The following is a 57,671-nucleotide window of genomic DNA, read 5'->3' as shown; positions in this document are numbered from 1 at the left end:
CATAGTGGAAAACCGCAAAAAATTAGCTGCTTACTTGAACTGTGATTTGGGCGATTTGGTTTGTGCTAATCAAACACATAGCTCGAATTTCTATCGGGTAACACTTGAAGACAAAGGGCGAGGTGCCAATCAGGTTAATACCGCTATTGCTGATACAGATGCCCTGTATACGTATGAGCCTAATATCGTTTTAAGTAGCTTCACAGCCGATTGTGTCCCTGTGATTTTTCACAATGAAGTGACTGGCCTTATTGGCGTAATTCACTCGGGCTGGCAAGGTACCGTCAAAGAAATTGCCTTGAAGCTTTTTGAGCATTTAACACAAGTGGAAAACTGCAATCCGCATGATTTGCATGTCCATATTGGTGCAGCACTAAGCCAGGAAAAGTTTGAAGTCGATGAAGACGTCTATTTAAAATTCAAAGACCTCGGCTATGCTGACGATTTCATGTACTTCAACGAAAAAACCAATAAGTATCACATTGATAATCAGTTAGCGGTTAAAAGGCAATGTGAACTGGCAGGCATCCCATCTGAGCAAATTACCATGGACCGGATGTGCACATTTATTAGTCCGGATGGATTCTCCTATCGCCAAGATAGAAAGAGCGGTCGGCATTTGAGTTTTATTATGAGAAAAGCGATTGATTCGGAATAATATTCTAACAACAGAGTAGATATTAAAAGCACATCAACTTAAACGTTGATGTGCTTTCTTTGTTACAGAACGCCTTCAATATCTTTATACATACAATTCACACACCGCTAAGAGGATGCATAGCATAAGAAATAATTTCCTAGCGATGGAGGTACAAGATTGGTCAATTTTTTTTCTTTCCGGGGAACGGTTACGGAAATCAATGATTTTATAATAGGAGCTAACGGAGAAGGCGAAGGTTGCTATACGTTGATGTCGGTAGACAATGGTGCGGGAGCTTCAGTTAATTTTGTGGTGTCACCGTCCACTTATTTTGTGAACCAAGAACAGGTTGCTGTAGGAGACACAATAACTGGATACTATGATGGAGATGCTCCAGTTCCTCTTATTTACCCGCCACAATATCGGGCACTTGTCATTGTCAAAGACGATCCATATCAAATCATTAAAGTGGACTACTTTAATAGACAATTGGTCAGCAAAGATGGGCAATTACAATTAAATCTTTCCCCTTACACTCCGATTTCATTGAGGAATGGGCAACCCTTCACCAAAAACATTGCGAATCGAAACCTAATCGTTAACTACGGTCCGACTACGAGAAGTATCCCCGCGCAAACAACACCATATTGGGTTATTGTTTGGTGTTAAAAAAACCGCTTCTGCGGTTTTTTTTTCGTTTATTTCTCGTATGGTTCCTCTTGGTTTTAAGGAAAAGTAGCTTCCTACACTCCTAAACGCAACAAAACAGCTAAATCAGTTAAAGATATTTGAAAAGGTCCTATGTCTAACTATTATTTAGGCACGTTAGTCACTAAAAATCAGCTATATCCTGTTTTCTCTATAGATGATTTTCAAACACACTTTACAATCTGACCCCTACATTTTGTGTTAAACTGATACTTTTAAATATGCCAGTCCTTTGCTAATGTTATCAATGAAATCACAAAGCGAGGAAGGTTTTTACTATGCAAAAAGCACAAACACAAAGTTATACTGGTTCACGAACACAAACGTTTAGTTTAATTCTTACATCCATGTTAATTGCACTTGTATTCGTTGCTACGCTCTTATTAAATATTAAACTACCGATTACGGCAAATGGCGGTTTAGTTCATCTAGGAACAGCTATGCTATTCATTGCTGCCTTCTTATTTGGTCCTAAAAAAGCAGCCATTGCTGGGGCTGTTGGGATGGGATTGTTCGACTTATACGCTGGTTGGACATTGTGGGCACCTTTCACCATTGTGGCTCGTGGCTTACAAGGATACATTGTTGGGAAAATTGCTTGGTCAAATGGTCGAAACGGAACGAGTGTTGCTTTCAATCTACTTGGGGTGATCGTTTCTGTTCCTGTGATGTTAGCCGTATATTACCTTTGTGAAGGGGTTCTTTATGGCAACTGGATTGCACCAATGGCCTCAATTCCTGGAAACCTCGTTCAAAATGTTGTCGGAATCATCGTGGCCATTCCAGTGTGTGTGGCCCTGAAAAAGATTTCTTTTTTCAAGAATTTAAAGTAGCACATCATTTTATTAGCTAAATATGAAGGAGAATGCTGTGTATATGCGTTCTCCTTCTTTTTGTTATTAGATTATTATTTTACAAACAAAGAACCTTCAATCTATAGAAAGATTGAAGGTTCTTTGTTTGTATTACTTATGTCTTAAAAATTATCTATTTTGACTCTGGATAATCAATTACTTCATCATGTTTCTCTGGTTCTATATCTAAAAACTCTTCAGATCCGCTTTTCTCGTTTAGACGAAGCGTTTCATTGGTTGATGAATTAATTTCTTCTAGAAGCTCTGGATTTTCCATTAAGGAGACACCATAAGAAGGAATCATTTCTTTGATTTTCGGTTCCCACTCTTGGAAATGTTGTGGGAAGCATTTTTCAAGTACCTCTAGCATTACTGGAACCGCTGTAGAAGCACCTGGAGAAGCACCTAATAATGCGGCGATTGAGCCATCAGCGGCAGTTATAACTTCTGTACCAAATTGAAGCGTTCCTTTTCCACCAGCTTCAGTATCTTTAATTACTTGCACACGTTGACCAGCTACCACTGTATCCCAATCCTCGAGTTTAGCGTTCGGAATAAATTCACGTAACTCCTCAATGCGCTTTTCTTTGGACAACATTACTTGTTGAATCAGGTATTTTGTCAATGACATCTCTTTTGCGCCGGCTGCCAACATCGTCAAGACATTGTCCGGTTTTACGGAGGCAATCAAATCGAGATTTGAACCTGTTTTCAGGAATTTTGGTGAGAAGCCAGCAAAAGGACCGAATAGTAATGATTTTTTATTATCGATATAACGTGTATCAAGATGCGGCACAGACATTGGTGGAGCACCAACTTTAGCCTTTCCGTATACTTTGGCATGATGCTGCTCCACAACTTCTGGGTTATTACACACTAAGAATAAGCCGCTCACTGGGAATCCACCAATATTTTTCCCTTCAGGGATACCGGATTTTTGCAGTAAATGCACACTTCCGCCTCCGCCTCCGATAAAGACGAATTTTGCATTGTGGTGTTCTACGATTCCACTGTAGACATTTCGTACTTTTAATTCCCATGAACCATCGCCATTTTGGTACAAATTATCAACATTGTGGTTATATTTAATACGGACGTCCTTATTCAACAAATGATCAAACATCATACGTGTTAAAGCACCAAAGTTAACATCCGTTCCTGAGTCGATTTTTGTTGCCGCAATCGCTTCATTTGATGGACGGTCTTGCATAATAAGTGGGATCCATTCCTTCAGTTTTGCTGGGTCATCAGAATATTCCATCCCTTGAAACAGGGGATTTTTTGAGAGCGCTTCAAAACGTTTCTTTAAGAATTCTACATTTTGTTCCCCTTGTACCATACTCATATGTGGCAACGGCATGATAAAGTCTTCCGGATTTTTTAACAGCCCGTTTTTTACAAGGTGTGACCAAAACTGGGTGGATAAACGGAACTGTTCATTAATTTTAATTGCTTTACTAATATCTATCGATCCATCGGGTTTTTCATTTGTATAGTTAAGCTCACAAAGAGCGGCATGACCTGTTCCTGCATTATTCCATTCGTTCGAGCTTTCCTCACCTGCATTGTCGAGCTTCTCAAACACTGTAATTTTCAATTCCGGTGCTAATTCTTTCAAAAGTGTCCCTAAAGTCGCACTCATGACTCCGGCACCAATTAAGATAACGTCTGTATTAGTTTCTCTAATGCTCATTTTTACCATCCTTATACCTTAAATTGCAGAAAGAATGTAGGTACTCCTGTTAGAAGTTAAGACCAGGCAAGACCTAGTCACACACCTTTTCTGTTTTAAAAATATCCATATCAAGTGTAATACAATAATTTAAACATTATAACATCTATTATTACCTAATAAGTATAAGCTATTTATAGGAAGATAAAAAGGGAGACGTCCTTATATACGCTCTGGTAGCACAGAAAAAACCAAAGCAAAATCCTTAAGATGAAAGGATTTTGCTTTGGTTTGCAATTTCTTGTAATGAGAATTCCAATGACTTTGATACTCTAAAAACTACTCGTCAGCACTTCAACTTTACGTGACAGCTGCTGAGGAAGCAGCTGCTTGATCAGCCTTTACACAATCGATTGCAACAACGAGTGTAATCATGATGGTCTCCATCTCTTCATTCAATACTTCAACTTTATAACTATCGCCCCAAGTGAACCACTCCTTGCTCACTTTACCGATAACTTCCCCGTTCTGTACCACCTGAAAATCCATTTCCCACCAGTTTCCATGTACCTCAATACCCGCCGCATCAATCGTATAGCGTGCTTTTAAGAAGGAGAACTCCTTCTTAATCGTTAACACCTCTTGACCATTCGCTTCAACAAAAAACTTTGGTAAAAAACTGAACACCTTTTTCGTAATGAGCGCGACTTCTTCTCTCGCTGTATTCATAATGGAGAAAGTTTTTGGAACTTGCATAAAACTACCTTCCACATAGTAAACATCCTTCTCCTGCTGATCTTTTACCGTAAATTTGCCACTTAGACTAAATACTTTCTGCTTTATGTATAGTTGCTTCATACTTTACCTCCTTTATTTTGAAGAGCAGTTTAGTGAGCATAAAAAAGCGAATGATAATCTTGGTTTTGTTGGATCAAAATATATTTATTCTTTAATATTCAACACATTCCATAGATATGCCTTTTTCACAAAAAAATGACTGTTAGCCTTAAACAAAATCAATTTCTGGATATATTTTCACGATCTTCGTTCTTCAAAAAAATTATTAATTATTAGGTTATTAAACTAAGTCAAACCTAAAGTACTCGCATAATCATATTGGCAATGGCCATATTTTTAAAAATGGGTTGGGTAATTTTGTAAGATAATTATTTACGATTATTTGCAAATTAAGCAAATGGAATACTAGGAGGACAATCAAAATGATGCATCCAGATACAGAAATTCGATATGTAAGTAAGGAAATTGGCGTTGGTGTGTTCGCAACAAAATTAATCCCTAAAGGAACCATTGTATGGATTAAAGATGATTTGGATATTATTTTTGATGAAGATTATATTGATAGCCTTGATGATATCCAAAAAGATTATATATATAAATACTCCTATGAAGATCATGACGGCAAATACGTTCTCTGCTGGGATCACGCAAGGTATCTAAATCACAGCTTCAATCCAAATTGTGTAGATACAGCATATGATTTTGAGTTAGCTGTGCGGGACATTCAACCTGGAGAACAATTAACAGCCGATTATGGTGCAATGGGGGATGATGAAGAGTTTGAATGTATACCTGAAGAGGGATCTTCTCGAACAAAAGTGACCGCAAACGACTATTTAATCTATTATGCAGAGTGGGATGAGATGGCAATCGAGGCGTTCAAGTCTTTCAAAGATGTAGAACAACCGCTAAGACATTTAATGAATAAGCAATATATTGATAAAGTTAATGCGATTGCAAATGGCACAGAGCCACTAGATTCCATCCTCACTATATTTACTAATGATGAGAATGCCGAAGACGAAAGATAATTTTAAGTTATTAAGATTATAGGCTGAGAGCACCTAACAAATACAATTTTTTCTTTTGAAACTTGTGGTTTCCCCGTTTCATCCCAAAGTAAGGAATTAATAATAATTGCAATCTGGATCGTTTCGTTTCTAAGTGGCAGTACCCCACATTACCAAAGCGTAACAGTTTGACAATTTGCACTCGAAAACTTTACAAAAACCGTTTAATACTTGCAACAGCCACCTGAGACAGGCGGCTGTTTTCTTGTTGCGCTTAATCTACATGATCCATACCACGGTTAGTCTTTTTTCAATTTATCGTTCTGCTCTTTCGTAAAATCCGGTTCCTCGCCGAATTCTGTCCTTAAATCAGAATTGGAGAAATGTGAAGGGCGGGCGGTAACCGTGTCGACCTCTTCATTTGGCTTAAATAGTAGACCGAGACATATCAGACCACCAATCCCAACAAGACCATAGACCACTCTAGACAAGAATGCATCTTGACCACCAAATATCGTTGCAACTAAATCAAATTGAAATAATCCAATCAAACCCCAGTTAAGTGCACCGATAATAACTAGAGCTAGCGCGATCCGTGAGAGCATACTCATTCATGAACTCCTCCTTCGATTAAAATATAATTGAATCCATAATTACCGTAAGTAGTTTTGAACCGCTACTTTATATCAGTCATTTTAATCACTGAATAGTTACGTCGCAACTCAAAAAAACTTACCCAATTGCGTATTGATTCGTACTTATCTTTTGCCAAAACCGCTATTTAATACATCATTGGCAAATGAAGACAGGTCTCACACATTCATGGTTTTTCGCATTATTTAGTGGATGTCTCACACAATTTAAAGGAGATGATAGAAAGGATTTGCAGCAACAAAAAGCATAAAGCCACCTGCTTACGCTTTTTTATTATTCAAGTAAATTTATAGCTTGTCTTAAAAATGAGACTTTATGAAAATGAACGTAATTCATTTAGCTTGTCTCTTTTTTAAATTTCCCATTATTATTACTTCATTAAAGTGGGACTAAAGAGATGATTCCCCTTTAGTCCCCTTAGTCTCAATGTTTAGTACACAGCTGCACATACTAGACCTAATTGGACCCCCATTACAGTATTAATTATGGTCATCTTTAGGTTTGAACGTTTTACAGCACGTATCTGCAGAACGGCTTGCTTCTTCACTAATAGTGCTGTAATCAAATTCAGAAGCAAACTCTGTATTTTTTTGGTTTGCGTGGTGATCCATATCTATTTCAATTTTGTCAGCCCCACAAACATTCCCTTTTAAATGGAAATTACAATTTGATACAGTACATTTCACTTCTACATTTGGCATAGCTGTCCCCCTCATTGAGATGTTTTGAGAAATACAGGAAGTTATTTCTCATAGAGTATCTTGTCCATTTCAGCGTTTTTAATTTATATAAAAAAGATTAGTTGCACATTTTAAAAAGAACCTTCAATCTATAACTAGATCAAAGGTTCAATTCAGTATTTTTTTAATATTACTCTGCTTGGATAAAATGCTAGCAAACCAATTAGCAATCGATTGGCTGGCTTAAGTATTAACAAATCTCTCCCTTACTCCAACAGCTCTTCCGGAAGCAACTTAAATCCTTCAATCATCGTGTCTTCTTCCACCTCGATCAACAGACATCGTTTACCATTATAATTGACCTCTTTGACATATCTTAAGTCTTGAGGGCTGATTGAAATATCCGCTACTTTTGTGCTGATCTTGATGGACTTGGACGCGTAGCTTGGAACGATATGGCTTGCTTTCATTTCGTAGTTTTTGTCTTCAACCACCTGCTGAAAGGCTCTTTCTACTTTTTCTATACTTACATCTTTTACGCCGCTCGCCTTCAACACACGTGCGACTTCTACAGTATCCAAAGTAGGCGCACTGGCTTCTTCGTCCTTATTGTCTTCTTCCACCACTAGCATATGATTGATTTCATCATATACACCAGCGAGGGTTTTCGAATTCACTTCATCTCCGATTACTGCTTTGACAATTTCTTCAAACACCGCTTTGTCATCCTCGGCCGTCATGATTTCATTGCCGTTCAACACATTCTCGATAAATTGGTAATCCGGTTTATTCGCTTTGCTCGCTGCGTAAAGGATGTGATGGATATCTGCGGCGTTGTCCGTGAAGCTCGGGAACAGAAATCCACCAATTGGAGAAGCCAGTTTAATGACGGGATCTGTCACCAGGCTCGATTTAAACTCTTTCTCGCCAAAATCAAACACCAATGAACTTTTCGGCAATTCGGTTTGATTCATGCTGCAAAGAATAAAAGGAGTGGTATACACTTCATCCCGCATATCAATTTCCGTTTCATCAGGCTGGCGCTTCGTCGTTTTAAAATGATTCCCACGAATAAATGTGACGACCATGTCCTTTTCGTATTGTTTGTCCTGAACCATTTTCAAGGCGATCTGCTGCATATGCGATTTCCATTCACCTATATCTTCAGTCTGAAGTCCTTCATATAAAAGTCGTTGCGTATGGTCCGTTTGCTCTTCTGCCTGAGCCTGAAACTTCACCTCAAACAGCTTCACATCCAGTTTCCCACCTAAAACCTTTTTAAAATTGGCTAGAAACAGCTCTTGCTGCTCCCGGTCCATCAAGGAAAATGAGCGGCTCTCCTCATGATAGATCTCACTGCTTTCCTGCTGGATGTATATGTTGTAAATATCAGCGATTTTCAATAAATCAGTATCCATCTTAAAGTGTTTGCGAATCTCTGCTATAGCTTTATTATTCATCTCTAATTCCAACTCCCTTGCTGTTAAAATCCCTGTTGTCTACAAAAAAAGAGCATCCAAAGCTATAGGTTAGCTTTTGACACTCCTTCATTATAACAACATTTAAGATGGAGAAAGGAACACAGTCAATTTTGGACTGAGTGACTCTTGCGGGAACGGCTTCCATAGAAGTGCTTCGTAACGGAAATCGACAGCGGCTTTTTTAATATGAAAAGAGGGCTACTCTTATATGTCATTTTCGTTGACTTTTGGAGCAGCCAACATTTGAAGTTTTAGAGCACTTCTTGGAAGAGGATTACTTATTATTTTTTCAAAATCAATATTTTTGCAACAAAAATATAACGTTAATAAATAAAAATTTATTGTTAATCAATAAATATCCTGTTAAAATCATATAATAATACATATGTGAGATGCTTTTCTTGAAACAAGAAACACTATATTGAAAAATGGAAAGGAAAAAGCGATTCGATAATCAATTTTAGAGGTCATTTGTAAGGCTTTAAAATGTCAGACTGGAGATATTTTAGAATACAAAAGGGAAGAAGACAGTTAAAGATAACAAAGTTCGGTTAATAAACATCATGGAGGAAAGCAGGACTTAATATGACAATTATTAGAGGAGGTAAAACCTTGGACATTGACAATATGATTATTGAAAATATCGCAGATCCCAATGAGCTGGAAAGATTGTTTAGAGAAGACCCAAAAGCTTTTAAAAAGGCATTTTCACACGCTTTGGAACAAAACCCTGATTCACCGGTTCTTGCCGTTTGGTATGAAAGATTGCATTTCAAGGAGGCGGTTAATACAGAAAAAGCCTTCTTGTTTCAAAAAGATTTCTTATTCATGGGCATTTTAGCAATTCTGGCCGGGATAAGCACCAGGATTATATTCCATTTTGTCGAACTGCAAGCAATTGCCCCAATTAACCTTGCTTTTGGGGTACTCCCCTTTATTGCAGCTTATTTTGTATATAAGAACCCCCCCAAAAAAAGTGTTCTTTACTGCCTTGCAGTGTTGTTCCTAATCTCTGGGTTTTATCTTAATATGCTGCCCTTAAATTATAAAGACAGTATTATACTTGCTTATTTACATCTTCCCATTTTCTTATGTGGATTGGTTGGTCTTGCATTTACAGGAAATCAATATGGCAAAGGCAACACCAGATTAGCCTATCTTAAATTTAATTTAAATTTCTTCATACTCTACGCCAGTATGGCAATTAGCGGGATGCTGCTAGCAGCAGTCACCATGCAGTTATTTAGCTTTGTCGGATTAGATATAGAAGAATTTTATTTTAGAAATATCGTTTTATTTGGTGCTGCTGCTATCGCTATCGTGACTGCATACCTGGTATCAAGGAATCTTAAACTTGCTAAAAATATTGCACCGCATATAGCTAAAATTTTTAGTCCACTAGTCTTGGCAACATTGTTAGTCTATCTTATAACAGTTATTTGGCTCGAAAAAAATCCATTCTTGGACCGCAATTTCCTAATAGCCTTCAATGGTATACTCCTTGGTGTGTTGGTCGTCACCATATTTTCCATTACCGAAAGCGGCTCAGACGAGAAAAAGAACATTTCTGATTATATAAATTTCTCCTTAATTGTTCTTGCTCTTATTATTGACAGTGTAGCTTTATCAGCAATAGTGTTCAGACTTTCTTCTTATGGTATTACACCCAACAGGCTTGCTGTTTTAGGCGTAAACATACTTATTTGGGCCAATCTAATTTGGATTATGCTTTCCTATATGCGTTTTCTACAAAACAAAACCGGACCTTCCACTATCCAAGATGCCGTTACTAAGTATTTGCCGGTCTACGGAATTTGGGCAGCTTTCGTAACATTTACTTTTCCTATAATTTTTAATTAGAAAAGCTCTGTTTATGTAACGGGATCTTTTCTCTCTTACTCATGAATCTACACAAGCCAAGAATATCAAGTAATTTATATAAATTACTTGATATTCTTGGCTTGTTATTTTTTATTTCTATAAGGACTCACTTACTTAAGATAAGGTTCTCCGTATTATCTCTAAGTGAGGTTTTATTAAAGTAATTCTATTTATTGATTAAAAAAACTTACCTGGTTGGGTAAGTTTAATAATTGATTTTTTATCACATACCCTATATTATTTCTTCAAATTCCACATCAATAATCTCTGGATTGTTTTGCTTCAGTTCTTCAAAACTTTGTATTATTTCCTCTGGTGTAAGATCGATATTTTCTTCCAAAGCTTTTGCAAGTCGATTTCCCATTTTGGTCATGGATGCATACGTCAATCCTCCAGACACAAAACCTCCAGCAACTGGTATGGCTTTTGAAACTCCTTTTGCAAAAGATCCCTTTGTAATCTTAATTCCAATGAACCCCAATGTCTTTTTAATGATTGGATAATAGATTGTATTCATTAAAGCTTTGTTTGGAATCTTTTTTAATGCTTGTTTCGATAGCTGCGAAGACAATGCTTTAATCGTTGCTGTCGCTCCACCTACGCCAAACATCACACCTAAAAATAAGATTAAATCACCGCTTACTTTTTCCTCATTCAATTCCTCGCCATCCCAAAAATCTTCATAACCGAAAATATAGCCTAGCTCTTGAGAAAGTAGTAAGGCCATGGCAAAAAATTGCGCTGTATCGGCTGGAATGGTAGCGGCCATCGCCAAACCACCAGGTATACCTGAAACAAACGAAATACTTGAACTTTTCATCGTGCGATCCGCTATCACTTTTTTGGCGACTTTATTTATTATCTTTTTATCAATATTGGCATCTACAGGACCAGTTTTGATGATTTCGGATAATTCATCTGGCGATACATATTTCATAAAGCTTTTTGCTAAAAATTCATTTCGATTCACTTTTACTCCGGGTATCTTAACAGCATTAGTTAATAAGACTTCAAGTACTGTAGATTCATTCGACATAATGGCCACCTCTAGTAAAATAGTTTTACCTATCATACCATGAAAATTGCAAATATTATCCATTCGATGTACTTAATACGATTCTTTATGCTATTCTTTAATTACTTCCTCAAATGAGAGTATCTTACATAAATTTTTCAGCTTTATCATATCAAATAGAAAGGGTGAAATTATGGATATTAATGAAGAAATTTTGAAAGCAAAAGACGAAAGAATTGCGCGACTCGAGAAGATGATCATCGATTTAACGGAAGCTAAACAACAAAATGCTGCAACTATTGCAGAACCTTATAACTCAAGAACATTTTCCACATCGAAAAGTAAATTTAATTTTTTCACAATTGTCAGTAGCTTAAAAGCCTTTTTTATACTTCTCCTATTACTCGTCATCATTGGTGGAGGAATTTGGCTATATCAAATGAATAAACCTAAACAAAGCTCTGAAACATTCCTTAAAAATGTACAGGAACTGTCGAAATTAGCAACCGCTGAAATTTATACGGACACGGTCTTGCAAACAGAAGATAATAAGGTTTTTGGAAAAAATATCCCACTTAATATTTTAGGAACGAAACGAGAAGTCATGTTCGTTGTACCTGCATCCGTTATTGCTGGTGTAGATTTGAAAAAAGTTACTTCTGATGACATGGTTATTAATAAAGAGACAAATGAGATTAAGATTACCCTTCCTCACGCAGAACTTATTCAAAAACCATCCATAGATGTAGCTAAAATTCGTTACATCGTAAATGGTAGTATTTTTAATGGGGAACTAGATCAAGATGAAGTGATTGATTTTGTCGCAAATGCGCAAAAGCAAATCAGTAAAGAAGTTACTTCTGATGGGTTATTAACAACCGCAGAGGTTAACGCTGAAAAAGTTTTAACGGAATTTTTTAAGAATATGGATTTCACCGTACATATCACATTTGAGGAATAAAAAATTTTTTATTCCTGATCCAGCTTGAATCAAAGTAAAACAGCACCATCCTAAAAATTGGAGGGTGCTGTTTTTGTCTATATGAAAACTATAACTCATCCTTTGAACAACTTATGAATGTCATCATATAATATTATTTTGGAAAATAACCTTATTCGAGTTTATTATTGGTCCACATCAGACAAGTATCGGTTCAATGCTTTAAAATTGCTGCTTCTGTTACAGAACTTCAAAATACTAGAAACTTCCACTCATTTCATAGCAACAAAATCCTTCTTTGAAAAATAGAGAAAGGTATAAATGAGCATAATAAAATTGACCTTCTTCACTATTTGCAGCTAATTATTTCCGAACCCAAACATTTATAAAATTGAACTCTTATTCACATATAGAAATAGTGCCCTTCCAAAATCCTCAATTACTTATGATAAGGTTCCCCTTTAATAATACGAAAAGCCCGATACACCTGCTCCACCAATACTAACTTCATCAATTGGTGTGGCAAGGTCATTTTTGAGAATGACAGCTTTTCATCTGATCGCTTCATTACGTCTTCATGCAGACCGAGTGACCCTCCGATGACAAAGGCGATTTTGCTGCGACCGTATGTCATGAGTGACTGCAAATCGTCTGCCAGTTGTTCAGACGATTTCATTTTTCCTTCGATTGCTAAAGCGATGACATACGTATCCGCTCCGATTTTTGACAAAATGCGTTCGCCTTCTTTTTTCTTGACGATTTCCATGTCGGCATCACTTAAATTTTCAGGTGCTTTTTCGTCTGGCACTTCAATCAAATCTATTTTTGCGTAACTTCCCAATCGTTTTGTGTATTCTTCAATCCCCAATTTTAAATATTTTTCTTTTAACTTCCCTACGGATATTATTGTGATATTCACAGGTTATCCACCTTTACACTTTATTTACAAACACGCTATCCACAGAAGTTATACACATATCCACAAGGTAAAACTATATGTAGTAGGCAATCATTCGTTCGCTACTAAATATATTGCAGAGACCTCGCAGTAATCGCAATTTGTGGATATCTTTTCTTCTTCTGTGAGTTCCGTTAAAATTGGAAAGGTATTTTGCTCAGCTACAAACATGTCCAATGCATGATCTATATGGGTTTGGCAGCATTTAATTTTCATTTTTCTTCATCCTTTCGATTTTCAAATAATTCACTAAGTTATACACAATTCACACAACTTTATCCACAATCTATTTTAACAAACAAAAAGCGAGTAGGAAAGGCAGGCATTCGCACCTTCTACTCGCTGTGTAAATGTTTTGTGAATAAAGAATTGTTATCCACAATTCTTTTTCTTCATCCACAAGCTAAATGAAACGATTTTATAACGCTGAATTGTCAGCTAATGTTAAGGTAACTTCCAGCATTTGACCTTTGCGATACACTTTCAATTTCAAATCGTCACCGATTTCTTTTTCATTATATAAGTGTTTGCGTAAATCAATCATGTTCTCGATTTTTTCTCCATCCATCTCAACAATTACATCATATTGTTTTAATTCAGCTTTATCTGCTGCTGATTCTTCTACTACTTCATCAATGACCACTCCTGTTGAAACTTCTTCCGGTAAACGGAGCGTATCTCGTTGGTGGTAAGCAGAAACGTTTGTCACATCGACTAATGTTACACCCATTGACGGACGTTTCATTTCTCCGTATTGTTCGAGGTCTTCAATGACTGGAATGGCAGAATTAATTGGAATCGCAAGTCCAATTCCTTCAACTGTTTCTTGGGAAATTTTCATGGAATTAATTCCGATTAATTGACCTGCTAAATTCACAAGTGCACCACCGCTATTTCCCGGATTGATGGCAGCATCCGTTTGCAATACTTCAGCTTGCCAATCAATTTGGTTATCGCCATTTAAATCAACAGGAATTGCACGGTCTTTACCAGAAACAACTCCTGTTGTCACCGATCCCGAAAAATCAAGACCAAGTGGATTCCCGATTGCAATAACCGTTTCCCCTTGTTTCAACGAATCTGAATTTCCAAATTCCGCGACTGTGGTTACTTTCGAAGCATCCATTTCAAGGACGGCCAAGTCTGTCCAAATATCAGTCCCCAGTAGTTTTGCTTCTACTTTTACTCCATCTGACAATGTCACTTCGATTTGATTCGCACCTTCAATCACATGGTTGTTGGTAACTACGTATGCTTTATCACCGGATTTTTTATAGATAACACCTGAACCTGTTCCCGCCTCTTGTCCTTCATTTGAAGGTCTTAAAAAATCAGACGTAGATTGAATATTCGTCACGCTAACAACAGCGTTCGCTGCCTTGTCGACTGCAGTTGTGACATCTGTCGTTATATCCGCAGTTAATTGTTGAGTAGTTGAAGACACAGCTGACGAACCGTTCCCACTAGATTCGTTTCCACCAGGTATCATGCCAACAAGTGAAGGAAGCATCAGCCAAACGATTAATGCCCCAATCATAACCCCGATCAGTCCACTGAAAAAGTAGCCACCTTTACTTCCTCTTCTTATAATCCGGGTCTGTTGTTCTTTATGTGGATCCGTTGGTATTTGATCATAGTATCCCATAGATGATCTCCCTTTCTGTTATTCGATATCTTTACTTTACCCTCCCAACATTAAAATTAGATGAAAATGAATTTAAAACTTGCTCAAAATTAAGAAAAGTAAAGTGTTATTCCCTAAAAAAGAAAAACCTCCACAGATGTGGAGGTTAGACCGTTACTAATTCGGTTGCTTTATTGGCATCAGTATCAAAGAGATTTAAATATTCACCGGTAACAATGCCGCACGATTCAAGTGTTTGGGTAACACTCATACGCGCAAGATCTTTCATATTATTATCTTTACTTAAATGTGAAAGATAGATCCGCGTTGGTTTTTCTTCAACTACTTCACTCATTGCAACAGCAGCATCTTCATTGGACACATGTCCAACATCACTTAAAATGCGACGCTTAATGGACCAAGGGTAACGACCCATTTGTAACATTCCGACGTCATGATTGCTTTCGAACACAAATGAATCTGCACCCTTAATATAACCTTTCATGCGGTCACTTACGTATCCGGTATCCGTAATTAATACCAGTTTACGTCCATTTTCATGAAAGACGTAAAACATTGGGTCTGCAGCGTCATGGGATACAGCAAACGATTGAATATCTAGGGAGCCGAACGTTTTCACGGTTTCCATATCGAAATGAAAACGTTGCTCGAGCGGAATGTTTCCGACTAGATGTTCCATTGCCATCCAAGTCTTAGCATTGGCATATATGGGTACTTTATATTTTCGGGCAAGAATCCCAATCCCTTTTATGTGATCACTATGTTCATGCGTAACCAAAATTCCGCTTAAGTTTTTCATACTGCGGTCAACAGAGGCGAACAACTCCTCCATTTTACGTCCACTCAGACCAGCATCCACTAAAAATGAATGTTCCTCGTTTTCAACGTAAATGGCATTTCCGCTACTGCCGCTTGCTAGAACACTAAAACGCATGATGAAAACTCCTTATTCTTCTATTTCCTCGGACTCTTTGTTAAATTCGATAATCTTACCTTCTACTGCATTTACAAAATAGTCTTCTTTAGTACCATCTTGTAATTCTACACGAACTCGCCAAGTCGGTGCAAATACTTGCGTTTCTGTCAGTTGAACGAGCGTTGAATAGCCTAAACTGATTTTTGTAATCGTGGAGTTTGGTTTCAATAAATTACGTTGGTACAATACTTCCACTGCACGTTCATCTGGCAATAAGTCTTCGGTCTGCTCAAAATCATCATCCAATTCTTCAAAAGCGGTTTGCTCATATTTAAATACTTCATTTTCTTCATTCCAATAAATTGTGAGCAGTGCATTTTGATTAAAGAAGATTTGACGATCATTAATTGTTTGAAAGAACACGGCTTTTTTTCCCTCAAGATCGACATCAAATAATTCATAAGACATGCCTTCAAACACATGCTTATTAACAAAATCCTTGAAGGTTGTCGGTTCATCCAAATTTAGCAAAGCTACGGGTTTCTCCAATGTCGCAACTAGTTCCGTACGATCAAAAATCTCATATTTTTGATTGTCCATTGGTTTTAATTCCTCAGGGGAATAGACACGAACGTTTCCAGAGACATATGATTCTTTTAGTGTATTGTCTGGTGCGCTTTCATATCGAATATTATCAGCTTGGAGCCGTTCTTCAATTGTTGTTTCACCAAGTATTTCAACCTTCTGGGCTTCCTGGTAACGATCCACATAAAGCGAATACAAAAAGACGTTTAATATTGAGAACACGATAATGAAGATGGTTTTGGTTTTATTCCAATCCAAACTTCCCACCTCCTAAAACGTCAGATGAAATGCGAGACCACTGATTGTTTGATAAATAAAACCACGACGGTTCCAATATCAGTAATCGCTGATCATTATCGCGTGTTAAGTAATAACCAGTCGTAATCTCATCGACATTGTTAAAATCAAGTTCGTTGACGTTTTTCATAACACGGGAAGCTTTCTCACCTGAAGGTAAAGTCGAAATCACTGTATCAAATGGCAATGATAAATCAAGAGTATAGTAAGGTCTCCAATAGCGATAAATGCCTGGATCGCCCCAAAATGCAGTGATTTTTGTAGATGTTTCATCACTAAAAACGGGATAACCCAATAAATACAATTGATAATCTATTTGTTGATTTTCCGGGTTGATGCTGGCAAAACGAAATTCATCTGTCCAGCCACCGTGTTCATTAACAAAATCCAAACTATCAAATACCAATTTGGAAGGAACCGCAGGCACAAATGTCTCCGCAGATGGATTTACAAAACTTAATGTACGTTCAAGTAAATTCACATTCATCAATGATGTACCATCTGAATATTCTTCATTTGTGGCACCAACTGGACTTTGGCGAATCAAGTTCGGGTCACTGAATAGTGCTTCCCTAAAACGATTGGTATCGATTTCTTTCAAGTAATACGTATAACGGATACTCTCAACATCTTGAGCTGATACAAATAATGAAGACTTGCCTTTGCGTTGAATTTCAGTGAATTTCGCAAATTCAGCCGTAGGCGATACAATTTTTTGCTTCAGTACATTCATATCGACATTGCCAGCAATTGCTGAATACAATGTTTTGGATTTCGAACTGGCAAAATAAATTTTCAGTTCTCCGTTTTCGGTCCGATTCCAATCAACAATCAAGCGATCAAATCCATTTTCAGGCGGGTTTGTAATCGAAAATGGCAATATGATATCATACACCGGAAATGGCACATCATCCGGGAAAAACAATGTATAGCGATCAGGTGTATGAATCAATTCATTTAAATCTACAGCGTTTAAATTGTTGCTCTCTAAAGTCAGATCACTAATCTCCCAATTTTTCATAACATTAACTACGCGTTCCAAATCAAATGGAGACATCGACCCCGTCATGTTGTCTTCCCGACTTGCAATCATTTTGTAAGGTTTGATTACATCATCTACTCGCTGTTGTTCAGCAATTGATATATTAAGTACTGGCGCATGTTGAATCGTCTTATAGGTAGGTGTATAGGTCCATATCGTAAACGTCAATAACACACTTAATACAACTAACAAGGTGAGGACAATTGATTTTATTTGCTCTACATACTTCAATCCCATTCACCTGCCTCATCTAACTCAAATGGCAACGTAAAGAATATCGTTGTACCGTGTCCTTCTTCACTCTCTGCCCAAATGGCTCCACCATGAGCTTCAATCATTTCCCGGGCAATGGCGAGCCCAAGTCCCGAGCCTCCCATTGACCTTGCACGTGCGCGGTCCACACGATAGAAACGGTCAAAAATCCGCTCTACATTTTCACTTGGAATCCCCATACCATCATCTGATACCATGACTTTTAAAAATCCTTCTTGAACGATAATACCAAAGCGGATGTTGCCGCCGTCTGGCGAATATTTCAAGGCATTCGAAATGATATTATCAATGACTTGCGTTAATTTATCAGCGTCAATTTCCACGAAGAATTGTGAATCTGGCAATAAACGTTGGAAATGAACTTGCTGGGATTTTGACATTTCAAAACGATCGATGATTCGGTTGAAGAATTTATTAAACTCAACGAATTCTTTATTCAAATCGTAATCTCGGCTATCCATTTTAGATAACTGCAGCAGGTCATTAACCAAACGAATCATACGCTCAGTTTCTGTCTGGGTAACATTTAGGAATGACGGTGCTAAATCCTTGTCCCGCCACGCACCATCCGCTAATGCTTCTAAATAACTCCGCATCGTTGTTAATGGTGTGCGAAGTTCGTGGGATACGTTTGCTACGAATTCACGACGCTCCATATCAATTTTCTCTTGTTCGGTATTGTCATGTAGAACTGTGATTAAGCCGTTAACGAATCCTGTTTCTTTTTGAATGACTGAGAAATTCGCTCTTAAGATATAAGGACGTTCAGGTGAACTGAAGTCCAAATTAATGGATTCTTTCATATGAATTAAGTCTTCAAATGTATATTGTGCTTCAATTCCCAAAACGGATGGAATAGGACGATGTAACACTAAATCTCTTGAAACTCTCAATAGTCTAAGTGCAGGATCATTGATTAAAATGATGCGACCTTTTCGATCTGTCGCTATTACGCCATCCGTCATATTCGAAAGGACTGAAGCCAGTTTGCGGCGTTCACCTTCCGTAGTCGACTGTGCTTCTTGCAAACGATTTGTCAAATGGTTGAAAGCAATCGCCAGTTGTCCGATTTCATCATTCCCGTAAACTCGTACTTTGCGGGAGAAGTTCCCTTTTGCCATAGCTTGAGCTTGTCTGCGCATATCGGAAATCGGTCGTGTAATTGTCTGGGCGATCAATATCCCCAATATAATCGTGATGGCAAGCGACATTGCGGTACCACCAGCAAGAATGCGATTAATTTCATTCATTTGCTCAAAAACAGTTTCAATATTTGATTCCAAGTAAATCGTACCTAGTATTTCGCCTTGATCTGTAATCGGTGAAGCGAGAACCCATATACGATCGCCTTTTTGCGGATCCAATGAAATGGAATTTTCCGGTGTTTCAGAAGAGATAGAGCGACGGACAATCGGATCTGTTGAACGTTGGCCGACAATAGATTGATTCGTTGTTTCAGATGTAGCTAAAATACGGAAATTAGGATCTATTACTCTGATTTCATTGATATCTTCCGAACGAATACTGAAGAGAACAGAACGTAAACTTTGCTCTAAAGTGAAATCTTCTTCTCCACGCTTCTTGATAATTTCTTCACGCACACTAAACTCCACCAAATCCACGCGTTCTTCAATGGATTTAGTGAAGCTGTCTTTAAGCGTATTTTCTAACTCACGTGCAAAATATAATCCGATGATTTGCATTGCCAAAATAATAAGCAAAATGTAAACAAGGACGATTTTGACGTGAATCGATTTAAAAAAGCCTACCTTTTGCATTCTGTCTACTCCTGTTCAGGATTACGCAAATAATACCCTACGCCGCGGCGAGTCACAATCCATGCAGGGTGACTTGGGTTATCCTCAATTTTTTCACGCAGGCGACGAATAGTTACGTCTACAGTTCGAACATCTCCAAAATAATCATATCCCCAAACAGTTTGTAGCAAATGTTCACGTGTCATCACTTGTCCGATATGTTTCGCCAAGTAATGCAGTAATTCAAATTCCCGATGAGTCAGTTCAATCGACTCGTCCCGTTTCAACACTAAGTACGCATCTGGCTGGATAATTAATGAGCCTACCATAATATCATTTGAAGCCTCTTCTGCATCTTCAGATTGAACTGTTTGATGGCGACGCATATTGGCTTTCACGCGAGCAATCAATTCACGTGTGCTGAATGGTTTGGTTACATAATCGTCTGCACCTAGTTCCAAACCAAGTACTTTATCAATTTCTGAGTCTTTGGCCGTCAGCATAATAATAGGAAAATCATATTTTTTACGAATCTCACGACAAACTTCCATACCATCACGATTTGGTAACATAATATCTAATAACATCAGATCAGGCTTAATTTCTTCTGCCTTTGCTAAAGCTTCATCTCCGTCATAAGCACAAACGACGTTGTAGCCTTCTTTTTTTAAATTAAACTGTAGAATGTCCGCAATCGGTTTCTCGTCATCTACTACTAATATTGTTTTACTCATTCTTCGTCATCCTCTCTCTTGCCATCTATCTATATGAATATGAATTGACCTCTTTATACTACTTACTCTATCACGGTTTACCCTGTTGCGCACCTATGGGCTAAAGGAATCGGTGTGGTGAATATTTCCCGGGCAATATTTCGACAAGATTATTTAGAAAATACCACTACCTTGTCGATGTATATAAAAAAAAGGCCAATTCTGTCGAATTGACCGGTTAAGAGGATATTATCTCTTTAAAAATTTAAGAGGATTCACATTAACTCCATTATGTTCCACTTCGAAGTGCAAATGTGTTCCTGTAGATCTTCCAGTTGAACCCATCACACCTATTTTTGAGCCGACAGGAACAGTTTGTCCCACATTGACATTAATTGATGCTAAATGAGCATATGTTGTTTCATAACCATTTTTATGGTCGATGACCACTTTGTTACCGAATGTTCCGTCTGCTCCAGCGAACTTCACAACACCGTTATCAGCAGCTTTTATCGCAAAACCACTTGGTCTTGCAATATCAATTCCGCGGTGCATTCGTCCCCATCGTTGACCCATCTCACTCGATATGTAGCCACCTTCTGCTGGCCATGCGAACTTCCCTGACCCACGAGATGGTACGACTTTAATACCTTTTAAGACAATACTATTTTTCACGTCTTTTACAACCGCTTCATTTTTAATTGATTTACCCACGAGTGTGCCGTTTTGCTCTCGGATTTCGTATGTCAGTTCTTTGGCGCCGTTGCTGCCTTCTTGAATGACTTTAGAATCACCTTTAAGCATGTCTTTTGATTCGCGTACTTGGTTTTCAAATTGAACAGCTTCTGTCACTTTTTTCTCTCGCACAACTTCAATGTTTACTAGAGGTTTTAAGGATGTTACTTTCAATTTCTCTCCTATTTGAAGAGAGCTATTTTCATTTAATCCTTTGTTCAGCTTTGACAACTCTGCTGTAGTCAAATTGTGTGTTGCTGCTATTTTGCTGAACACGTCACCCGATTGTACAGTATATGTTTTCTCTTCCACTGCACCTTTTTGAAGACTTTTCACTGCTTGATCCACAGTTAAGATTTTTTCTGGTTTTGTTTGTTTCGTTACTCCAGAAATCGATTCTTTAATATTAATATCCAAAATTCGTGTTTCATTGTTCTTCAATGGTGGTAAAGAATCAGTAGAATCTTTTCGAGCTTCCAATTCGGTGAGTTCTTTTTCAGTAACAGTTTGAAGTTTGAGTTTGCGCACAACTTCATGATACGATTCCAAGTCTTTGACGTAGACGGCAATCTCGTCATTAACGGACAATGCAAATGCATCTGCTGCGACAGTTACTAACTTGTCTAGCTTGTCTAATGTTTTCGCATCATTTGTTTCTGAATTAAAAACTTGTTCTGAGACAATGGATAAATTTGATCCACTTAGATTGAGATCATCGTACTGGGAGCTTGACTCAGTAATCTTTTCGTTTACAAGCTCTTTTACTGCTTTTTCATCTGAAACCGTACCTACATATTCGCCACTAGCATATATATGAAAAATTTCCTGCAATTGACTTCCCTCATTGTCTTTTGCAAAACCGATATTAAATGTAAAACTTGAAGCAAGCACTGCTGTTATGGCTGCTTTTTTCATTATATTTGATGTGCGGTTTGGCTTGCGGTCGGATGAAATCTTCTTCCCATCACCAGTATTCCTTTTCAAATGCATGATAAAGCCCCTCTCAAAATTTCATCCGTAAAACGAATGGTTCTTTTATTGTGAAAAATTTCACGCCCCTTTAATTTAACACATCCTATTTCGTACTGGTAAAGAAATGGCATAATGTAAAGAAAATGACTCATTCCTACCATCAATTGCATTTAATTGTCTGTATTTGTAAATTAAAATAGCCTTTTCTCTTAAATTATTCGAAAATTCCACTTTTAAATTCTACCTTTATACCCTCTTCATTCTTTTTTAAAGTAGATTTTTGTCATTTGCTCCCCCTCAGGTTGACTTTCTACCTGTAAAATCCGAATTAGGGTATAATTAGTGTATATAATGCGAAAAGAGGTTTTCCACTTGACTGATGAACAACTCCAGCGACAAGTAATTCCAAAACCCTCCTCTTCACATCGAAGGGCATCAAAAGCCGTCATCGCTAAACGTATTATCATGATTATTGTCGGTGCCGTATTTATGGCTATGGGTATTGAATTATTCCTCGTTCCCAATCAATTATTAGATGGTGGAATTGTAGGTATTTCCATCATTTTGTCTCATTTAACAGATCTTCAAATCGGACTATTTATCTTCCTTTTGAATATTCCTTTCTTTTTTATCGGTTATAAACAAATTGGTAAAACATTCGCTTTGTCTACTGTTTTAGGAATTACGGTTCTTTCAATATGTACATACTTTTTACATCCTGTTGCCCGTTTTACAGATGACTTACTACTTGCTACTGTTTTTGGTGGCATCGTGCTCGGCATTGGCGTAGGTCTTGTCATCCGATACGGTGGATCATTAGATGGAACGGAAATATTGGCCATTTTGTTCAGCACGAAATCTGCTTTCTCTGTTGGGGAAATCATCATGTTCTTCAACTTAATGATCTTTACTATTGCAGGTTTTGTATTTACGTGGGAACAAGCCATGTATTCTGTACTCGCTTATTTCATTGCTTATAAGACAATTGATATTGTCATTCAAGGCATGGATGAATCAAAATCGGTCTACATCATTAGTGATTTCGTTGATGAAGTCGGCGAAGCCATTATGGATCGTCTCGGACGTGGCGTCACTTATTTACATGGTGAAGGCGCCTACACTGGCGATGATAAAAAAATCATTTTTACCGTCATTACCCGTTTGGAAGAAGCCAAATTAAAAACGATTGTAGAAGATATTGATACACAAGCATTTGTGGCCATTGGCAATATAGCCGAAGTACGTGGCGGTCGATTTAAGAAACGCAATATCCACTAATAACAAAAATGCGTTGCCCAATAGTATACGGGCAACGCATTTTTAATTGTGTGATTCTATTGGATATCCCTTACCGGAAACGTCTTTTGCAGAGTACGGAGATGGACGATAAAGGCGATATGTACAGCCAATGTTAGCACAATAGTAGCCACCAAAATTGATGACTGGACACCCTGTTTCATATGGATTAAAAAGGGCTGAATAAATGCAGAACTCAGTGAAATAGCCATATAAACTATCATTAATTTTCTTGTGCGATTTGGTTTTTCAGCAGTTTCAATTGGATAATCCACTTCATGTATCAGCATCCGAAACACGAAATAAATTAAAATTAAGTTTGTTACCGTAACGCTCAAGCCATATGCGACCCAACCTGTGCTATTAATTTGCATTGGATTAAGTAATTGACCTGATAAAAAAAGAGTTGGAATAGACAAAGCCATCAAGAGATACGCCGTTATTTCTGCTCTTAATGCGTTTGGTTGCCTTGCGCCCAGTTGATGAATACCTGATGCAATCATCATATACCCTATTGGATCAGGGAGAATATCGAAATTATGAATATCAATCAACACCAACAAAAAACCGCCAATCATATACTTGAATGCTCTTCTATGTGCCATCATTCACCTCATTCTTCATCAGGTTCTTTAAGTCTTCATCTGTCAGCTGTGGTATATGAAGCAAGGAAAAGAACGACGTGAAAGGCTGCCCAACAGCCGTTTGCCCTTCCCATGCAACAAACGCATCGATAGCTAAGACGCAATGATTGCTAGTAGTGCCCCCCAAAACCAAAACTTCTTCATTTCCCACCTCAAATCGCATGAAAATTCACATTACTTCTACATACGAAAAAAGAACGGGAAAAGTTTCCTTTTCCCGTTCAGTAATATTTAGCGCCAAACGCTCGCAATGATATTTGTTTGATTCCGATCTGGTCCTACAGAGAAAATCGAAATTGGTACACCAGTTAATTGTGAAATGCGTTCCAGATAGTGTCTCGCATTTTCCGGAAGTTCATCAAGCGATTTACAAGATGTCACATCTTCACTCCAGCCTGGCAATTCTTCGTAAACAGGTTCACAGTCAGCCAGCATACGTAAGTTCGCTGGATATTCTGTAATTAATTCCCCGTTGTAACGGTAAGCTGTACAAATCTTAACTGTTTCTAAGCCAGTCAAAACATCAATCGAGTTGACGGTTAAATCTGTTAATCCGCTCACACGACGTGCATGACGTACGACCACACTGTCAAACCAACCAATGCGACGTGGACGACCAGTTGTAGTACCATATTCTTTACCGACTTCACGAATTTGGTTCCCGACTTCGTCAAACAATTCCGTTGGGAACGGACCGTCTCCAACACGTGAAGTATAAGCTTTACATACTCCAACTACGTGGTGAATTTTCGTTGGACCAACGCCAGCACCGATTGTAACGCCACCAGCTACTGGATTTGAAGAAGTTACAAATGGATAAGTACCTTGGTCGATATCAAGCATAACGCCTTGTGCGCCTTCGAACAATACGCGGCGACCTTCATCAAGTGCATCGTTCAATACTTTAGATGTATCCGTTACGTACTTCGCAATTTCTTGCCCGTAACCGTAATACTCTTCAAGAATTTCTTCTTTTGTAAAACCTTCTGTTTCATAGAACTTATCGAATAAACGATTTTTCTCTTCTAAATTACGTTCGAGTTTCTCTTCAAATACTTCCTTATCAAGTAAGTCCGCCATACGAATCCCTACACGTGCTGCTTTGTCCATGTAAGCCGGTCCAATACCTTTACCTGTAGTTCCGATCTTGTTGGCACCACGACGAGCTTCTTCCACTTCGTCTTGCTTCAAGTGGTAAGGCAAAATGACGTGTGCGCGGTTAGAAATACGTAAGTTTTCTGTCGTTACCCCACGGTCATGTAATCCTTTTAACTCTTTCACTAATGCTTTCGGATCGACAACCATACCGTTACCGATTACTGAAATTTTGTCTTTATAAAAAATACCTGATGGAATCAAATGAAGCTTATACGTTTCGCCACCAAAAATAATGGTGTGTCCTGCATTATTCCCACCTTGATAACGTGCAATTACTTCTGAATTCTCGGATAGGAAGTCGGTAATTTTCCCTTTACCTTCGTCTCCCCATTGTGTTCCTACTACTACAACTGATGTCATAATCAGCACCTCCGTCAGACGCTATCACGCGTCCTGAATCAAACAGTGTTATTGTATCAACCGAAACCAGTTAAGTCAACCAAAAACAAGAAAAAACACGAACGGAAAAATGTTTTCAGACATTTATCGTTCGTGTTTTTGCATCAATCACAATGTAGAGATATTTGTTGCTACGCATTTCTTTGTGTCTAGCTCCAAGCGCTAGCTCGCACCTAAGCTTCAGGCCCTCATGCGAAAGCAGGCTTTCGATTCGGCCCTTCCAGCGTCGGTGTCGAGCTTGAGTAGCGCTTTCCGCTTTTCTAGTAATCCGGGGTTGGTTGTTGGTGCTGGCTCCAGTCAATGTTAACGAATTTGTTAAATTCTTTTACGAAAGCCAGGGTCACCGTCCCTGTCGGACCATTACGTTGTTTTGCGATGATGATTTCAATCATGTTTTGATTCTCGGTTTCTTTATCGTAGTAATCCTCACGATATAGGAACGAGACAATATCGGCATCTTGCTCAATACTTCCTGATTCACGTAAATCGGACATCATCGGACGCTTGTCCTGACGTTGCTCTACACCACGGGAAAGCTGTGACAAGGCGATAACCGGCACTTGGAGCTCACGTGCAAGGGATTTTAATGAACGGGAAATTTCCGAGACTTCTTGCTGACGATTCTCTTTCCCATTCCCGCTTCCTACAATCAGTTGCAAGTAATCAATCAAAATCATGCCAAGTCCATACTCTTGTTTTAACCGACGGCACTTCGATCGGATTTCGTTAATTCGAATACCCGGTGTATCGTCAATAAAAATACCTGCGTTGGATAAACTCCCCATCGCCATTGTTAGTTTGCGCCAATCTTCAGCAGTTAATGCACCTGTACGTAAAACTTGGGCATCAATATTTCCTTCCGCACAAAGCATACGCATGACCAGTTGCTCTGCACCCATCTCCAAACTGAAGATGGCTACGTTTTCTTCTGTCTTCGTTGCCACATTTTGCGCTACATTCAGGGCAAACGCTGTTTTACCAACAGAAGGACGTGCTGCTACTATAATTAAATCGTTCCGTTGGAAACCGGCTGTAATGCGGTCTAAGTCACGGAAACCTGTAGGGACACCCGTAATGTCACCTTTACGAGAATGTAGAAGTTCAATATTGTCATACGTTTGGACAAGCACATCTTTAATGTGTCTGAAATCCCCCGCATTTTTACGATTGGAAACTTCCATCATTTTCTTTTCGGCTTCTGACAGCAAGGCTTCGACTTCATCCTCACGGGTAAAGCCGTCTTCAACGATATTGGTTGCTACTCGAATCAATCGTCGCAGTAATGCTTTTTCTTCAACAATCCGCGCATAGTGCGCGATATTGGCAGCAGTTGGTACTGAATTTGCAATTTCCGTTAAATACGAAAGTCCGCCAACATCTTCAAGTTCTTTCTTAGATGCCAACTCTTCCGTCACTGTTACAACGTCAATCGGTTTACCTTGGTCGCTGAGGCGGTTCATCGTTTGGAAAATCTTCTGATGTGCCACGCGATAAAAGTCTTCGTATTGCAGTATTTCTGCAGCCGTAATGAGCGCTTGAGGCTCTAAAAAGATTGCCCCGATCACGGACTGCTCGGCTTCTTGGTTGTGAGGGGGTATCCGGTCCATCATGGGCTCGCTCATTGACGTCTCTCCTTACGCTTCTTCTGTTACGTGTACTTTCAATGTTGCTGTTACTTCTTGATGTAATTTTACTGGAATATTTGTAAAGCCAAGTCCACGAATGGCATCGTCTAATTCCATTTTGCGTTTATCGATTTTAATTCCTGTTGTTTTCTGAAGTTGTTCCGCAACTTGTTTCGTTGTAATCGAACCAAACAAACGGCCGCCTTCACCTGATTTTGCTTTTAGTTCAACTGTAATTTGCTCTAATTTCTCTTTTAACTTTTTCGCTTCTTCATGCACTTGCTCCGCATGTTTATCTTCTTTACGTTTTTGACCATCTAATGCGCTGATTGTCGCTTGATTCGCTTCAGTCGCTAAATTGTTTTTCAGTAAAAAATTATGTGCATAGCCATCTGCTACATTTTTGATTTCGCCTTTTTTCCCTTTGCCTTTAACATCTTTTAAGAAAATTACTTTCATGTTGGTTGGCCTCCTTCGACAATTTCAATAATTGATAATTTTAGTTGTTCAATAGCACTTTCAATCTCCCCATCACGAATCTGACAAGCAGCATTGGTCAAATGACCACCGCCACCGAGCTTTTCCATAATTAACTGGACATTGATTTCACCTAGAGAACGAGCACTGATGCCTATGTCTCCATTGTTCTTTTTAGCAACTACAAACGAGGCTGATACACCCTTCATCGTTAGTAGAATATCTGCGGTCTGTGCAATGAGGACTTGGCTATAAAGATTTGATTCTTCCCCATGCGCGATCGCGATGCCTTCGCGGAAAAATTCAACCGTTTGGACGATTTTTGAGCGTTCTATATAAGTTTCAATATCTTCTTTCAGTAAGCGTTGAACCAGCACGGTGTCTGCGCCGTTTGTACGTAAATACGAGGCTGCTTCAAACGTTCGTGCTCCTGTTCGAAGGGTAAAGCTCTTCGTATCAACAATGATACCGGCAAGCATCGCGGTTGCTTCAAGCATCGTTATTTTATCATGTTTCGGTTGGTACTCGAGCAATTCTGTTACAAGCTCTGCTGTCGATGATGCATATGGCTCCATGTAAACAAGCATTGTATTCGAAATAAATTCTTCTCCGCGGCGATGGTGATCGATCACCACTACTTTTTCAGCACGATTCAACAGTTTCTCATCAATGACCATGCTCGGTTTATGTGTATCCACAACAACCAGCAATGTACGATCGGTTAATTTGGATAATGCTTCTTCAGGTGAAATAAAGCGTTCAAATAGTTGTGGCTTGTTTTTCACTTCTTCCATCAACCTGGTTACACTTTGGTCGAGTCCATCAAAGTCCACTACGACATAGCCATTGATTTGATTCATCTCTGCCATTTTACGTACCCCGATAGAAGCACCAATGGCATCCATATCAGGCAATTGATGCCCCATGACAAATACTTGGTCACTATCTTGAATTAAATCACGCAACGCATGTGAAATAACGCGTGCCCTGACTCTCGTTCGTTTCTCGACAGGGTTCGTTTTCCCACCGTAAAACTTCACTTTTCCACTTGGTTGTTTAATGGCTACTTGATCTCCGCCACGTCCCAGTACCAAATCGAGACTTGACTGTGCAAGTTCGCCAAGTTCAACTAATGAGGATGATCCAGCACCAACACCAATACTGAGTGTTAACGCCAAATTTAATTTGGATGTTGCTTCTCTTATATCATCCAAAATGGCAAACTTCGTTTTTTCAAGCTCCAGTAAAATGGATTCATTCAATACAGCAAGGAATCGGTCGGAAGAAATCCGTTTAACGTATATGCCATGGCCCGCTCCCCAATTATTGACGAGAGACGTTACCAAACTATTTAACTGACTGCGCGTTTGGTCGTCCATTCCCTGTGCCAGCTCATCGTAATTATCAATGAACAACACACCAATTACGCTGCGATCTGAATAGTACAGCGTCTCGATTTCTGTTTGCTCGGTAATATCAAAGAAATAAAGAAGTTTTTCTTCTTGTTTGTAAAACACTTTAAATTTCTTCCCTGACAAACTGATTGTCTGTTCTTTATTATCTTCTTGCTTTACAAGTGAATGAAATTCATCTGACAGCGTAAACAGCTCTTCGCCAATAAGTGAATCAAACTCAAGCTCTCTCGACATGTATGGGTTCGCCCATTCAATGGTCCAATGTTCATTGACCAATAATATTCCGATGGGCATTTCGAGCAATGCTTCTTCCCCTACCCGTTTCATCCGGTAAGAGAGTGTTTCAATATGTTTTTCGGTCTCTTCGTATAAACGCTTCTCCATTTGCCAGCCAATGACCAGGACAACAAGGAATAGAGCAGCAAGAACACTACCTATCCAAATTTGCCAGTATAGGAGCAAAAGCGTGCTTATCAAGCCGAGCAATGATAGAAAAAATAAAGGGACACGAATCGGTCTTTTTCTAAAGAATGCTGACATTTGTTCAGCTCCTTACTTTCTGTTCTTGTCTTTGACATATGAACGAATATTGAAACCTAAATCGAATACACCTAAAAGTAACGTAAACGATTGTAAAGGAAATGCTAAAATAGTTCCAACAATGGCAATCCATTTTGGCCAGCCTTTTTCATGTATGTAGAAATGAATGAATGATATACCTTGTAAAGTAAGCAATAAACGGATGATCAGAGTTGCGTTGGCAAATACCATAAAGGCATATGTTCCTCGTTCTAAATCCACGAACAAAGTAACAATCATCACAATCATGTAATACCATAATATGGACTTAGGTAGCCGCATGTGTCTCATCGCCGGAAACTTGGGTACTTCTATGCCTAATTTTTTCAAAACCGGAAGCTGAATATTGATGAATACTAACACGAAAGTGAAAACTCCTAGTATGAGTAGAGACGGAAAGACCGTTTCAAACATAAACAAAGCATCCGCTATGGTCTGATCATAATTTTTGGGCAAAGCATTATAACGTTCTAGAAACGCACCCATTTGATCATATTGAGCTTTCGTGTATGCCATCATTTCTTTTACAGGATTAAAATTAAAAACTAGGACTACGATTACATATTCAATAACAATTGTTACAAGTAACACAATGCCAGTAGCCATTAACATAAAGAGCTTACTTTTCTTCAAACGAAGCGTATCTCCTATAATGAGGCCAAGCAAGACATGTATCAGTGCAAATGGAACGGCCAGAAGTCCACCAATAAAATAGGACATCCCTATACAAATTGCAGCCAAGTAAATGGAAGCTGATCGAGTAAATTTGGTACTATACCACGCGATTGGTAGAGCAATAAAGAGCGCGGTAATCAAATTCAAAACAGGCACATAAAAAGAAACAGCCAACAAAATAGAAAACAGCGCAATCATCATTGCACCCAATGTCAGCTGTTTCGTTTGATCATTTGGCATTCAAAATCCTTCCTAACTTAAAAAACATGAATTCATTATCCAATGTCCCAAACCTATACCATTAGTGAATATTAACTACTAATTTAACTGGTCATCTCTCTTTCACTACTTATGAGATTTTTTAGAGAGGAAATGGACAACTTTATCTTCTATTGTATCATGTCGTACAAGATGCAACAAAAGTTCAAAATCAAAGACATTAAAAAAAGACCGGTTTCCCGGTCTTTTGAGCGTTCATAACATTTCTTATCTCTCTTCAGTAGAGAATGGAAGTAATGCCATGATGCGTGATAATTTGATTGCTGAAGTCAGTTTGCGTTGGTATTTCGCGCTTGTTCCAGTAACTCGACGTGGAAGAATTTTTCCGCGTTCTGATACGAACTTTTTAAGCAAATCAACATCTTTATAGTCGATATGCGTAATATTGTTAGACGTGAAATAGCAAACCTTTTTGCGTCTTTTGCCTCCGCGACGTGGTGCCATATCGTTTCGCCTCCTTAGTGTTTGGTTTTATTTTGGTTGTGCATATAAAGTCATTTCGTTTTTCTAATTAGAACGGTAAATCGTCGTCTGATACTTCGATTGGGCCGCTTCCAGAAGAGAAAGGATCTTCATCTACACGTGTATAGTTTTGCTGATTTGGTGATTGATTCTGTTGATAAGATGGATATTGATTGTTTTGGTTTGAACCGCCACCATAAGGTTGTCCTTGTTGTGGACGATCTCCGCCTGAACTATTGCGTGGTTCAAGGAATTGAACACTATCTGCTACGACTTCAGTCGTGTAAACACGCTTTCCATCTTGGCCTTCATAGCTCCCAGTTTGAATACGCCCTTCGACACCTGCCAAACTACCTTTTTTCAGGAAGTTAGCTGTGTTCTCAGCTGGCTTTCTCCAAACAGTACAGTTAATAAAATCCGCTTCCTTTTCACCTGACTGGTTAGAGAATGAACGATTTACAGCTAGTGTAAAACGCGCAACCGCTACGCCACTCGGTGTATAACGAAGCTCCGGATCTTTTGTCAGTCTTCCGACTAATACGACTCGGTTAATCATCAGAATGCAACCTCCCTCGTCTGCAAATTGTTTCGAGTATACTCGAAGTTAAATTCTTATTTATCTTCTACGTTGACAGCTACAAAACGAATAATATCTTCGTTAATGTTAGCAAGACGGATGTATTCATCGATTGCTCTTGAATCAGCGTTTGCTTTCACGATTTGGTAGAAACCTTCGCGGAAGTCATTGATTTCGTAAGCTAAGCGGCGTTTGCCCCACTCTTTAGACTCGATGATTTCAGCACCATTCGTAGTCAAGATTTCGTCGAAACGAGCTGTAAGAGCTTTTTTCGCGTCATCTTCGATTGTTGGTCGAATGATGTACATTAATTCGTACTTTTTCATCTTTTTGCACCTCCTTATGGACTTAGGCCTGACTGTTGACAGTAGGCAAGGAGTAAGTAACGTTCATTACTCACATCAATTGATTGTACCACACACGCTTACCACGTGCAACTACTGATTCAATAGACAACTTATGCTTTTCAGCTATACTACCTATTATGAGGTGAAAATATGAAAGATTTAAATACGCCCACTAAAATCATTGACTTGGACATTCAAAAAATCGGAAAAACAAGCTTAGTATTAACTGTCGTCTTAAGTGTCGGGCTCTTACTATTAAATAGTATTGTGCATCAAGATTTTTCTTATCAACCATCCTGGCTCGGATTATGCCTGTTCGGCTTTGGATATATCCTGTTCATTGTTATGCATGAAGCAGCACATCTAATCGGCTTTGTCCTATTTGGTAAAGTGCCTTGGCGTTCACTTGACTACGGTTTTAATTTGAAACTTGGAGTTGCCTACGCGACAACTACTGAACCAGTTCTAAATAAAGCAATGAAAAGAGTGTTAATCCTGCCATTTTGGATAACAGGTGTATTACCCGCTGTCATTGCTATTTTCATCAATAGCCCGCTTCTTGCTTTATTAGGTGCCTGGCTGATTGCCGGTGCTGCAGGAGATTTTGCCATGATCAAGGAATTACGTACTGTAAGAAATGATGCTTGGATTAAGGATGATCCAGAAAGACCAAAATTATTTGTGTTTGAACAATATTAAAGCTGCTCCCATTCGAAATGGAGCAGCTTCACTTTATGTCATGAGCTTTTCGATAAGCAATCCAGTCTCCGGATGGAATTACGACTTTCTTCATCGTTTCATCACATACGGTGTACACAACGACATCCATGACGCTTTCTTTCGATTGTATGTGAACCATTTGTTTAGAGTAGAGATCCTTATCAGGATCCCCTGTATATCCTTCCAGCTCATCTAGACTTGCCCATATATAATCAGGCACTTCATAAACATCTCCAATTATAAGTGATTCTTGGGATAGCTCGATTGCTGGATAACCATTTCCTGTATCGTACATAATTGCTTGAAGAGTTAGACCTTTAAATAATAGTTTAGCCTCTTCGAGAACATGATGATTGCACTCTCCATGCAACAACGTTCCATAGACAAATAATTTCATGCGAACTCTCCTCAGTTATCTAAGAGATTTTAAAAAAGGGTCAGCCGACAAGTCGACTAACCCAAAATTGTTTTATACGTTGAAACGGAACAACATAACGTCGCCGTCTTGTACGATGTATTCTTTACCTTCCAAACGCACTTTTCCAGCTTCTTTTGCAGTAGCCATTGAACCGTTTGCTACCAAGTCATCATAAGAAACTGTCTCGGCGCGGATGAAACCACGTTCGAAGTCTGTATGGATAACACCAGCACATTGAGGTGCTTTCATGCCTTTACGGAATGTCCAAGCACGAACTTCCTGTACACCCGCTGTAAAGTATGTCGCTAGTCCCAATAATTGATAAGCGGCTTTTACAAGCTGGTCCAGCCCTGATTCTTTAATGCCTAACTCGTCAAGGAACATCGCTTTCTCTTCCTCATCCAATTCAGCCATTTCTTCTTCAATCTTCGCACATACAACAATTACTTGTGCGTTATCAACTTTAGCGAATTCGCGAACTTTTTGTACGTACTCATTTTCATCAGCATTCGCAATTTCGTCTTCTGCAACGTTCGCCACATAAAGCATAGGCTTGATTGTTAATAAATGAAGACCTTTGACTACGCGCAACTCTTCTTCTGTAAATTCAACAGAACGAGCTGGTTTTTCTTCTTCAAAAGCATCACGAAGTTTGACCAATACTGGTTCTTCAACCATAGCATCTTTGTCTTTTTGTTTCGCCATTTTACCTACACGTTGTAAACGTTTTTCAACGCTTTCCAAGTCAGCTAAAATCAACTCCAAATTGATTACTTCGATATCTGAAATCGGATCAACTTTCCCTGCTACATGCGTTACATTTTCATCTGCAAAACAACGTACCACTTGGCAAATTGCATCTACTTCACGAATGTGAGCCAAGAACTTATTTCCAAGTCCTTCACCTTTACTGGCACCTTTAACAATACCTGCAATATCTGTGAACTCAAAAGCTGTAGGAACCGTTTTCTTTGGAACAACAAGTTCCGTTAATTTATCTAGACGCTCATCTGGCACTTCTACAATTCCAACGTTTGGATCAATTGTACAGAATGGATAGTTTGCAGCCTCTGCGCCTGCTTTTGTAATTGCATTAAATAAAGTGGATTTACCGACATTCGGTAAGCCTACGATTCCTGCTGTTAACGCCATTTATGTTCCCAACCTTTCATAACTTACGAATTCTATATTGAAGTGTGTATAATCAATTTCAACGCTTGATTAAAGCTAATACTTTTCATTTAACTAATCTATTATAAATTTTTGTCAACCAAAAGTCTATTCCTCTGCGGAAGGCTCAGCAGCTTTAATCACTTTTTTCATTTTTTTAGCGAATTCTCTTCTTGGAATCATCACACTGTGTTGGCAACCTTCACATTTTATCCGGACGTCTGCGCCCATGCGAATAACCTTCCATTCATTGGTCCCGCAAGGATGCTGTTTTTTCATTTCAACAATATCACCCAGCTCAAATGACTTCGTATTCATCAGACTTTCCCCTTATCTTCAGGCTTCACAGGATCCCCAGTACCCGCATCAACTGAACCTGTTTTCTTTTGATACATTACCATTTTCGGATATGGAATTTCGATTCCATGTTCGTCCATGAATATTTTCAGGTCTCGACGAATGATCCGCCCTACTGCAAAATGTTGCATCGGTTTTGTTTCGGCCGAAATGCGCATAACCACTTCAGAAGCTGCCAGATTTTGAACACCTAACAATTCAGGTTCTTTAACCAATTGCTCATATTTTTCAGGAAGCTCAGATAAAAATTCACGTATAAGCTCTTCTGCCTTTGGTATATCTGCTTCGTATGCCACGCTCACGTCAACAATCGCAATTGAATTATTTAATGAGTAGTTTACGACTTCCACAATCGTACCGTTAGGGAAAATGTGAATCTCCCCGTTTAATCCTTTTAACTTCGTTGTTCGCAAACCAATTTCTTGGACAGAACCTTCGGATGCACCGATCCGTACATAATCACCGACCGAAAATTGATCTTCAAAAATAATGAAGAATCCTGTGATGACATCACGAACCAAGTTTTGGGCACCAAATCCAATTGCCAGACCGAGAACCCCTGCCCCGGCAAGCAAGCCCGTCACATTAATTGTCAACGCAGACAAGACTGCCAGAATCGCTGCAAAATACACGACATATGCAATTACATTTTCGAGTAATTTCAGCAAGGTGTTCTGTCTGCGTTCCGAGTAGCGCAATGGTGCTTTCATCCGGACTTCAAACACTTTACGAATGACCACTTTAAATACTTTCACAACAATTCCAGCCAGGAACATTATGAATATAACTTTTAACGTAATAACGCCAGCGGCAATCCAGATTTTTTCATCTAAAAGCAAGTCTTTAACACTTTCAATCGTTTTGTTAATGTCCAATTGATATCTACCACCTTTTTGAATAAAGCCCATTTCTAATACGTATACTACGAAAAAAGAGAGTGAGCTAAACTATGTTTGCATATTCGTCTCATTTACATTCAGAAGATTTTTCTTATCAAGATTCAGGCGTTGCCTGGCGCTTAAGCTCGCTTTTTCTTCAACTAATTCCATTTGAAAAACCAAATCTCACATTTTGTTGCATAGGAACCGATCGGTCGACTGGAGACGCTCTAGGACCATTAATCGGCACTTGGCTTCGCGATCATCCCACATTTCCGTATGAAGTAATTGGCACCTTGCAACAACCTTTGCACGCTTTGAATTTACAACAAACCGTCGAGTCACTTCAAGCAAGAACATTATCTCCTTATGTAGTTGCCATAGATGCTTGCTTAGGGAAAGTCGAGAAAATCGGACATATTGTCATCGAAAAAGGTCCTCTTTTCCCCGGCAAAGCAGTAAAAAAGGAATTGCCACCTATTGGCGACCTATCCATTAAAGGCATTGTAAATGTTGGTGGCTTTCAAGAGTACACTGTCTTGCAAAACACGAGACTACAATTGCCATATGATATGGGCAAAGTTTTGTCTCGTGCCCTTCTACTTGCTTGGCAGAGGTACCAAATGAAACTGGTACGCAATAGCCACGACGATCGCTACCACGAGAATGCCTGGTAGTAAATTGGCTACTCTTATTTTGGTCAAACCAATCATATTTAATCCAATAGCTACAATCATAATCCCACCGGTTGCAGTCATTTCCTGGATATATAATGCAAGTGCTTCTTGTGGGATAACACGGCTTATTTGAGTTGCGAATAGTGCAATCGTTCCTTGATATAAAATGACAGGAACGGCTGATAACAGAACGCCTATACCTAAAGTGGTAGCCAGAATAATAGAAGTGAATCCATCTATCAATCCTTTTACAATCAATAAATCATGATCATTTCTAAGACCACTATCCAATGAACCAATGACCGCCATCGATCCAATAACAAAAATTAATGTAGCGGAGACAAAACCTTGCGCAATACTAATATTTTCACCTTTTTTATTCTTGCCCACTTTTGATTCCAACCAATGGCCAAATCGATTGAGTTGATGATCTAAGTCAATCCACTCTCCTATGACTGCACCTACAACTAAACTAATGATGACGATTAAAAATTGTCCGCTTTCAAAACCCATTTGAAGTCCGATAACAGTTACAGCAAGCCCAATAGCATACATCACTGTTTGCTTCATGTTTTCTGGGATGTTTTTCAATAATCTTCCGATGATTGTCCCAACGATGATGAGAAGCGCGTTAATCAATGTCCCTAATAACACCATACGGTACTCCTCATTTCAGCTAAAAATAGAACCTATCCCCTCAAAGTTAACTCCTTTAAGGGAATAGGCAAGTTAGTCTTCTAATAATTCTAAAATACGTTCCAAATCATCTTCAGAGAAAAATTCGATTTCAATTTTCCCTTTGTTTTTCGATTTCTTAATGGAAACAGTAGTGCCGAAATATTCACGCAGTTGTGATTCTTTCTCCTTAATAAAAATATCTTTATTCGGGACTTTTGATGTTTCACGTGAAACATCCTCATTCATTCGTTGGACAAGCGATTCAAGTTGACGGACATTCAAGTTTTCTTTCATAACTTTTTCCGCAATCGATGGAATTAGCTTTTTACGTTTTAATCCAAGTAATGCACGCCCATGTCCCATTGATAGCTTATTGGATGAAATTAACTCTCTCACTACTTCAGGTAATGATAACAAACGAATATGATTGGCAATATGAGGACGACTCTTACCTAACCGAAAAGCTAATTGCTCTTGCGTTAGACTTAAGTTTTCCATGAGATTTTGGTAAGCATCGGCTTCTTCAATCGGCGTTAAATCTTCACGTTGTAAATTTTCAAGAATCGCAATTTCCATCATTTGTTGATCAGTAAATTCGCGAATGACAGCGGGAACTTCTTTCAAGCCTGCAGCTTTTGAAGCACGAAAACGACGTTCCCCTACGACGATTTCAAAGGACTTGCCTCTTCTTCTAAGAATAATCGGTTGAAGAACGCCATGTTCTTTAATCGATTCGGTTAACTCACTCAATGCTGTTTCATCAAAGATTTTGCGGGGTTGATATGGGTTTACTTTAATTTCTTTTACAGGAATTTTTTCAACACTTTCCATTTGATTAATTGATTCTCCAGGAAATAATGCATTAATTCCTTTACCTAAGCCTTTAGACATTACGAATCACTTCCTTCGCCAAATCTAGATATACTTCTGCTCCACGAGATTTCGGATCGTAAATAATAATTGGTTCCCCATGACTTGGCGCCTCGCTTAGACGTACATTACGAGGAATAATCGTTTTATACACTTTATCTTGGAAGTATTTTTTCACTTCTTCAATTACTTGAATTCCTAAGTTCGTCCGGGCATCAAACATAGTCAATAACACACCGTCAATGACGAGTTGATTATTCAAATGTTTTTGTACTAAACGGATGGTACTCAATAATTGGCTCAGACCTTCCAATGCGTAATACTCACATTGCACAGGAATTAGAATGGCATCGGAAGCCGTCAATGCATTGATTGTCAGCAAACCCAGTGAAGGCGGGCAATCAATGATGATATAATCATATTCTTCTTTCACATCTTGCAGCGCACGTTTTAATCGCACTTCACGTGAGATGGTAGAAACCAGTTCAATTTCAGCACCCGCTAACGAAATCGTCGCAGGAACTACATGTAAATTTTCCACTTTTGTTTCCAAAATGACTTTCTTTACATCTATATCATCTATTAAAACATCATAAATACATTGGTGTACGTCGCCTTTATTCACGCCAACTCCACTTGTTGCATTCCCTTGGGGATCTGTATCCATTAACAATACTTTTTTCCCTAAGTACGCAAGGCATGCGCTCAAACTTACAGATGTTGTCGTTTTACCCACGCCGCCTTTTTGATTGGCGATCGCTATGATTCTACCCACGCTTGCACCTGCTTCCTTCTAGTTGTCTATTTTCGCTATTAACATTTATTACTGGAAAGATTCATACTTGTATTACTTTCCGCTTTTCTTTTCATTCTATCAAAAAATTGATTAAAAAAGGATTATATTCTGATTACAAACAAAAAAACTCTTGCTACTTTCAGAGCAAGAGTTCACGATTTCGCAATATCAAGATTTCTTTTTCGGGATTTTCACAGTAATTTGGTAAAAATCTTCTAATTCTTCTTCTTCCGTTTCCATCTTAATCCCCGTTTTCGCAACCATCGCAAATGACTGTCTGAGTGTATTCAGTGCAATTCTTACATCACGACTAACTGTTTTTCTTTTAGGCTTTTCTTTCTTACCTTCAACCACAGGTGGATTTAACAGTTCTTCCACTTTCTTTTCAAGTTGCTTCACATTATATTGCTGCTCCACTACTTCCTTGAAAAGTGCAATTTGCTGTTCCTCTTCTTTAATGGGCATGAGCGCACGGGCATGACGCTCTGAGATTTCACGTCTCAATATTCCATCCTGAATTACTTGGGGAAGTTTCAGAAGTCTTAATTTGTTGGCAACAGTGGATTGACCTTTGCCTAAACGTTGAGCCAAAGCTTCTTGCGTAAGTTCATGAAGTTCTAACAACTTTTGATAAGCTAATGCTTCTTCAATAGCAGTTAATTCTTCGCGTTGTAAATTTTCAATTAAAGCAATAGATGCAGTTTCTTTATCACTTAAATTACGGACGATAGCAGGAACTTCTTCCCACTCCAATTTCGTCATCGCGCGGAAACGACGTTCCCCAGCAATAATCTCATATCGTCCATCTTCCATTTGACGAACTACGATTGGTTGAATAACCCCGTGTGTATGAATGGTACGAGCCAATTCTTCAATTTTGGACTCATCAAAAACAGTCCGTGGTTGAAAACGATTCGGAACAATCGATTGCAAAGGGATTTTCATTACTTCTTCATATTGTTCAGTTGTTTGCTTTGTAGCCGCTATCTCTTTTTCGCCACTCCCAAAAAAACGTGAAAAAGGACTTTTCATCCCCTGGCACCACCTTTAAGAAACTCACTACTTGTATTAATTCGAGATAAATCTCTTCAATCCTTTATTAATGTTTCACGTGAAACACAATATTACAATGGAGTCTTATTAGGAACTCCAGGTTTTCTCGGATATTTTTTAGGGGTGCTCTTCACTTTATTAAAAACAAATAATGATCTTTCACTATTTTCTACAGGAAGTGTGAAAGAATATTCTTGAATTTTTTCAGCACCCAAAATTGTTAATGCTTTTTTTGCATCGTTTAGTTCGTCTTGAGCAGCTGCAGCTTTCATTGCTACAAACTGACCTCCAACTTTTACTAATGGAATACAAAGTTCCGACAAAACAGATAATCTCGCTACCGCTCTCGCTGTGACAATATCATACTGTTCTCGGTAAGCTGGATTTTGTCCAAATTCTTCTGCTCTGGCATGTACAAATTGAACATTGGAAAGACCCAATTGTTCACTTAAATGTGTTAAAAACTGAATTCGTTTGTTCAATGAGTCTACGATGGTAACTTGCATTTGAGGGAAACAAATTTTCAAAGGAATACTTGGGAATCCCGCTCCTGCACCAACATCACAAATTGATTGGCCTTTTGAAAAATCTACATAGAAAGCCATGCTGATTGAATCATAAAAATGTTTCAAGTAAACGGATGGTTGATCTGTAATTGCGGTTAAGTTCATTTTTTCGTTCCACTCAACCAGCAGCTCGTAATATTTATGGAATTGTTGAAGTTGTTCAGGGGTTAAATTGATCCCTTTTTCTTTTAGAGCTTCAACAAATTGTTGTTGATTCATATTGGACCCCTTCCGTATATGAAGAGTGGCTATATGCCGAAATTAGCGAATAGCCACTATTATACTTATCCGGATATTTTCGCTATTCTACCTTGTTCAATATACACCAGTAGGATAGAAATGTCAGCAGGATTTACACCCGAAATTCTAGATGCTTGTGCAATTGATAATGGTCTAACTTCTTTCATCTTTTGCTTCGCTTCAGTAGCTATACCAGAAATCGCATCGTAGTCAATTAAATCTGGAATTTTTTTGTCTTCCATTTTCTTTAATTTTTCTACTTGTTGAAGTGCTTTTTCGATATAACCTTCGTACTTAATTTGAATTTCGATTTGATCCTTCATTTCATCTGTTAAGTTGAGTGGCGAAGGAGAAAGCTTCGCAATATCATCATACGTCATTTCAGGGCGCTTCAGTAAATCTTGACCTTTAATTCCGTCTTTTAATTCAGTACCGCCTTTTGAACGAATAATTTCTTGCGTTTCTTCATTCGGCTTAATGATTGTTTTTCTTAAGCGGACGATTTCTTCCTCAATCAATTTCTTTTTCGCTTCAAAACGCGCGTAACGTTCTTCCGAAATCAACCCTGCATCAAATCCGATTTTAGTCAGTCGTAAGTCTGCATTGTCATGACGTAACAATAATCGATACTCTGCTCTTGAAGTCAGCAAACGATAAGGTTCATTCGTTCCTTTCGTCACTAAATCATCAATTAACACACCGATGTAAGCATCTGAACGGCTTAAAATAATTTCTTCTTTATTTAAAGCACGAGCTGCTGCATTCATACCAGCCATTAACCCTTGTCCAGCCGCTTCTTCATAACCGGATGTTCCGTTAATTTGACCAGCAGTATAGAAATTACGGATCTTTTTCGTTTCTAAAGTTGGCCATAACTGAGTAGGTACCATTGCGTCATATTCAATTGCATAACCAGCACGCATCATTTCAGCTTTTTCCAAGCCTGGAATGCTTTCAAGTAATTTACGTTGTACGTGTTCAGGCAAACTTGTAGAAAGTCCTTGTACATATACTTCGCGTGTATTGCGGCCTTCAGGCTCTAAGAAAATTTGATGACGCGGTTTGTCGTTGAAACGAACGACTTTGTCTTCAATGGAAGGGCAATAACGTGGGCCCGTTCCTTTGATCATGCCTGAATACATCGGTGAAAGATGTAAATTTTGATCAATTATTTGATGCGTACGTTCATTCGTATACGTCAACCAACATGGCATTTGATCCATGATGTATTCAGTTGTTTCGTAACTGAATGCACGGGGTACATCGTCGCCAGGCTGAATTTCCGTTTTACTGTAATCGATTGTTTTACTATTAACGCGTGGAGGCGTTCCTGTTTTAAAACGAACTAAATCAAAACCTATCTCCCGAAGATTGTCAGCAAGTTTTAATGAAGGTTGTTGATTGTTTGGTCCACTTGAATATTTCAAGTCGCCGATAATTATTTCACCACGTAAGAATGTCCCGGTAGTAACAATTACTGTTTTTGCACGGTATATTGCCCCTACTTGAGTAATGACACCTTTTATTTCGTTATCTTCAATAATTAATTCCTCAACCATTGCTTGATGGATGGACAAGTTCTCTTGTTCTTCCATTAAACGTTTCATTTCCGCTTGGTATAACACTTTATCCGCTTGTGCACGTAAAGCACGTACAGCTGGACCTTTACCTGTATTTAACATTCTCATTTGAATGTGCGTTTTGTCGATGACTTTCCCCATTGCGCCTCCAAGGGCGTCAATTTCCCGGACAACAATTCCTTTAGCTGGGCCTCCGATAGATGGATTACACGGCATAAATGCAATCATATCTAAATTGATTGTTAAAACGAGTGTTTTTGCACCCATTCCCGCTGCTGCTAAAGCTGCTTCAGAACCGGCATGGCCTGCTCCGATTACAATCACATCGAACGAGCCCGCTTCAAATTTCTGCATGTTCGTTCATTCCTTTCGTTTTTCCTATTTGTTATTTATAAGGTGGTCTATTTAAATTTATGGCTTTGTTAGACTAGACTGTGCATTTCCATTACAACAGAATTTCATGTTTCGAAGCTAGCGTAGCGACGAGTAAACACATGACCACGTTGTCGCGTATTTAGCCTTCGTTCCTATTACTTCCCTAAACAGAACTGAGAGAACAGTTGGTCAATTAAGCTTTCCTCTACTGTATCTCCAGTGATTTCACCTAAAATTTCCCACGTTCGTGTAACGTCGATTTGAATCATATCGATTGGTACGGCAGCATGCGCTGCGTCTATTGCATCTTCAATCGTTTTTTTAGCTTGGTGTAACAAAGCAATATGACGTGCATTTGAGACATACGTCAAATCGCCACTTTCTAGTGACCCTTCAAAGAACAACGATGCAATTGCTTCTTCCAGCTGATCAACGCCTTCTTCCTGTAATAAGGAAGTGGTCACGATTTTACGGCTTCCTGCAAGTTCTTCCACGCGTTGACTGTCGATTTTTTTCTCTAAATCTGTCTTATTGATAACCACAATGAAGTCCATTCCTTCAATTGCTTCAAATAAACGTACATCTTCAGGTGTTAGCTCGTCCGAATGGTTGAGTACCAAAAGAATTAAATCGGCTTGTTTAAGCACTTGTCTGGAGCGTTCTACCCCGATTCGTTCCACAATGTCTTCAGTTTCTCGAATCCCTGCCGTATCGACCAGTTTTAACGGTACTCCTCTGACATTTACATACTCTTCAATGATATCGCGTGTCGTTCCCGCTACATCGGTCACAATCGCTTTATTTTCCTGGACTAAACTATTTAATAAAGATGACTTCCCTACATTCGGTCGACCGATAATGACCGTAGATAAGCCTTCTCTTAATATCTTCCCTTGAGATGAAGTACGTAATAACCCTTCAATTTCTTGTTTGACCCAAGACGACTTTTCAATAATCATGGGCAAGGTCATTTCTTCAACATCATCATATTCTGGGTAGTCGATATTCACTTCTACCTGTGCCAATGTTTCCAATAACGCTTGTCGCAAGCTGGCAATGAGTCGTGATAATTTTCCATCCATTTGTCCTAGTGCCACATTCATGGCACGATCTGTCTTGGCACGGATTAAATCCATTACAGCTTCTGCCTGGGATAAATCAATACGGCCATTCAAGAATGCTCGTTTCGTGAACTCTCCCGGCTCTGCTAATCGGGCACCGTGTCTTAGCACTAACTGCAACACGCGATTAACGGTGACGATTCCCCCATGACAATTGATTTCGACAACGTCTTCTCTAGTAAAGGTTTTTGGACCTTTCATTAAAGACAGCATAACTTCTTCTACTACATCGCCTGATTCAGGCTCTATTAAATGTCCATAATGGATCGTGTGTGATGCTTGACTGCTTAAACTTTTATTTCCAGGCGAACGAAAAATTTGATCAGCTATGGAAATTGCTTCTGGTCCACTTAATCGCACAATTGCAATTGCTCCTTCACCCATGGGTGTGGATATCGCAGTAATCGTATCGAATTCCATAATCGTCCACCTCCTGTCTGCTAATTATCCACATGTGGATAACTGAAAAACGGTCATGATTCTCTAACATACAACAATAGCATAAAATCACTAAAATCGAAAGTCGCAAACGTCATTTCGACAACAAGAAAGCGGACCTTTTCGTCAAGTGACGTCAAGGTCCGCTGTTACTTACTTTAATGGTTCAATTACGAGATAACGATTAGGATCTGTTCCTATTGATACCGTCTCAATATCCAAACGTCTGGATAATGCGTTGTGTATCACTTTTCTTTCATAAGAAGGCATTGGTTCAAACTCTACTTTTTTTCCAGTTCGGATTGCTTTATCTGCCATACGTTCAGCTAATTGTTCCAAAGATTCTTGACGGCGCTCGCGGTAGTTTTCTACATCAAGCTGGATCATCAAAAATTGGTTAGCATACTTATTTGCAACTAATTGAGATAATTGTTGCAAGGCGTTTAACGTTTGACCGCGCTTTCCAATAAGTACAGCTGCTTTTTTACTTTCCAGTCGAAGCGTAACGTACTTACCATTCTGCTCCGTATGAATCGTTAAATCATCAATTTTCATTTCTTTTGCAATAAGTGTTATATACGCTATTGTTTCTTCAACTGCCTCGCCTTGAGTGGACTCAACATTCTTCGAAACGACTTTTTCTTGTAAAGGCTCGATTGTTTCTTCTGTCGGTGTTTCTACCGCCTCAACCGAAACAATTTCAGCCTCCTGCACAACGGGTGGTGCTTCGTTAACTGTAACTTGCACTTCTGCAAGTTTAGAGCCAAAGCCCAAAAACCCTTTTTTACCTTCAGTTAAAACATTGATGGTGACTTGATCTCTAGTTGTCTCAAGTTTAGCTAATGCTGCAGATATCGCTTCTTCAGTTGTCGTACCCGTTTGCGTAATCTGATTCACTTTTTAGCCCCTCCAGTTTTAGCAGGTTGAACGGTGTGTTTTTCCCATGGTTTGTAAATCACCATGTTTTGCATCAATGAAATGATATTTCCGATTACCCAGTACAATGTTAATGCAGAAGGTAAGAAAATACCGAACCCGATAATCATAACGGGCATGAAATACATCATAATTTTCATTTGAGGATTGTCCATTGCTGGACCAGTACGTAGTACCAGGAATTGCATGATACCCGCGAGAACTGCAAGAATAATACTCGGTTCAGCAAGTGGGAACCAAAGGAAGCTACCCAAGTTAATTTCTGGGGTTGAATTCATACGACTAATCGCATGATAGAATCCAATCAAGATTGGCATTTGAATAACTACCGGTAAACAACCTGCAGCTGGATTCACACCTTTATCTTTGAACAACGCCATCATTTCTTGTTGGTACTTCTGTTGTGTAGCCGCATCTTTTGAACTGTATTTTTGTTTAAGTTTAGCTAGTTCGGGTTGAACATCTTGCATTTTCTTTGCACTCTTCGTTTGCTTGATCATTAAAGGAAGAATGGCCAAACGAATGATAATTGTCACCATGACAATCCCTAATCCGTAAGTTCCGAGTAATTCCTTGAACAATGTAATGAATGAAACAAGAGGCCAAACAATAAATTCGTTCCAAAATCCATTACTGTCCTCATAAATCGGTTGATTATATTCTGTACATCCACTAAGAAGTAGCGTCACAGAAACAAGCATGAGGATAATAAGTAAGCGTTTGTTCACCCTTCTTCCCCCTAAAACGACATTCCATTTCTTCTATATATAAATACACGAAAAACTTCTTGTCTTTTTTACTTGATCTTTTGAATCATTTTAGCGATTTTCAAAACGTGCTGCAAACTTTTCTTTGTTTCATGAAAATCTAAACTGGCCGCCTGATTTCTGGCGATAATGACATAATCCATGTTCGGGTTGACTTCATCTTTCAGTTCCAAGAAAGATTGTCTGATATAGCGTTTGATTTGATTGCGGACGACTGCATTTCCGACTTTTTTACTCACGGATAGGCCGATGCGAAACTCTTCTTGTCCTTCTTTCGGTAAGAAATATAAGACAAACTGGCGATTCGCAAAGGATTTCCCGCGTTTAAAGATTTTTTGAAATTCTGCATTTTTCTTTACTCGTTGACGTTTATTCATGCTTCACCTTCTCCACCTGATCATTCATTTCTAATAGGTAAAGAAAAAAAAGACCACTGATGCGGATCAGTGGGCTTAAGCTGATAATACTTTTCTTCCTTTACGACGACGTGCTGCTAATACGCGACGGCCGTTTTTAGAACTCATGCGAGAACGGAATCCGTGAACTTTGCTGTGTTTGCGTTTATTTGGTTGGTATGTGCGTTTCATCTATATGACACCTCCTGAAAATTGAAAGTCGATTTATTGCTCATAGACAGTCTCCGATATTATATATAGTTTGAGCCCTAATTGTCAATAGCTATTCGAAATATCCTTCTCTTCCAGTAGATCAATCCCTGCTTACTAGTTGTCCACATATATGAAGTTTTCTGCACATGACGTTGTGGATAACAAAAATGGGGTAATTTTTCTATCCACAACACTTATCTACAACTTTTTCACAAACTAACCTACTGTGGACAACACCAGTGTGCATGAATATGCATTTTGTGGATAACCGTCGAGAACGCTTGTAATTTCTAGTTAATTTTGATACGATGTTTGTGTTTTACTCTTCAAAACCGAAAATCACTATTCGTTGTTATCCACAACTGTTGATAATCTGTGGATAGCTTATCCCAAGGCTCTGATTAACCTTTATCCACAACTTGTGGTTTTGTGCATGACTATACATATTATGTGTAAGATTGTCGATAAAAAATATTTTTAAAGAAGGAGGTACGTTGTTGGAACATTTAGAAGAACTATGGTCGAGCGTTCTTGCTCAAGTGGAGCAAAAAATCTCGAAACCTAGCTTTGAAACGTGGCTCAAATCTACAAAAATGTTGACCTATCAAGGTGATACAGTGACGATTGCCGCTCCAAACTCATTTGCAAGAGATTGGCTTGATACACATTACGTACATTTGATTGCCGGTATCTTGACCGAATTGACGGGGGAAGGCCTGTCCATCAGATTTGTTGTACCTAAAGATCAAAGTATGGAAGATTTTTCGCCTCCAAAACCGATCATTGCAATGAAAGATGATGAACAACCAGAGTTTTCACCTGGTATGTTGAATTCGAAATATACATTTGATACATTTGTCATCGGTTCTGGTAACCGATTTGCACATGCTGCTTCACTTGCAGTAGCGGAAGCACCAGCAAAAGCCTATAATCCACTGTTTATCTATGGGGGAGTAGGACTTGGAAAAACCCATTTAATGCATGCAATTGGGCATTATGTACAGGAACATAACCCAAATGCAAAAGTTGTTTATTTATCTTCAGAAAAATTCACAAATGAATTCATTAATTCTATCCGTGATAATAAAACGGTAGATTTCCGTAACAAATATCGCAGCGTGGATGTTCTATTAATAGACGATATTCAATTTTTGGCCGGAAAAGAACAAACGCAGGAAGAATTTTTCCACACCTTCAATACGTTGCATGAGGAATCTAAGCAAATTGTCATTTCGAGTGACAGACCGCCTAAAGAAATTCCAACATTGGAAGATCGCCTTCGTTCTCGTTTTGAATGGGGCTTAATTACAGACATTACGCCGCCAGACTTAGAGACGCGCATTGCCATCTTACGTAAGAAAGCGAAAGCGGACGGCTTGGACATCCCAAATGAAGTTATGATGTACATCGCTAATCAAATCGATTCAAATATTCGTGAGCTTGAAGGTGCTTTGATCCGTGTCGTTGCTTATTCTTCTTTAGTTAATAAGGATATGAATTCTGATTTAGCAGCTGAAGCATTAAAAGATATTATGCCGAATTCAAAGCCTCGTAAAATTACGATTTTGGATATTCAAAAAACGGTAGGTGAGCACTTCCATATTCGTTTAGAGGATTTTACAGCGAAGAAACGGACGAAATCCATCGCTTTCCCAAGACAAATTGCCATGTATCTATCTCGTGAGTTGACGAGTTTCTCTTTACCTAAGATTGGAGAGGAATTTGGAGGCCGGGATCATACAACGGTTATCCATGCTCATGAAAAAATTTCTACTCTATTAAAAGAAGATCAGGCCCTTCAACAGGACCTCAAACAAATTAAGAGTCTATTAGGCAAGTCTTAACAGTTGTGGATAACCCCACAATCGACCGCCTAGTTTATACACAGTCTATCTACATGTGGATAGACTGATTTTATTCGGTAAAATGGACTTATCAACAAATCCACAGGCCCTATTACTATATCTATTATTCTTTTAAAACATTAATAAATATATAAGCGAGGTATTTATCATGAAATTTGAAATCATGCGTGAACGGTTATTAGATGGGTTAAACGATGTTATGAAAGCAGTAAGTTCTAAAACGACGATTCCAATTTTGACGGGGATTAAATTAGAAGTTACAGAACAAGGATTGCACTTAACTGGTAGTGATTCCGATATTACAATTCAAACTTTTATTAAAGCTGAAGAAAATGGCGAACAAGTTATTCGTGTAATTGAAGAAGGAACAATTGTTGTTCAAGCTCGTATGTTTAACGAAATCGTTCGTAAGTTACCAACAAGTGATGTGGAAATTGAAGTAAATGAACAATATCAAACGCATATTCGTTCAGGTAAATCAGAATTCCATTTAATTGGACTAGATGCTTCTGAATATCCATTACTTCCAGAGATTCAAGATGATCGCCAATTTGTCATTCCAGCTGATTTATTAAAATCAATTGTTCGCGAAACTGTATTCGCTGTATCAACTTCTGAAAGTCGTCCTGTATTAACAGGCGTTCATTGGGAAGTGAAAAATGGGGAGCTTGTTTGTGTAGCAACAGACAGTCACCGTCTAGCTCGTCGTAAAACGACTTTGGAGCAGCTGCCTGAAGGAGAATATAGCGTAGTTATTCCAGGAAAGAGCTTAAATGAATTAAGTAAAATCATTGGAGACTCTTCAGAACCAGTTCATATCGTCATGACACAACAACAAGTGTTATTTAAAACTTCTGATGTCTTATTCTATTCACGTTTACTTGAAGGAAATTATCCGGATACATCACGTTTAATTCCAAACGAATACAAAACGACAGTAACAGTGAACGGAAAAGCATTACTTCAAGCAATCGATCGTGCTTCTTTGTTGGCACGTGAAGAACGCAATAATATTGTCCGATTCAGTTCTTTGGAAGGCAATGTGGTTGAAATTTCATCTAGTTCACCTGAAGTAGGGAAAGTAGAAGAAGAAATTCAAGCAACGTCGATTGAAGGGGAAGAACTTAAAATCTCGTTCAGTGCGAAATATATGATGGATGCATTAAAGGCTGTAGATGGACAAGATGTAATGGTTCAATTTACAGGAGCGATGCGCCCGTTCATTTTAAAATCCGTTCATGATGACGCGATTTTGCAACTAATTTTACCTGTTCGCACATATTAAAAATTAATTTTTTCAAGGGTAGTCCTTAATTGGGCTATCCTTTTTTACTTATTAAAGAAAATGAAGTAAAATGAAGGGATAGACTAAAAAACGAAGGATGTAATTAACTTGAAAGAACTAGAAATTGGAACGGAATATGTAACCCTTGGGCAAGTACTGAAAATGACAGACGTAATAAGCTCTGGTGGAATGGCTAAATGGTTTTTATCGGAAAATGAAGTATTGATAAACGGGGAAGTAGATCAAAGACGTGGTCGTAAACTACGTAACGGAGATTTAGTGAACATCCCTGGAGTAGGCGAACTTCGCATTGTGGATCCATTGAGCGGGCAATAATATGCACATAGAAAGTCTGGAATTAACGAACTATCGAAACTATGAATCGTTATCGTTAAATTTTTCAAAAACCATCAATGTTCTAATCGGAGAAAATGCACAAGGAAAAACCAACATTATGGAATCCATTTATGTGCTTTCGATGGCAAAATCTCACCGAACGTCCAATGATAAAGAATTGATACGTTGGGCTGAAGAATATGGTAAAATAAAAGGTGATGTTCATAAAAAATATGGCCGCTTACCGCTTGAATTGACTTTATCCAAAAAAGGCAAAAAAGCGAAAGTGAACCATTTGGAACAAAATCGTTTAAGTGATTATATCGGTCAACTAAATGTGGTGATGTTTGCACCAGAAGATTTGCATCTTGTAAAAGGCAGTCCTCAAGTAAGAAGACGTTTTTTGGATATGGAAATTGGGCAAATATCGCCTGTTTATTTACACGATTTACTGACGTTTCAAAAGTTATTAAAACAGCGAAATCATTTACTGAAAATGCATCAAGGAAAATCATCTGTAAACGATGTAATGTTTGATGTTTACACAGATCAATATATTCAAGCAGCTGTCAGCGTTATCCGTAAAAGATTTCAATTTATGGAGCTTCTTCAAAAATGGGCAGAACCGATTCATTTAGGTATTTCCCGTGGTCTTGAAAAATTAGAAGTTCGCTATAACCCTGTCAGTGGCCTTGACCAAAATGCAACATTCGAACAAATGGCTGATTTCCTTCAGCGAAAATTGCAAGCAGGCAAAGCGCAAGAGTTGGCGAGAGGTGTAACTTTGACCGGTCCACATCGGGATGATTTGCAGTTTTTCGTCAATGGCTACGACGTGCAAACTTATGGTTCCCAGGGACAGCAACGTACAACGGCACTGTCACTGAAACTTGCAGAGATTGAATTAATCAAACAGGAAGTCGGGGAATCACCGGTATTATTACTCGATGATGTTTTATCCGAACTGGATGACTACAGACAATCTCACTTATTAAATACCATCCAAGGCGAAGTTCAAACCTTTGTTACCACAACAAGTGTGGATGGCATCGATCATGAAACGATTACGCAAGCTGCAATATTTAATGTGAAGCAAGGACATGTTGATGGAGGAGCGTGAGTATTTTGTATGTGGTTATCGGCAAAGACATTGTCGTCATGTACAGCGAAATCCTCTCGATATTAGATTTTCGCGAGATAAAGGATGAGACGGAGCGGGACTCGTGGTTGCAAAATCCACGTACACGATGCTTGGTAGAAATACCACGTGTAAAGTCTTTAATCGTCACTCCTTTTTTAACGTATGCATCACCTCTTAGTCCGCAGAACATCGTAAAGAAATTTATTCAATTACAAGGGGCAGGCCCCCTTATGAACAATAGCGACAAGACAGTAGGAAAGAGCAGGTGAGCTAAATGGCGATGGAAGAAAAAGAACTGCAATCTTATGATGCTGATCAGATACAAGTATTAGAAGGTTTAGAAGCGGTACGTAAACGTCCAGGAATGTACATTGGTTCGACGAGTTCAAAAGGACTTCACCATCTTGTATGGGAAATCGTAGATAACGCAATTGACGAAGCATTGGCTGGTCACTGTGATGAAATTGCCATCACAATCGAGAAAGACAATTGGATCAAAGTAGATGATAACGGCCGCGGAATTCCAGTCAGCAACCATGAGAAAATGGGACGCCCAGCTGTTGAAGTCATTATGACTGTCTTACATGCCGGAGGTAAATTTGGCGGTGGCGGATACAAAGTTTCTGGTGGTCTACATGGTGTTGGTGCCTCGGTAGTTAACGCCCTTTCGGAAGTAACGGAAGTATATGTTCATCGTGATGAAAAGCTTCATTACATCAAATTTGAACGTGGTGCTGTAACAAAAGAATTATCGGTCGTTGGTGAAACTGACAAAACTGGTTCTACTGTCCGTTTTAAAGCGGATCCAGAGATTTTTACCGAAACAACAGTCTACGAATATGATATTTTAGCTAATCGTTTACGTGAGCTAGCTTACTTGAACCGCGGTTTGAAAATTATCATTTCGGATGAGCGTGAAGAAGAAGTGCGCACGAACACTTACTACTACGAAGGTGGTATTAAGTCGTACGTTGAGCACTTGAATAAATCAAAAGAGCCAATTCATGACGAACCGATTTATATCGAAGGTGAAAAAGACGGAATTTCAATTGAAATCGCTATGCAATATAACAGTGGTTACTCGTCTAATATTTTCTCATTCGCGAACAATATCAACACGTATGAAGGCGGTACGCATGAATCCGGATTTAAAATGGCGTTGACGCGTGTAATCAATGATTACGGACGCAAAAACAACATGTTGAAAGATGCCGATACGAATTTAACAGGTGATGATGTGCGTGAAGGATTGACTGCCATTGTGTCAGTCAAACATCCAGATCCACAATTTGAAGGACAAACGAAAACGAAATTAGGAAACTCTGAAGTCAGCACGATTACGAATTCATTGTTCTCCGAAGCGTTTGAACGTTTTATGCTGGAAAATCCATCGGTTGCCCGTAAAGTCATTGATAAAGGATTAATGGCAGCCCGTGCACGTGTTGCAGCGAAAAAAGCGCGTGAATTCACACGTCGTAAGTCTGCTTTGGAAGTATCAAGCTTACCTGGTAAATTGGCGGATTGTTCTTCTCGTATTCCTGCTGATAGTGAATTGTATGTAGTAGAGGGTGACTCTGCCGGCGGTTCAGCAAAATCAGGACGTGATCGTCATTTCCAAGCGATTTTGCCGTTAAAAGGGAAAATTTTGAACGTGGAAAAAGCACGTTTGGATAAAATTTTATCGAATACTGAAATCCGAGCGATTATTACAGCACTTGGAACCGGGATCGGTGAAGAGTTTGCGTTGGAAAAAGCACGTTATCATAAAATCGTCATCATGACGGATGCCGATGTAGATGGTGCCCATATCCGAACTTTATTATTAACTTTCTTATTCCGTTTCATGCGTCCGTTGATTGAAGCAGGATATGTATATATCGCACAGCCTCCATTATTCCAGATTAAACAAGGGAAAAATGTGGAGTATTGTTATTCAGATAAGCAACTGGCTGAAATCCTTGAGCGTTTGCCAAAACAACCAAAACCAGTCATTCAACGATACAAAGGTCTTGGAGAGATGGATGCGACTCAATTATGGGATACAACAATGGATCCAGCAGTTCGCACATTGTTACAGGTTAACTTGGAAGATGCGATAGATGCAGATGAAACATTTGAACGTTTAATGGGGGATGAAGTAGAACCTCGTCGTCAATTCATCGAAGAAAATGCAATTTATGTGAAAAACTTGGATATTTAATACCCCAAGTGAAGGGAGGTCGCCTGCGTGACGAATATAGCAAATGATGGAGTTAAAGGAATTAATATCAGTACAGAGATGAAAACGTCATTCCTTGACTATGCAATGAGTGTTATTGTTCAACGAGCTCTTCCAGATGTTCGGGACGGTTTAAAACCTGTTCACCGACGTATTTTATATGCGATGCAAGATTTAGGGAATACGGCAGAAAAACCGTACAAAAAATCAGCTCGTATTGTTGGAGACGTAATTGGTAAGTACCATCCACATGGTGATACAGCTGTTTACGACACCATGGTTCGAATGGCGCAACACTGGAGTTATCGTTATATGTTAGTAGATGGTCACGGGAACTTTGGATCAGTTGATGGAGATGCGGCGGCAGCAATGCGTTATACCGAGTCTCGTATGTCGAAAATCGCGATGGAATTACTGCGTGATATCAACAAAAACACAATCGATTTCAAAGATAACTATGATGGTCAAGAAAAAGAACCAGTTGTTCTTCCAAGTCGTTACCCAAACTTATTAGTAAACGGTACTTCAGGGATTGCTGTTGGTATGGCAACGAATATTCCACCACATCATTTGGGTGAAACCATTGAAGCAGTGTTGGCACTTGCTGAAAATGAAGCGATTACTACTGAAGAGCTTATGGAAATCATTCCAGGTCCTGATTTCCCTACTGGTGGTATTATTTTAGGACGAAGCGGGATTCGTCGTGCTTACGAAACAGGGCGTGGATCAGTTATTATCCGCGGTAAAGTTGAAATTGAACAAAAATCAAATGGCAAAGAAGTCATTTTAGTTCATGAACTTCCTTTCCAAGTGAATAAGGCCCGCCTGATTGAAAAAATCGCGGAACTTGTGCGCGATAAGAAAATTGATGGCATCACGGATCTTCGAGATGAGTCTGACCGTAATGGAATGCGCATCGTCATTGAAGTCCGTAAAGACGCCAATGCCAATGTCCTATTAAACAATCTATATAAACAAACAGCTCTTCAATCAAGTTTTGGTGTGAATATGTTGGCGCTTGTCGACGGTCAGCCAAAAGTACTTGGTCTGAAAGAGATTTTATATCATTATTTGGAGCACCAAAAAGTCGTTATTAAACGACGTACACAGTTTGAACTGACAAAAGCGGAAGACCGTGCTCACATTTTAGAAGGTCTTCGTATCGCCTTGGATCATATTGATGAAATTATTGCATTGATCCGTAGTTCACAAACAGGAGAAGAAGCAAAACATGGGTTAATTGCTCAATTCAACTTGTCTGAACGTCAAGCACAGGCAATTCTTGATATGCGTCTTCAACGTTTAACTGGTTTGGAACGCGACAAAATTGAAGAAGAATACCAAGAACTTCAAAAGCTGATTGCTGAACTTCGTGCGATTTTAGCGGATGAATTGAAAGTTATTCAAATCATTCGAGAAGAATTAAATGAAATTAAAGAGCGTTTCAGCGATAAACGACGTACGGAAATTACTGCGGGTGGCGCTGAAATGATGGAAGACGAAGACTTAATCCCACGTGAGAACTCTGTTCTGACATTGACTCACAACGGATACATTAAACGTCTGCCAGTTAATACGTATCGCAGCCAAAAACGTGGTGGGCGAGGCGTACAGGGAATGGGCACGAATGAAAATGATTTCGTTGAACATCTTCTTTATACTTCAACCCACGATACCATCCTGTTCTTTACAAACACAGGTAAGGTATACCGTGCGAAAGGATACGAAATTCCTGAGTACGGCCGTACAGCTAAAGGATTGCCAATCGTCAATCTGTTAGGTGTCGATAAAGAAGAGAAAGTTACGGCAATGATTCAAATGGCTTCATTTGAAGACGATGCATACTTTATCTTCACTACTCGTCTGGGTGTAACAAAACGTACACCAGTCAGCGGGTTTGCCAATATTCGTGCGAATGGTCTTATCTCAATCTCTTTAAGAGAAGACGATGAGTTGATTTCCGTTCGTTTGACAGATGGGAAAAAACACATCATCATCGGAACGCGCAAAGGAATGCTTGTGCGCTTTGAAGAAACAGATATCCGTTCAATGGGTCGTACAGCTTCTGGAGTTCGAGGAATTCGTTTACGTGAAGACGATCATGTCGTCGGCATGGAAATCCTGGAGCCAGGTCAGGAAGTATTGGTCGTGACGGAAAATGGTTACGGAAAACGTACGCCAGAAGAAGAGTATCGTTTACAGTCACGTGGTGGAGTTGGAATTAAGACAAGCCAAATCACCGATAAAACTGGTCCGTTATCAGCTGTTAAAGCGGTAGATGGCTCAGAAGATTTGATGCTCATCACGATTAATGGAATGTTAATTCGTATGGACGTTAACAGTATTTCAATCACGGGTCGCAGCACGCAAGGTGTCCGCTTAATTCGTTTAGGCGATGATGAACTTGTAGCAACGGTCGCAAAAGTAGAAAAAGCTGAAGATGAAGAAGAATTTGATGAAGATGGTGAAGAAAGCACAACTACAGTAGTTGAGGGAGAAGAATCAACTACAGAAGCAAGTGTGGACTTACCGACAGAAGCAGATTCTTCAGAAGAATAATAGAAGGACTAAGGCGCTTATGCGCCTTAGTCCTTTTTTGATTGAAGATTAACAGCAGTTTTTCAATCTATTGCTCCACTGCATTCAAGATAGTGTTGCGTTTTTGCTTTTCTAGTATGTGCACATTCCCTAAGTAGTAGAAGAATATGCTGCACAAAATAATACCTGCGATTACAGAAAACAAGATATCCCCGCTGAAGTCCTGGAGCAACCATCCCCCAAGTACAGGTCCCGTGAAATTTCCGATTGACCGAAACTGCCCAGCCCCAAAGTAAGTTCCTCTTCGATCTTCGGGAGCAATTTGATCAATAAAGACGCTGGTGGACGGGAAAATGAAAATTTCCCCGATAGTGACAATCGCCATAGCAATCATCATGCCAACTGCTGAGGTAGCAAATCCAAAACTTGCAAACCCAACTGCAAAGAAAATACTCCCGAAAATCATTACACGAAGAACTGGCCATTTCTCAGATATTAAACTTAAAGGAACTTGCAAAATGATGACGAGTATCGCATTGAGAGCAACAAGCCTTGCAAAAAGAGCAACACCGTCAGAAAACGATTGTTGTATGTATTGAGGTAAGTTCGAATCAATTTGCGAATAGCCGACATTTATCAAGATCCCCCCAATGATAAATACGAGCAAGGTTTTGTCTTTCCATGTCACCATTAACGTGTCCAACAGTGGCAATTGATGAACAGGAGTTACAAGTGAAATTGAATAGCGATTTAACATGATGAACAGAGTTCCTCCATATAGAAGGTACATCAAACCCGTTAACAAAAAAGGCAAGGAAGTCGAAAACTGCGCAATATAAACGCCAAGTAGCGGTCCGAGTGATGCACCAATATTAATAGCCGTGTATCGTAGTGAAAATACACGCTTTCTTTTTTGAGGAGTAGTTAAATCTGCCATCATCGCCTGGGAGGATGGTTCAAAGAATGAACGACAAAGACCGTTCATGGCATTCAGTACCATAAATATCCCGATGTGTGATGCTTGAGAAAATCCGAAATAAACCAGACCCCACACAAGTATCGTCCATAACATTACCTTTTTCCGTCCAAACCGATCCGAAATGTAACCCCCAATGAAACCTCCTATGGTTCCGGTTAACGGAGACAGTCCAATCGTTAGTCCAATCCAAACAGGATGAATTCCATGAGTGTTAGATAAATATAAGGCCAGAAAAGGCAGAGCCATAAAACTGGCCCCTCTTGCAAAAACAGTTCCAATTAATAATGTCCATACCACAGGATGAAATGTGAACTTCTCTCTCATACGTAACCCTTCTTTCTATCTTTCATACTAAACTTCTATAAGTAGTCTGGATAGTTCGAAAAATGAATAAAAGGTCTTCAGATTAAGTAATGACTAAGGCGGTTAGAAAATGCTTATGAAACTTACAAAAAGAGTAGCAGTCCAGGTTCAGTATATAGACTCCATTCAATGGTAATTCAGTAATTACACACCACATGTAGTACGTCGGTTCTTGCATCCAATTATTTCTAAAAAAATTTTAAAAGAAAATGGATAAATGTCTAAAATACTGTTGACACTCGTGTGGGAAATAAGTTATTATAAGTGAGTCGCCAAAACAAGCGGCAAACAAAAATGAAAAGCAAAACTTTTTGTTGACATGACAAACTGGATTTGCTAAGATATAAAAGTTGCTGTCGCGAGAGTGACCAACGAAATGAACCTTGAAAACTGAACAGCAAAACGTCAACAATTAAGCGGAACGCACTTCGGTGCCGGAAGCAAAACTTGAACTTAAACGTTCATTATAAACGTCATTAATTTGACGCCAGCAACAAAGTCGAGCTAATCGACTCACCTATTATGGAGAGTTTGATCCT

57 protein-coding genes and 1 pseudogene (1 of these 58 running past the window's edge) are annotated in these 57,671 nt (G+C 38.9%); 17 read left to right on the top strand and 41 right to left on the bottom strand.

The features are described from left to right. From pgeF to ACQKEV_RS00280, 3 genes are all read left to right on the top strand, one after another. Positions 1-658 carry the 3' portion of a peptidoglycan editing factor PgeF gene (pgeF, locus tag ACQKEV_RS00290; RefSeq protein WP_427444780.1) on the top strand. The gene continues 116 nt to the left of window position 1, outside the view, so the window shows 658 of its 774 coding nt (coding positions 117-774); its start codon lies beyond the left edge, outside the window; the stop codon is at positions 656-658. A 159-nt stretch (positions 659-817) separates the two neighbouring features. Then, on the top strand, positions 818-1,309 hold the full coding sequence (locus ACQKEV_RS00285) for a hypothetical protein (protein WP_427442262.1): 492 nt from the start codon (positions 818-820) through the stop codon (positions 1,307-1,309). 317 nt (positions 1,310-1,626) lie between these two features. Further along, a complete protein-coding gene (locus ACQKEV_RS00280; protein ID WP_427442260.1) occupies positions 1,627-2,181 on the top strand; it encodes an ECF transporter S component in 555 nt (184 codons plus the stop codon). A 154-nt stretch (positions 2,182-2,335) separates the two neighbouring features. On the opposite strand, the gene ACQKEV_RS00275 is transcribed toward ACQKEV_RS00280, so the two are convergent. Both ACQKEV_RS00275 and ACQKEV_RS00270 read right to left on the bottom strand, forming a co-directional pair. After that, positions 2,336-3,895 (bottom strand): malate:quinone oxidoreductase, encoded by a 1,560-nt coding sequence (locus tag ACQKEV_RS00275; RefSeq protein ID WP_427442258.1) that lies wholly within the window; start codon positions 3,893-3,895, stop codon positions 2,336-2,338. 339 nt (positions 3,896-4,234) lie between these two features. Beyond that, positions 4,235-4,732, bottom strand: coding sequence for an LURP-one-related/scramblase family protein (locus ACQKEV_RS00270; protein WP_427442256.1), 498 nt, complete (start codon positions 4,730-4,732; stop codon positions 4,235-4,237). 362 nt (positions 4,733-5,094) lie between these two features. Here ACQKEV_RS00270 and ACQKEV_RS00265 point away from each other — a divergent pair, with 362 nt between their 5' ends. Beyond that, the gene (locus tag ACQKEV_RS00265; protein ID WP_427442255.1) at positions 5,095-5,703 is read left to right on the top strand and encodes an SET domain-containing protein; all 609 of its coding nucleotides are present in this window, start codon (positions 5,095-5,097) and stop codon (positions 5,701-5,703) included. Between the two features lie 278 nt (positions 5,704-5,981). Here the strand turns inward: ACQKEV_RS00265 and ACQKEV_RS00260 are convergent, their stop codons facing one another. From ACQKEV_RS00260 to ACQKEV_RS00250, 3 genes are all read right to left on the bottom strand, one after another. Further along, positions 5,982-6,293 carry a DUF378 domain-containing protein gene (locus tag ACQKEV_RS00260; RefSeq protein WP_427442253.1) on the bottom strand — a complete coding sequence of 104 codons (312 nt, stop codon included), beginning with the start codon at positions 6,291-6,293 and terminating at the stop codon, positions 5,982-5,984. A gap of 522 nt (positions 6,294-6,815) precedes the next feature. Further along, entirely contained in the window at positions 6,816-7,037 is a 222-nt protein-coding gene (locus ACQKEV_RS00255; protein ID WP_427442251.1) for a DUF1540 domain-containing protein, read from the bottom strand. Positions 7,038-7,282: 245 nt separating this feature from the next. Then, a complete protein-coding gene (locus ACQKEV_RS00250; protein ID WP_427442249.1) occupies positions 7,283-8,476 on the bottom strand; it encodes a DUF4317 domain-containing protein in 1,194 nt (397 codons plus the stop codon). 436 nt (positions 8,477-8,912) lie between these two features. Here ACQKEV_RS00250 and ACQKEV_RS00245 point away from each other — a divergent pair. Together ACQKEV_RS00245 and ACQKEV_RS00240 are read left to right on the top strand one after the other, a co-directional pair. Beyond that, positions 8,913-9,032 (top strand): annotated as a pseudogene (locus tag ACQKEV_RS00245) (helix-turn-helix domain-containing protein); the annotation flags it as partial. A 77-nt stretch (positions 9,033-9,109) separates the two neighbouring features. Then, entirely contained in the window at positions 9,110-10,357 is a 1,248-nt protein-coding gene (locus ACQKEV_RS00240; protein ID WP_427442247.1) for a DUF4153 domain-containing protein, read from the top strand. A gap of 253 nt (positions 10,358-10,610) precedes the next feature. Here ACQKEV_RS00240 and ACQKEV_RS00235 read toward each other — a convergent pair whose 3' ends face one another. Next, the gene (locus tag ACQKEV_RS00235; protein ID WP_427442245.1) at positions 10,611-11,414 is read right to left on the bottom strand and encodes a bacteriochlorophyll 4-vinyl reductase; all 804 of its coding nucleotides are present in this window, start codon (positions 11,412-11,414) and stop codon (positions 10,611-10,613) included. Positions 11,415-11,586: 172 nt separating this feature from the next. Between ACQKEV_RS00235 and ACQKEV_RS00230 the strand changes: the two genes are divergently transcribed. Further along, a complete protein-coding gene (locus ACQKEV_RS00230; protein WP_427442243.1) occupies positions 11,587-12,354 on the top strand; it encodes a DUF4230 domain-containing protein in 768 nt (255 codons plus the stop codon). A gap of 418 nt (positions 12,355-12,772) precedes the next feature. Here ACQKEV_RS00230 and rlmH read toward each other — a convergent pair whose 3' ends face one another. The 9 genes from rlmH to ACQKEV_RS00185 form a co-directional block, all read right to left on the bottom strand. Next, complete coding sequence (gene rlmH, locus ACQKEV_RS00225) at positions 12,773-13,252, bottom strand: 23S rRNA (pseudouridine(1915)-N(3))-methyltransferase RlmH (RefSeq protein ID WP_427442241.1); 480 nt, start codon at positions 13,250-13,252, stop codon at positions 12,773-12,775. A gap of 90 nt (positions 13,253-13,342) precedes the next feature. Further along, a complete protein-coding gene (locus ACQKEV_RS00220; RefSeq protein WP_427442239.1) occupies positions 13,343-13,507 on the bottom strand; it encodes a CxxH/CxxC protein in 165 nt (54 codons plus the stop codon). Between the two features lie 202 nt (positions 13,508-13,709). Further along, positions 13,710-14,936, bottom strand: a complete 1,227-nt coding sequence (locus tag ACQKEV_RS00215) for a S1C family serine protease (RefSeq protein WP_427442238.1) — start codon at positions 14,934-14,936, stop codon at positions 13,710-13,712. A 145-nt stretch (positions 14,937-15,081) separates the two neighbouring features. Beyond that, positions 15,082-15,870: an MBL fold metallo-hydrolase gene (locus ACQKEV_RS00210; protein WP_427442236.1), complete on the bottom strand. Its 789-nt coding sequence runs from the start codon at positions 15,868-15,870 to the stop codon at positions 15,082-15,084. A 12-nt stretch (positions 15,871-15,882) separates the two neighbouring features. Then, positions 15,883-16,695, bottom strand: a complete 813-nt coding sequence (locus ACQKEV_RS00205; RefSeq protein WP_427442234.1) for a two-component system regulatory protein YycI — start codon at positions 16,693-16,695, stop codon at positions 15,883-15,885. After that, positions 16,682-18,013: a YycH family regulatory protein gene (locus ACQKEV_RS00200; protein ID WP_427442232.1), complete on the bottom strand. Its 1,332-nt coding sequence runs from the start codon at positions 18,011-18,013 to the stop codon at positions 16,682-16,684. The genes ACQKEV_RS00205 and ACQKEV_RS00200 overlap by 14 nt, the downstream gene beginning before the upstream one ends. Beyond that, the gene (gene walK / locus ACQKEV_RS00195; protein WP_427442230.1) at positions 18,004-19,827 is read right to left on the bottom strand and encodes a cell wall metabolism sensor histidine kinase WalK; all 1,824 of its coding nucleotides are present in this window, start codon (positions 19,825-19,827) and stop codon (positions 18,004-18,006) included. Before walK ends, ACQKEV_RS00200 begins: the two co-directional genes overlap by 10 nt. 5 nt (positions 19,828-19,832) lie before the next feature. Then, positions 19,833-20,540, bottom strand: coding sequence for a response regulator YycF (gene yycF, locus ACQKEV_RS00190; protein WP_269927451.1), 708 nt, complete (start codon positions 20,538-20,540; stop codon positions 19,833-19,835). A gap of 228 nt (positions 20,541-20,768) precedes the next feature. Beyond that, on the bottom strand, positions 20,769-22,244 hold the full coding sequence (locus ACQKEV_RS00185; RefSeq protein ID WP_427442228.1) for a peptidoglycan DD-metalloendopeptidase family protein: 1,476 nt from the start codon (positions 22,242-22,244) through the stop codon (positions 20,769-20,771). Between the two features lie 354 nt (positions 22,245-22,598). Here ACQKEV_RS00185 and ACQKEV_RS00180 point away from each other — a divergent pair, with 354 nt between their 5' ends. Beyond that, the gene (locus tag ACQKEV_RS00180) at positions 22,599-23,504 is read left to right on the top strand and encodes a YitT family protein (protein WP_427442226.1); all 906 of its coding nucleotides are present in this window, start codon (positions 22,599-22,601) and stop codon (positions 23,502-23,504) included. A gap of 56 nt (positions 23,505-23,560) precedes the next feature. Here ACQKEV_RS00180 and ACQKEV_RS00175 read toward each other — a convergent pair whose 3' ends face one another. The 10 genes from ACQKEV_RS00175 to rpsF form a co-directional block, all read right to left on the bottom strand. Continuing rightward, complete coding sequence (locus ACQKEV_RS00175; protein ID WP_427442224.1) at positions 23,561-24,127, bottom strand: hypothetical protein; 567 nt, start codon at positions 24,125-24,127, stop codon at positions 23,561-23,563. Then, positions 24,117-24,329 carry a hypothetical protein gene (locus ACQKEV_RS00170; protein WP_427442222.1) on the bottom strand — a complete coding sequence of 71 codons (213 nt, stop codon included), beginning with the start codon at positions 24,327-24,329 and terminating at the stop codon, positions 24,117-24,119. The genes ACQKEV_RS00175 and ACQKEV_RS00170 overlap by 11 nt, the downstream gene beginning before the upstream one ends. Before the next feature lie 68 nt (positions 24,330-24,397). Continuing rightward, entirely contained in the window at positions 24,398-25,684 is a 1,287-nt protein-coding gene (locus tag ACQKEV_RS00165; RefSeq protein WP_424472859.1) for an adenylosuccinate synthase, read from the bottom strand. Between the two features lie 299 nt (positions 25,685-25,983). Further along, positions 25,984-27,345 carry a replicative DNA helicase gene (gene dnaB, locus ACQKEV_RS00160; protein WP_269927456.1) on the bottom strand — a complete coding sequence of 454 codons (1,362 nt, stop codon included), beginning with the start codon at positions 27,343-27,345 and terminating at the stop codon, positions 25,984-25,986. A gap of 12 nt (positions 27,346-27,357) precedes the next feature. Continuing rightward, positions 27,358-27,807 (bottom strand): 50S ribosomal protein L9, encoded by a 450-nt coding sequence (gene rplI / locus ACQKEV_RS00155; RefSeq protein WP_427442220.1) that lies wholly within the window; start codon positions 27,805-27,807, stop codon positions 27,358-27,360. After that, positions 27,804-29,780, bottom strand: a complete 1,977-nt coding sequence (locus ACQKEV_RS00150) for a DHH family phosphoesterase (protein ID WP_427442218.1) — start codon at positions 29,778-29,780, stop codon at positions 27,804-27,806. The genes rplI and ACQKEV_RS00150 overlap by 4 nt, the downstream gene beginning before the upstream one ends. Positions 29,781-29,792: 12 nt before the next feature. Continuing rightward, positions 29,793-30,734, bottom strand: a complete 942-nt coding sequence (locus tag ACQKEV_RS00145; RefSeq protein ID WP_427442216.1) for a YybS family protein — start codon at positions 30,732-30,734, stop codon at positions 29,793-29,795. Positions 30,735-30,980: 246 nt separating this feature from the next. Continuing rightward, the gene (gene rpsR / locus ACQKEV_RS00140; protein WP_016428921.1) at positions 30,981-31,217 is read right to left on the bottom strand and encodes a 30S ribosomal protein S18; all 237 of its coding nucleotides are present in this window, start codon (positions 31,215-31,217) and stop codon (positions 30,981-30,983) included. 67 nt (positions 31,218-31,284) lie between these two features. Then, a complete protein-coding gene (ssb, locus tag ACQKEV_RS00135; protein ID WP_016428922.1) occupies positions 31,285-31,791 on the bottom strand; it encodes a single-stranded DNA-binding protein in 507 nt (168 codons plus the stop codon). Between the two features lie 56 nt (positions 31,792-31,847). After that, complete coding sequence (gene rpsF, locus ACQKEV_RS00130; RefSeq protein WP_016428923.1) at positions 31,848-32,138, bottom strand: 30S ribosomal protein S6; 291 nt, start codon at positions 32,136-32,138, stop codon at positions 31,848-31,850. A 171-nt stretch (positions 32,139-32,309) separates the two neighbouring features. Between rpsF and ACQKEV_RS00125 the strand changes: the two genes are divergently transcribed. Then, positions 32,310-32,858 (top strand): DUF3267 domain-containing protein, encoded by a 549-nt coding sequence (locus ACQKEV_RS00125; protein WP_427442213.1) that lies wholly within the window; start codon positions 32,310-32,312, stop codon positions 32,856-32,858. 28 nt (positions 32,859-32,886) lie between these two features. Here the strand turns inward: ACQKEV_RS00125 and ACQKEV_RS00120 are convergent, their stop codons facing one another. From ACQKEV_RS00120 to ACQKEV_RS00105, 4 genes are all read right to left on the bottom strand, one after another. After that, entirely contained in the window at positions 32,887-33,276 is a 390-nt protein-coding gene (locus tag ACQKEV_RS00120; RefSeq protein ID WP_427442211.1) for a gamma-glutamylcyclotransferase family protein, read from the bottom strand. A 72-nt stretch (positions 33,277-33,348) separates the two neighbouring features. Then, complete coding sequence (ychF, locus tag ACQKEV_RS00115) at positions 33,349-34,449, bottom strand: redox-regulated ATPase YchF (protein WP_427442209.1); 1,101 nt, start codon at positions 34,447-34,449, stop codon at positions 33,349-33,351. Between the two features lie 126 nt (positions 34,450-34,575). Then, positions 34,576-34,785, bottom strand: a complete 210-nt coding sequence (locus tag ACQKEV_RS00110; protein ID WP_427442207.1) for a DUF951 domain-containing protein — start codon at positions 34,783-34,785, stop codon at positions 34,576-34,578. Continuing rightward, positions 34,785-35,732, bottom strand: a complete 948-nt coding sequence (locus ACQKEV_RS00105; RefSeq protein ID WP_427442205.1) for a mechanosensitive ion channel family protein — start codon at positions 35,730-35,732, stop codon at positions 34,785-34,787. The genes ACQKEV_RS00110 and ACQKEV_RS00105 overlap by 1 nt, the downstream gene beginning before the upstream one ends. 41 nt (positions 35,733-35,773) lie before the next feature. On the opposite strand from ACQKEV_RS00105, the gene yyaC reads away from it, so the two are divergent. Then, the gene (gene yyaC / locus ACQKEV_RS00100; RefSeq protein ID WP_427442203.1) at positions 35,774-36,379 is read left to right on the top strand and encodes a spore protease YyaC; all 606 of its coding nucleotides are present in this window, start codon (positions 35,774-35,776) and stop codon (positions 36,377-36,379) included. Here the strand turns inward: yyaC and ACQKEV_RS00095 are convergent. The 11 genes from ACQKEV_RS00095 to rpmH all read right to left on the bottom strand — a co-directional run bounded on the left by ACQKEV_RS00095 (position 36,302) and on the right by rpmH (position 46,386). Continuing rightward, the gene (locus ACQKEV_RS00095) at positions 36,302-37,036 is read right to left on the bottom strand and encodes a DUF554 domain-containing protein (protein WP_427442201.1); all 735 of its coding nucleotides are present in this window, start codon (positions 37,034-37,036) and stop codon (positions 36,302-36,304) included. The genes yyaC and ACQKEV_RS00095 overlap by 78 nt on opposite strands. Positions 37,037-37,108: 72 nt before the next feature. Continuing rightward, positions 37,109-37,948 carry a ParB/RepB/Spo0J family partition protein gene (locus ACQKEV_RS00090; RefSeq protein WP_427442199.1) on the bottom strand — a complete coding sequence of 280 codons (840 nt, stop codon included), beginning with the start codon at positions 37,946-37,948 and terminating at the stop codon, positions 37,109-37,111. Beyond that, entirely contained in the window at positions 37,941-38,702 is a 762-nt protein-coding gene (locus tag ACQKEV_RS00085; RefSeq protein WP_269927469.1) for a ParA family protein, read from the bottom strand. The genes ACQKEV_RS00090 and ACQKEV_RS00085 overlap by 8 nt, the downstream gene beginning before the upstream one ends. A gap of 189 nt (positions 38,703-38,891) precedes the next feature. After that, entirely contained in the window at positions 38,892-39,755 is an 864-nt protein-coding gene (gene noc, locus ACQKEV_RS00080) for a nucleoid occlusion protein (RefSeq protein WP_427442197.1), read from the bottom strand. A gap of 92 nt (positions 39,756-39,847) precedes the next feature. Next, the gene (rsmG, locus tag ACQKEV_RS00075) at positions 39,848-40,561 is read right to left on the bottom strand and encodes a 16S rRNA (guanine(527)-N(7))-methyltransferase RsmG (protein WP_269927471.1); all 714 of its coding nucleotides are present in this window, start codon (positions 40,559-40,561) and stop codon (positions 39,848-39,850) included. A 65-nt stretch (positions 40,562-40,626) separates the two neighbouring features. Continuing rightward, positions 40,627-42,516, bottom strand: coding sequence for a tRNA uridine-5-carboxymethylaminomethyl(34) synthesis enzyme MnmG (mnmG, locus tag ACQKEV_RS00070; RefSeq protein WP_427442195.1), 1,890 nt, complete (start codon positions 42,514-42,516; stop codon positions 40,627-40,629). A gap of 176 nt (positions 42,517-42,692) precedes the next feature. Continuing rightward, on the bottom strand, positions 42,693-44,078 hold the full coding sequence (mnmE, locus tag ACQKEV_RS00065; RefSeq protein ID WP_427442193.1) for a tRNA uridine-5-carboxymethylaminomethyl(34) synthesis GTPase MnmE: 1,386 nt from the start codon (positions 44,076-44,078) through the stop codon (positions 42,693-42,695). A gap of 171 nt (positions 44,079-44,249) precedes the next feature. After that, on the bottom strand, positions 44,250-44,993 hold the full coding sequence (gene jag, locus ACQKEV_RS00060; protein ID WP_427442191.1) for an RNA-binding cell elongation regulator Jag/EloR: 744 nt from the start codon (positions 44,991-44,993) through the stop codon (positions 44,250-44,252). Then, positions 44,990-45,733: a membrane protein insertase YidC gene (yidC, locus tag ACQKEV_RS00055; RefSeq protein ID WP_427444777.1), complete on the bottom strand. Its 744-nt coding sequence runs from the start codon at positions 45,731-45,733 to the stop codon at positions 44,990-44,992. The genes jag and yidC overlap by 4 nt, the downstream gene beginning before the upstream one ends. Positions 45,734-45,828: 95 nt before the next feature. Continuing rightward, entirely contained in the window at positions 45,829-46,176 is a 348-nt protein-coding gene (gene rnpA / locus ACQKEV_RS00050; RefSeq protein ID WP_269927476.1) for a ribonuclease P protein component, read from the bottom strand. A gap of 75 nt (positions 46,177-46,251) precedes the next feature. Then, the gene (gene rpmH / locus ACQKEV_RS00045; RefSeq protein ID WP_016428940.1) at positions 46,252-46,386 is read right to left on the bottom strand and encodes a 50S ribosomal protein L34; all 135 of its coding nucleotides are present in this window, start codon (positions 46,384-46,386) and stop codon (positions 46,252-46,254) included. Between the two features lie 518 nt (positions 46,387-46,904). Between rpmH and dnaA the strand changes: the two genes are divergently transcribed. The 7 genes from dnaA (at position 46,905) to gyrA (ending at position 55,811) form a co-directional block, all read left to right on the top strand. Beyond that, the gene (gene dnaA / locus ACQKEV_RS00040) at positions 46,905-48,251 is read left to right on the top strand and encodes a chromosomal replication initiator protein DnaA (RefSeq protein WP_427442188.1); all 1,347 of its coding nucleotides are present in this window, start codon (positions 46,905-46,907) and stop codon (positions 48,249-48,251) included. Positions 48,252-48,420: 169 nt separating this feature from the next. After that, complete coding sequence (gene dnaN / locus ACQKEV_RS00035; RefSeq protein WP_269927478.1) at positions 48,421-49,557, top strand: DNA polymerase III subunit beta; 1,137 nt, start codon at positions 48,421-48,423, stop codon at positions 49,555-49,557. Positions 49,558-49,665: 108 nt separating this feature from the next. Beyond that, positions 49,666-49,893 carry a S4 domain-containing protein YaaA gene (yaaA, locus tag ACQKEV_RS00030; RefSeq protein WP_427442185.1) on the top strand — a complete coding sequence of 76 codons (228 nt, stop codon included), beginning with the start codon at positions 49,666-49,668 and terminating at the stop codon, positions 49,891-49,893. Between the two features lies 1 nt (position 49,894). Beyond that, positions 49,895-51,013, top strand: coding sequence for a DNA replication/repair protein RecF (recF, locus tag ACQKEV_RS00025; RefSeq protein ID WP_427442183.1), 1,119 nt, complete (start codon positions 49,895-49,897; stop codon positions 51,011-51,013). Between the two features lie 11 nt (positions 51,014-51,024). Continuing rightward, positions 51,025-51,303 (top strand): hypothetical protein, encoded by a 279-nt coding sequence (locus ACQKEV_RS00020; protein WP_427444774.1) that lies wholly within the window; start codon positions 51,025-51,027, stop codon positions 51,301-51,303. Positions 51,304-51,308: 5 nt separating this feature from the next. Then, positions 51,309-53,234, top strand: a complete 1,926-nt coding sequence (gene gyrB, locus ACQKEV_RS00015; protein WP_427442181.1) for a DNA topoisomerase (ATP-hydrolyzing) subunit B — start codon at positions 51,309-51,311, stop codon at positions 53,232-53,234. Between the two features lie 78 nt (positions 53,235-53,312). Next, a complete protein-coding gene (gyrA, locus tag ACQKEV_RS00010; RefSeq protein WP_427382925.1) occupies positions 53,313-55,811 on the top strand; it encodes a DNA gyrase subunit A in 2,499 nt (832 codons plus the stop codon). 67 nt (positions 55,812-55,878) lie between these two features. Here gyrA and ACQKEV_RS00005 read toward each other — a convergent pair whose 3' ends face one another. Next, positions 55,879-57,093: an MDR family MFS transporter gene (locus ACQKEV_RS00005; RefSeq protein ID WP_427382924.1), complete on the bottom strand. Its 1,215-nt coding sequence runs from the start codon at positions 57,091-57,093 to the stop codon at positions 55,879-55,881. Positions 57,094-57,671: the final 578 nt, after the last annotated feature.

It is taken from the genome of Paenisporosarcina sp. NPDC076907, from assembly GCF_050269735.1.
GTDB lineage: Bacteria > Bacillota > Bacilli > Bacillales_A > Planococcaceae > Paenisporosarcina.
Note: the sequence above shows the minus strand (reverse complement) of the source record. Positions and strands in the feature narration are given on the sequence as shown.

Bases quoted from the DNA above. Each gene is read 5' to 3' on its own strand.
- ACQKEV_RS00280 (WP_427442260.1), top strand. From the start codon at position 1,627: ATGCAAAAAGCACAAACACAAAGTTATACTGGTTCACGAACACAAACG.
- ACQKEV_RS00275 (WP_427442258.1), bottom strand. From the start codon at position 3,895: ATGAGCATTAGAGAAACTAATACAGACGTTATCTTAATTGGTGCCGGA.
- ACQKEV_RS00270 (WP_427442256.1), bottom strand. From the start codon at position 4,732: ATGAAGCAACTATACATAAAGCAGAAAGTATTTAGTCTAAGTGGCAAA.
- ACQKEV_RS00265 (WP_427442255.1), top strand. From the start codon at position 5,095: ATGATGCATCCAGATACAGAAATTCGATATGTAAGTAAGGAAATTGGC.
- ACQKEV_RS00260 (WP_427442253.1), bottom strand. From the start codon at position 6,293: ATGAGTATGCTCTCACGGATCGCGCTAGCTCTAGTTATTATCGGTGCA.
- ACQKEV_RS00255 (WP_427442251.1), bottom strand. From the start codon at position 7,037: ATGCCAAATGTAGAAGTGAAATGTACTGTATCAAATTGTAATTTCCAT.
- ACQKEV_RS00250 (WP_427442249.1), bottom strand. From the start codon at position 8,476: ATGAATAATAAAGCTATAGCAGAGATTCGCAAACACTTTAAGATGGAT.
- ACQKEV_RS00235 (WP_427442245.1), bottom strand. From the start codon at position 11,414: ATGTCGAATGAATCTACAGTACTTGAAGTCTTATTAACTAATGCTGTT.
- ACQKEV_RS00230 (WP_427442243.1), top strand. From the start codon at position 11,587: ATGGATATTAATGAAGAAATTTTGAAAGCAAAAGACGAAAGAATTGCG.
- ACQKEV_RS00220 (WP_427442239.1), bottom strand. From the start codon at position 13,507: ATGAAAATTAAATGCTGCCAAACCCATATAGATCATGCATTGGACATG.
- ACQKEV_RS00215 (WP_427442238.1), bottom strand. From the start codon at position 14,936: ATGGGATACTATGATCAAATACCAACGGATCCACATAAAGAACAACAG.
- ACQKEV_RS00210 (WP_427442236.1), bottom strand. From the start codon at position 15,870: ATGCGTTTTAGTGTTCTAGCAAGCGGCAGTAGCGGAAATGCCATTTAC.
- ACQKEV_RS00200 (WP_427442232.1), bottom strand. From the start codon at position 18,013: ATGGGATTGAAGTATGTAGAGCAAATAAAATCAATTGTCCTCACCTTG.
- walK (WP_427442230.1), bottom strand. From the start codon at position 19,827: ATGCAAAAGGTAGGCTTTTTTAAATCGATTCACGTCAAAATCGTCCTT.
- yycF (WP_269927451.1), bottom strand. From the start codon at position 20,540: ATGAGTAAAACAATATTAGTAGTAGATGACGAGAAACCGATTGCGGAC.
- ACQKEV_RS00185 (WP_427442228.1), bottom strand. From the start codon at position 22,244: ATGCATTTGAAAAGGAATACTGGTGATGGGAAGAAGATTTCATCCGAC.
- ACQKEV_RS00175 (WP_427442224.1), bottom strand. From the start codon at position 24,127: ATGGCACATAGAAGAGCATTCAAGTATATGATTGGCGGTTTTTTGTTG.
- ACQKEV_RS00170 (WP_427442222.1), bottom strand. From the start codon at position 24,329: ATGCGATTTGAGGTGGGAAATGAAGAAGTTTTGGTTTTGGGGGGCACT.
- ACQKEV_RS00165 (WP_424472859.1), bottom strand. From the start codon at position 25,684: ATGACATCAGTTGTAGTAGTAGGAACACAATGGGGAGACGAAGGTAAA.
- dnaB (WP_269927456.1), bottom strand. From the start codon at position 27,345: ATGAGCGAGCCCATGATGGACCGGATACCCCCTCACAACCAAGAAGCC.
- rplI (WP_427442220.1), bottom strand. From the start codon at position 27,807: ATGAAAGTAATTTTCTTAAAAGATGTTAAAGGCAAAGGGAAAAAAGGC.
- ACQKEV_RS00150 (WP_427442218.1), bottom strand. From the start codon at position 29,780: ATGTCAGCATTCTTTAGAAAAAGACCGATTCGTGTCCCTTTATTTTTT.
- ACQKEV_RS00145 (WP_427442216.1), bottom strand. From the start codon at position 30,734: ATGCCAAATGATCAAACGAAACAGCTGACATTGGGTGCAATGATGATT.
- rpsR (WP_016428921.1), bottom strand. From the start codon at position 31,217: ATGGCACCACGTCGCGGAGGCAAAAGACGCAAAAAGGTTTGCTATTTC.
- ssb (WP_016428922.1), bottom strand. From the start codon at position 31,791: ATGATTAACCGAGTCGTATTAGTCGGAAGACTGACAAAAGATCCGGAG.
- rpsF (WP_016428923.1), bottom strand. From the start codon at position 32,138: ATGAAAAAGTACGAATTAATGTACATCATTCGACCAACAATCGAAGAT.
- ACQKEV_RS00125 (WP_427442213.1), top strand. From the start codon at position 32,310: ATGAAAGATTTAAATACGCCCACTAAAATCATTGACTTGGACATTCAA.
- ACQKEV_RS00120 (WP_427442211.1), bottom strand. From the start codon at position 33,276: ATGAAATTATTTGTCTATGGAACGTTGTTGCATGGAGAGTGCAATCAT.
- ychF (WP_427442209.1), bottom strand. From the start codon at position 34,449: ATGGCGTTAACAGCAGGAATCGTAGGCTTACCGAATGTCGGTAAATCC.
- ACQKEV_RS00110 (WP_427442207.1), bottom strand. From the start codon at position 34,785: ATGAATACGAAGTCATTTGAGCTGGGTGATATTGTTGAAATGAAAAAA.
- ACQKEV_RS00105 (WP_427442205.1), bottom strand. From the start codon at position 35,732: ATGGGCTTTATTCAAAAAGGTGGTAGATATCAATTGGACATTAACAAA.
- yyaC (WP_427442203.1), top strand. From the start codon at position 35,774: ATGTTTGCATATTCGTCTCATTTACATTCAGAAGATTTTTCTTATCAA.
- ACQKEV_RS00095 (WP_427442201.1), bottom strand. From the start codon at position 37,036: ATGGTGTTATTAGGGACATTGATTAACGCGCTTCTCATCATCGTTGGG.
- ACQKEV_RS00090 (WP_427442199.1), bottom strand. From the start codon at position 37,948: ATGTCTAAAGGCTTAGGTAAAGGAATTAATGCATTATTTCCTGGAGAA.
- noc (WP_427442197.1), bottom strand. From the start codon at position 39,755: ATGAAAAGTCCTTTTTCACGTTTTTTTGGGAGTGGCGAAAAAGAGATA.
- rsmG (WP_269927471.1), bottom strand. From the start codon at position 40,561: ATGAATCAACAACAATTTGTTGAAGCTCTAAAAGAAAAAGGGATCAAT.
- mnmG (WP_427442195.1), bottom strand. From the start codon at position 42,516: ATGCAGAAATTTGAAGCGGGCTCGTTCGATGTGATTGTAATCGGAGCA.
- mnmE (WP_427442193.1), bottom strand. From the start codon at position 44,078: ATGGAATTCGATACGATTACTGCGATATCCACACCCATGGGTGAAGGA.
- yidC (WP_427444777.1), bottom strand. From the start codon at position 45,733: ATGCTTGTTTCTGTGACGCTACTTCTTAGTGGATGTACAGAATATAAT.
- rnpA (WP_269927476.1), bottom strand. From the start codon at position 46,176: ATGAATAAACGTCAACGAGTAAAGAAAAATGCAGAATTTCAAAAAATC.
- rpmH (WP_016428940.1), bottom strand. From the start codon at position 46,386: ATGAAACGCACATACCAACCAAATAAACGCAAACACAGCAAAGTTCAC.
- dnaN (WP_269927478.1), top strand. From the start codon at position 48,421: ATGAAATTTGAAATCATGCGTGAACGGTTATTAGATGGGTTAAACGAT.
- recF (WP_427442183.1), top strand. From the start codon at position 49,895: ATGCACATAGAAAGTCTGGAATTAACGAACTATCGAAACTATGAATCG.
- gyrB (WP_427442181.1), top strand. From the start codon at position 51,309: ATGGCGATGGAAGAAAAAGAACTGCAATCTTATGATGCTGATCAGATA.
- gyrA (WP_427382925.1), top strand. From the start codon at position 53,313: ATGAAAACGTCATTCCTTGACTATGCAATGAGTGTTATTGTTCAACGA.
- ACQKEV_RS00005 (WP_427382924.1), bottom strand. From the start codon at position 57,093: ATGAGAGAGAAGTTCACATTTCATCCTGTGGTATGGACATTATTAATT.